Below are 56,422 nucleotides of genomic sequence, written 5' to 3' on the forward strand. Positions count from 1 at the left end.
CCAGCAAGCCCGCCCCGTTGCCGCTATGGCCCGCGGCCCCGCCGCTGGCCACCGCGGCGGCCGGCGCTTCTTCGGCGGGCACGGCCTGCGCGGCCGCCGGCGGCAGGACCGCCGCGGGCGCGGCGGCCTCGTCCGTGCGGACCTGCTGCGGACTGAGCTCGACGGTCACCATCTGCCCCTGCTGGATGCCATTGGCCTGGAAACGCAGCTCGCCGCTGAAGGCGCTCTCGCCGCCACGGCCGCTGCGCATCAGCAGCACGCGATAACGCAGGCCGCTGCCGACGCGCGAGAACTCCGCGCCGCGGATATCGATGGAGCCCGCCGGCCCGGGCGGCAGCAATTGCTCATAGAAGGCCAGCTGGTCGCGCACGCGGCCCACCTCGGCCTGCGAGGCGCGCAGCTGGGTCTCGAGCTCCTGGCGGGCCGCCCGCTCGACCGCGATCTCGCCATCGGCCGTATCGAGCTGGGCGCGCAGGAAACGCACCTCGGTCTCGCGCTGGCGCAGGCTGGCATCCTGCGCCTGGACCTGCGCCTCGGTGAGCATCACCATATGCGCGGGCCGTCCCGGCCCCAGGGCGTATTGATAGCCCAGGCCGGCGCCGGCGGCCACCCCCAGGCCCGCCATGAACGCCATCCAGGCCGCGCGCCGCCACCCGCGTTTGCGGGGCGGGACAGCGGAAGCGGGATTCTTGGACATCGATGCTCAGGCCGAGGCGCCACGGGCGCCCCTGGGGGGACCGCGGAAAATCAAGGAAGAATGGCGACCTGGTCCAGGCCGGTGGCCTCGGGCAGGCCGAACATCAGGTTCATGTTCTGCACCGCCTGGCCCGCCGCGCCCTTGACCAGGTTGTCCTGGACCACCAGGATGACGAGCTGATCGCCATTGCCCGGACGCTGCACCGAGATACGCAGATTGTTCGAAGCGCGCACGGAGCGGGTCTCGGGCAGGCTGCCGGCCGGCATGACGTCGATGAAGGCCTCGTCGGCATAGCGGGCCTCGAACAGGGCCTGGAAGTCCGTGTCGCGGGCTTCGGGCAGGATGCGGGCATAAATGGTGGAGAACATGCCGCGGATCATGGGCACCAGATGCGGCACGAAGGTCAGGCCGACCTTGCCGCCGGCCAGCTTTTCGAGCTGCTCGGTGATCTCGGGATGATGGCGGTGGCCCGCCACGCCATAGGCCTTGAAGTTGTCGCTGGCTTCGGAAAACAGCGAGCCCACCTCGGCCTTGCGGCCGGCGCCCGAGACGCCCGACTTGCAGTCGGCGATCAGGGTCTGGGTATCGACCAGCTTCTTGCCGCCTTCGATCAGCGGCGCCAGGCCCAGGATGACGGTCGTGGGATAGCAGCCCGGGTTGCCGATCACCTTGGCCCCGGCTATGGCGGCGCGATTGAGCTCGACCAGGCCATAGGCCGATTGGCCGGCCAGGATGTCCGGGCAGCTATGCGGCATCTTGTACCAGCGCTCGAACATCGCGGTGTCCTGCAGGCGGAAGTCCGCGGCCAGGTCGATCACGCGCGTGCCGGCGGCGGTCAGCTCCCGGGCCTGGGCCATGGCCACCCCGTGGGGCGTCGCGAAGAACACCACGTCGCAATCGGTCAGCGTGGCCTTTTCCGGCGCGGAGAAGGCCAGCTTCACGCGGCCGCGCAGGTTGGGATACATGTCCGCCACGGGCAGGCCGTCTTCCTTGCGCGAGGTGATGGCGGTCAGTTCGACATTGGGGTGCTGAGACAGCAAGCGCAGCAGCTCGACGCCGGTATATCCGGTGCCGCCGACGATGCCGACCTTGATGCGGGGATGACTTGCTTGGGCCATGGTAGCTTCTTCCTGGGTGTGAGGCACGCTGGAGTGTGGCACGGGGCGCGACACGCCTGAATGAATTGTATCGCTGCGACACCCGCGGCCCTCCTGAGGACTGCCGCAGAGTGGGACAGGATAGGCGGCCCGGGGTTCCCCGGGCGGGCCAAAAGCAAAAAGGCCGCTTGCGCGGCCTTTCTGCATGCAGCGATTAACGCTTGCTGAACTGCTTGCGGCGGCGCGCCTTGCGCAGACCGACCTTCTTACGTTCAACTTCGCGCGCATCGCGGGTCACGAAGCCCGCTTGCGACAGCGCCGGCTTCAGGGTCGCGTCGTAGTCGATCAGGGCGCGCGTGATGCCATGACGAACCGCGCCAGCCTGACCCGTCTCGCCGCCACCGATCACGTTGACCTTGATGTCGAACGATTCGAGGTGGCCGGTCAGCGCCAGGGGCTGGCGCACGACCATGCGGCCGGTTTCGCGAGCGAAAAACTCGTCGACGGGCTTGCCGTTGACGACGATCTTGCCCGTACCCTTCTTGATGAAAACACGAGCCACCGAGGTTTTGCGACGGCCGGTTCCGTAGTTCCAGTTACCGATCATGGCGTTTCCTTAGATATCCAGCGGCTTGGGCTGCTGAGCGGTGTGCGGATGCTCGGCACCAGCGTACACCTTGAGTTTCTTGATCATGGCGTAGCCCAGCGGACCCTTGGGCAGCATGCCCTTGACGGCCTTCTGGATGGCGCGGCCGGGAAAACGCTCTTGCATTTTCTCGAAGTTCGTTTCGCGGATACCGCCCGGGTAGGTGGTGTGGCGGAAGTACTTCTTGTCTTGCGCCTTGGTACCCGTAACGACGATATCGGAAGCGTTGATGATGACGATGTAATCGCCGGTATCAACGTGCGGCGTGAATTCGGGTTTGTGCTTGCCACGCAGACGGCGTGCGACTTCGCTGGCCACACGACCGAGGACTTTGCCCTTGGCGTCGATCACAAACCAGTCACGCTTGACTTCATGCGGCTTGGCCACAAAGGTCTTCATGATGGTTCCTAAGAATTGAATAAAGGTTGCCCGCCAGAACATCCTGGCCGGGATCTTTCCCGATGGCAAACCCGCGGCAGCGCCCGGGATGGGACTCGCCCCGGCCCCCCGTCTAAGCGTTATTACCCGCCCGTACTGGTGACCCTAGCCATGCTCCGGCCAAAGCCGGATAAAGGGAAAGCTAGCTAGTTTAGCACGCCTGCTCAATTTTTGTGCAAGCGCGCGGCAAAATCCCGCCCAGGACCGCCGACCCTAAAAAGGGACGTATTATCGGCGCCGGCGCACGGCCAGCGCCATGCTCATCAGGTATTGATCGTAGGCGTTTTCGCTGATCCGGAACCAGGGCAGGACATCGTCCTGGAAGCCCATATAGTTCTCGTGCAGGGTCTTGAAGGCCGGATCCTTGTCCGACCAGGCCTGATACACCTGGGCGCTGGCCTCGAAGGCGGCGTCCAGCACGGCGCGCGGGAAGGCGCGCAGCTCGGCGCCGGCCGCGGCCAGGCGCCGCATGGCGGCCGGGTTGCGGGCGTCATAGCTTGCGGTCACGCCCACATGGACGGCACGGCTGGCCGATTCGATCGCGGACCGGTAGTGCTTGGGCAGTTTTTCCCAGGCGGCTTCGTTGATATAGAGCGAGGCTTGCACGCCGCCCGCCCACCACCCCGGGTAGTAGTAATACTTGGCGAGCTTCTGCAGGCCCAGGGCCTCGTCGTCGACGGGGCTGGCGGCTTGCACGGCATCCAGCGCGTCCTTCTCCAGCGAAGCGGCCAGTTCAGCGGCGGCTAGCTGCTGCGGCGCCACGCCCAGGCGCGCAAGCACTTCGCCGGCCAGGCCGGCCGTCTGCATGCGCACGCCCTTGAGGTCTTCGAGGGTCTTGATCTCCTTGCGGTACCAGCCCCCCATCTGCACGCCCGTATTACCCATGGGCAGATTGACGATCTTGTGCGGCTTGAACAGTTCGCGCGTGAGTTTCAGGCCGTCGCCCTCGAACATCCAGGCATTCATCTGGCGCGCATTCAGCCCAAAGGGCACGGCGGAGTCAAAGCACAGCGCCGGCGCTTTGTCGAAGTAGGCGGACGAGAAGCCATGCCCGCAATCCACGGTGTGGTTGGATACCGCATCCAGGACCGTCGTGTCCGGGGCGATCTCGCCGCCCGGGGACTGGCGGATGCTGAACTTGCCGCCGGTGGCCTCGCCCACGTACTTGCAGAACGCCTCGCCGGCGCCATAGAGCGCCTCGAGCTTGGGGTTGAAGCCGGAAGCCAGGCGCCAGCTGAGCGAAGGCATGTCCTGGGCGAAGACGGGCGCGGCCACCGCCGCGCTGCCGGCCATCGCGCCCATGCCCGCATGCTTCAAGAACGAACGACGTTGCATCTGTTGGCTCCTCGTCTCTCGAGACTACCGAAGATAACCCGCAATGCATATTACACGCCGCGTACACGCCGCGCTGGCCAAAGGCGCTTCAGGCGGCCGGCCCGCCAACATCGTCCACGTAGAGAATCAGGTCCCAGAGCGTGGAATCGTGCTGCCGTAGGCGCAGGCGCCCGCGCCCCAGTTCGCGAAAGAAGGCGCACAGCTCCAGCACGTCCTGGGGATAGTGATAGGCGGCCACGGCCACCCGGCACTCCGGCCGGGCGACATGGCCGATGGCGCCTTGCAGCACGTCCAGCTCCCCGCCTTCGACGTCGATCTTCAGGAGCGTGACGGGCTCGGGCACCAAGGTGTCGAGCGTCACGCAGGGCACCGATTCGATATGCGCCGCGTTGGCCTGGCGCCAGGCCGGGCCGCATTCAGGCGGCACCAGGCGCGAGCCGTCCTGGTTGACCGGATCGGTGTAGAACTCGACACTGCCGCCATGGCGCCCACAGGCAAAACTGCGCGCCACCCGCGCGGGCAGGAAGAACCGGAGCTGCTTGAGGTGGGCGAAGTCGACCGCATTGGGCTCCAGGGCCCAGAAGCGGGATCGGTCCAGGTCGTCGACCAGGCTGGCCAGCCTGAGCAGCTCCGCGCCATTGGTCGCGCCCACGTCGACGTAGTTTTCCCAGGCGCGGGGCACGAAGGAGTCCGCCTCGTTGAGGGCATTGAAGTACATATGCGCGAAAGGCGTGGCCTCGCGCTGCAGCAGATGGCGATCCAGGCTGGCCAGCGCGGCCAGCCGCGCGCGCATCGCGCCTTGAGAGCGCGCATCCATGCCCTCGACCAGGGCGAGGTAGTCCGGCAGCCGGGTCAGCGTCAGCTCGCGCTCCTCGGCCAGCGGCATGTAGACCATGGGACGGTTACGCTCCGCCAGATAGGCCAGGAAGTCGAACGTCCAGGCCTGGAACCTGCGCAGCAGCAGTTGCTCCTCGGGCGTCGCGCAGAAGGTCAGCATGCCTATCCGGCCGCCGCTGCGCATCTGCTGCTGCAACACCTCGGCGAAGGGCCGGTACTCGCCCTCGCCCGGCCAGCGCGCATCGGCCAGCCAGGGAAAGCCGGAGGGCGCGCCCAGCGAGCAATAGCCCAGAAAACGGGGATCGTCGCGATAGTGGCCGGACAGCAGATAATGATGGGCGCGCGTCGCGGTGCTGGCGGCGCTGTGCGCGTAGACGTAAAACCCTTCGAGCTGGCGGATGAAGCGCAACCGCTCGTCGCCCTGCGCGCGCAGGGCGGACCAATCCAAGACCGACACTGGGAAACTCCTGACGGCACCCCGGCAATGGATCGATCCAGGGCACCCAACTCAGGGCACCCAACTCAGGGCACCCAACTCAGGGCACCCAACTCAGGGCACCCAACTCAGGGCACCCAACTCAGGGCACCCAACTCAGGGCACCCAGGATCCTGGATAGTGTGGCGGCCCCGGGCATGCCCTGTCTGCCGGCCGTGTCGCCGAGTCAGGAAAGAAATTTCCTTTAAAAACAAAAACCTGCCCGGGCTTGGCGCGCGGGCAGGCAGCGGCGGCTTCAGGCGCCGGCGATGGACATCTGCTCGATGAGAATGGAGCCCGTGGTCTTGGTGCCGCGCGACAGCGTGTCGGCCCCGACCGCCACGATCTGGCGGAACATATCGGCCAGATTGCCGGCGATGGTGATCTCCTCCACGGCATGCTGGATCTGGCCGTTTTCGACCCAGTAGCCGAAGGCGCCGCGCGAGTAGTCGCCGGTGAGGTAGTTCACGCCCTGGCCGATGAGTTCGGTCACCAGCAGGCCGGTGCCCAGCTTCTTCAACATGGCGCGGAAGTCGTCTTCCGGACGGGTCAGGCGCGAGGTCAGGGACAGGTTGTGCGAACCGCCGGCATTGCCGGTGGTGCTCATGCCCAGCTTGCGCGCGGTATAGGAGGACAGGAAATAGCCTTCCAGGGTACCGGCGGCCACCACGCGGCGCGCGCGGGTGCGCACGCCTTCGTCATCAAAGGGCGAGGAGCCCATGGCGCCGGGCACATGCGGGTCTTCGAGCACGTCGATGTGGTCGGCGAAGATGGGCTTGCCCAAGGCGTCGACCAGAAAGCTCGCCTTGCGGTAGAGCGCGCCTCCGCTGGCCGCCTGGGTAAAGGCGCCCAGCAGGCCCAGGGCCAGCGGCGCCTCGAACAGCACGGGCGCCTTGGTGGTGCGCAGGCGGCGCGCCGACAAGCGGGCCAGCGTGCGTTCGGCGGCGTAGCGGCCCACCGCCTCGGGCGAGGCCAGGCGGACGGGATCGCGCTCGGAGGTATACCAGTAGTCGCGCTGCATATTGCCGCCGCGCCCGGCGATGGGCGCCACCGACAGGCTGTGGCGGCTATAGGCATAGCCGCCCAGAAAGCCGCGGGTATTGCCCATGACGAACTGGCCTTCGTAGGTGTTGACGCCCGCGCCGTCGGTATTGGTGATGCGGCGGTCGACCGCCCGGGCGGCGCGCTCGCCGCGCAGGGCCAGCTCGGCGGCCTCCTCGGTGCCGATGGCCCAGGGATGATGCAGGTCCAGGTCGGCATGCTCGGTGGCCAGCATTTCGGCATCCGGCAGGCCGGCGGCTTCGTCGGCAGCCGTATGGCGGGCGATATGCCAGGCCGCCTCCACCGTCTGGCGCAGGGCCGCCTCGGAGAAATCGGAGGTCGAGGCCGAGCCCCGGCTCTGGCCGGCATAGACCGTCAGGTCCAGCGAGCGGTCGCGGGTCTGCTCGACCGTCTCGATATCGTTCTTGCGCACCGAGACCGAGAGACCCAGGCTTTCGGAGACTTCGGCGGCGGCGTCGCTCGCGCCAATCTGGCGCGCATAGGCCAGCACCTGTTCGACGAGTTCGGAAAAACGCGCCTGGTTGGCGGCGATCGGCAGGGAGGAGGAGGAAGTGACCATTGCTGTCCAATTTGCAGAGACGGTTATCATAGCCAAGTCCGTCTTTTTGCAGTGTCCCATGAGCTTTCCCGACTCCGAAACCCCCGTCGATGACGACGGCTACGATGAAAACGGCTACGACCGGCCCAGCAAGTCCCAGGTCAAGCGCGACATGCACGCGCTGCTGGACCTGGGCAAGCAGCTGATCGGCCTGTCCCCCGAACGCCTGCGCCAGTTGCCGCTCGAAGAGCGGCTGTACGAGGCCATCCGCGAAGCCCAGCGCACCACCAGCCGCGAAGGCCTGCGCCGCCAGACCCATTACGTGGGCAAGCTGATGCGCGCCGCGCCCGCCGACGAAATCCGGCACCAATTGGACGTCTGGGAAAACGGCTCGCGCGAAGAAACCGCCGCCATGCACCGTCTGGAGGGCCTGCGCGAGCGGCTCCTCCAGGACGACGAGGCGCTGACCGAATTGCTGGCGCGCTACCCCGGGGCCGATGTCCAGCATTTGCGCGCCGTCATCCGCGCCGCCCGCAAGGAAGCGCAGCACAATGCCGCCCTGCAGCAAGGCCAGGAGCCGCAGCGCAAGCAATACCGGGCCCTGTTCCAGGCGCTCAAGTCCCTCACACAATGACCGCCCCATGAGCCAAGACCTTCTGGACTGCATCGAAGTCGAAACCGGCGCCAACCCCGCCCATGCCGTGATCTGGCTGCATGGCCTGGGCGCCGATGGCAATGATTTCGTCCCCGTCGTGCCCGAGCTGGGCCTGCGCGCGCCGGTGCGCTTCATCTTTCCGAACGCCCCGGTGGCGCCGGTGACCATCAATGGCGGCATGGCCATGCGCTCGTGGTACGACATCCTGGTCATGGACCTGGTGCGCCGCGAAGACGCCGCCGGCATCCGCGCCTCGGAAGCGGCCATCCAGAAGCTGGTCGCGCGCGAGAACGCGCGCGGCATCCCGACCTCGCGCATCGTGCTGGCCGGCTTCTCGCAGGGCTGCGCCATGACGCTGCATACCGGCCTGCGGCTGCCCGAGAAACTGGCCGGCATGGTGGGCCTGTCGGGCTACCTGCCCCTGATCGATACGGCCCAGGCCGAACGCCTGCCGGCCAACGCCGACACGCCCATCTTCCTGGCCCACGGCCTGTACGATCCGGTCGTGGCGCTGGCCCGCGCCGAAGCGTCGCGCGAGACGCTGCAACGCCTGGGCTATGCGGTCCAGTGGCACACCTACCCCATGCCGCACTCGGTCTGCCTGGAAGAAATCCAGGACATCGGCGCCTTCTTGCGCGAAGTCCTGCGCTGAGTCAGTAAGTCTCGAAATGCATGCGGCCCTCGCGCCGCAGCGTTTCGGACAGCGCGGCCCAGTCGTGGCCGCCCTCCCGGGCGATATCCGACAGCGCTTGCAGCACCCCCTGCTCCATGCCCTTCAGGCCACAGACGTAGATATAGGTGTCGCCGGCGGTCAGCAGCCGCAAGACATCTTCCGCTCGCTGCCGCATGGCGTCCTGCACATAGCGCCGGGGCTGGCCGGCCTCGCGCGAGAGCGCCAGGTTGATATCGATGAAATCCTTGGGCAGTTTCATCAGCGGCCCGAAATAAGGCAGCTCGCGCTCGGTGCGCGCGCCGAAGAACAGCATAAGGCGGCCCAGGCCGCCCTGCGCCAGGCGCCGGCGGCTGTTTTCGGTCATGGCGCGCATGGGCGCGGCGCCCGTGCCGGTGCAGATCATCATCAGGTTGGCGCCGGGATGGTTGGGCATCAAGAAGGTATGGCCGAACGGCCCGATGACCTGGACGGTATCGCCCTTGGCCAGGTCGCAGAGATAGTTGGAGCACACCCCGCGCACCGCCTGCCCATCGTGGCCCTCGGTCACCCGCTTCACGGTGATGGACAGATTGTTGTAGCCCGGGCGCTCGCCATCGCGGGGGCTGGCCAGCGAGTACTGGCGGGCATGATGGGGCCGGCCGTGTTCGTCGGCACCGGGCGGCAGGATGCCGATGGACTGCCCCTCCAGCACCGGAAAGGGCTGCGCGCCGAAGTCCAGCACGATGTGCCGGATGTCGCTGTGGGTGTCCGAGTCCGTGACGCGGTAATTGCCCACCACCGTGGCCGTCACCGGCGTCTTGTGGGTATAGAGGTTGACGTAGGGATGGGCCGCCGACCAGGGCGGCACCGCCGCGCCGGGCCCGGCGGCGGCGACCTGCGGCGGGGGCTCGGCCGCCGGCCCGGCCTGGGCGGCCTGGGGCTGTTCGGCGGGCAGTTCGTCCCAGCCCAGCTGCTCATCCAGGCTGTAGGCCCGCGCCACCAGGCGCCAGCTGTCGATCGCGCCGGTCGGACATGGCGGCACACAGGCCATGCAGCCATTGCAGATCTCCGCGTTCACGACATAGTTGCGGCTGTCATGCGTGATGGCGTCGATCGGGCATGTCTCTTCGCACGTGTTGCAGCGGATGCAGATCTCGGGATCGATGAGGTGCTGCCTGAGCAGCTCGGCGGGCGCGTTCATGGCGGGCTCAGCTGAAACGGACGTACTCGAAATTCACCGGCTGGCGATTGATGCCCATGACGGGCGGCGCGATCCAGTTGGCGAACTTGCCGGGCTCGCTCACGCGGCCCATCAGCGAGGCCACGAAAGCGCGGTCCTCGGCCGTCGGCAGCCATTTGTCGCGGTTGGCCAGCCACTGGCTTTCGCTCAGCACCTCGCCGTCGGGCGAGACGCGGATACCGGCCAGCGTGCCGATCTGGCGGTTGAAGGCCTTGTGCGGCACCGACAGGCGAAAGGGGATGCCGTTCTTCTCGATCACCTTGTTCCAGCGGCCCACGCCGGCCATGGAGTCACGGATGAAGTCGTCGCGCAGCACTTCGTTGAGCGCGTTGAGCATGGGCACCTCCACCTCGCGCAGCCGGCCGTCGGCCACGGTCAGCACGCGGTAGCTGTCGTTCTTGAGCTGGTGGTCATCGTTGCGCTTGCCTTCTTCAAAGCGGCCCTTCAGGCCCGAGCTGTAGAAGATGGCGGCGTTGGAGGACTGGTCGGCGCCGAACAGGTCGATAGTCACGCTGTAGTGGAAATTCAGGTAGCGCTGGATGGTCTGCAGGTCGATCACGCCGGCGGCGCGCACGGCGGCCGGGTCATCGGTCTTGAGCTGGTTCATGACCTCGCAGGTGCGCTGGATCACGCGCGAGACGCCGGACTCGCCCACGAACATGTGGTGGGCCTCTTCGGTCAGCATGAACTTCGTCGTGCGCGCCAGCGGATCGAAGCTGGACTCGGCCAGTGCGCAGAGCTGGAACTTGCCGTCGCGGTCGGTGAAATAGGTGAACATATAAAAGGCCAGCCAATCCGGCGTCTTCTCATTGAAGGCGCCCAGGATGCGCGGGTTGTCTTCATCGCCCGAGCTGCGCTGCAGCAGCGCGTCGGCCTCTTCGCGGCCATCGCGCCCGAAATAGCGATGCAGCAGATAGACCATGGCCCAGAGATGGCGGCCCTCTTCGACATTGATCTGGAACAGATTGCGCAGGTCATATTGCGACGGCGCGGTCATGCCCAGGTGGCGCTGCTGTTCGATGGAGGCCGGCTCGGTGTCCCCTTGGGTGACGATAATGCGGCGCAGGTTGGCGCGATGCTCGCCCGGCACGTCCTGCCAGACGTCGCGGCCCATGTTCTCGCCGAAATGGATCTTGCGCTGCCCGTCCTGCGGCGCCAGGAAGATGCCCCAACGATAGTCCGGCATCTTGACGTGGTCGAAGTGCGCCCAGCCGTCGGGCTCGACGCTGACGGCGGTGCGCAGATAGACATCGAAGTCCTGTGAGCCGTCCGGGCCCATGTCGCGCCACCACTGCAGGTAATTGGGCTGCCAGTGCTCCAGCGCGCGCTGCAGCGCCCGGTCGCCGGACAGGTTGACGTTGTTGGGGATTTTGTCGCTGTAGTTGATGCCGCTCATATCTGTCTCCTGAAGGACGGCGCGCATGGCCGCCGGATGATTCCGCCGCCGGACCGGGCTAGACCCGGTTCCAGTCGAAGTTGGCCTGTTCGCCCTTGCCGTAGAGCTTGAGCGCGCCTTTCTCGCCCGCCGCATTGGGGCGGTTGAAGATCCAGTTCTGCCAGGCCGTCAGGCGCCCGAAGATGCGCGTGAGCATGTTTTCGCGGCCGCTGAAACGCAGATTGGCCTCCAGGCCGGTCAGCGCATCGGGCGACAGCGCGCGGCGCTCTTCCAGGGCCAGGCGGATCTCATCGTCCCAGTCCAGGCTGTCCGGCGTGAAGGTCACGAGGCCCAGGTCCAGGGCCTCTTGCGGCCCGATGGGCCGGCCCGCCGCCGCCCGCACGGCCTCCAGCGGACCGGCTTCTTCATGGAAGCGGCGCTGCAGGCGCGACTGGCCGTTGACCATGGGATAGGCGCCGAAATTGCGCTCGTCGATGACCAGGGCGACCGGTCGCTCTTCATCGTCGAGCATGTAGACGCGGTCGGCGGCCAATGCCAGCTCGAGCAGGGTGCCCGCAAAGCATGAACCCGGCTCCACGCAGGCATAAAGGGTGCGCGAGGTGACATCCAGGCGGGCGAGCGTGCGGCGCAGCATGCCGGCGGTCTCGCGCACGAACCAATGCGAGGCATGGCGCTGCAGGATCTCGTCGGCGGCCAGCACATGGGCGGCATCGCCCTCGGTCTTGATGACCCAAGTGCCGATATCCAGTTCGTTGGTGCGCATATAGAGGATGGCGTCGTCCAGCTCGCGCGCCATCGCCAGCGGCCACCAGTCGGCGCCCGCGGCGAGGATGGCGTCGATCCCGCTCTCGACCGGCGCCTGCGGGGCGCGCACCACCCAGGTGGCCAGGCGTTTTTCGCGGTCGATGCCGACCTCGACATGGCGGTAGCGCAGCCCCTGCGGACCGTCCTCGCGCTCAAGCCGCGTCAAGGCCACGCCGGGGCCTCCCGGACGGTCGCTGGCGGCGGCCAGTTCGCGCACGCGGGCCTGCACCGCCTCCTGGAACTGCGCCGGCTTGACCACGGCGTCGACCAGGCGCCAATCCTTGGCGCGCTGGCCACGCACGCCTTCGACCAGGGTGCAGAAAATGTCCGCCAGGTCGTGGCGCACACGCCGCTTGTCGGTCACCCGGGTCAGGCCGCCGGTACCCGGCAGCACGCCCAGCAGCGGCACCTCGGGCAAGGCCACGGCCGATGAGCGGTCGTCGATGAGGAAGATCTCGTCGCAGGCCAGGGCCAGCTCATAGCCGCCGCCGGCGCAGGCGCCATTGAGCGCGGCGATGAACTTCAGGCCGCTGTGCTGGCTGGCGTCTTCCATGCCATTGCGGGTTTCGTTGGTGAACTTGCAGAAGTTGACCTTCCAGGCGTGCGAGGACAGGCCGAGCATGAAGATATTGGCGCCCGAACAGAAAATGCGGTCTTTCATGCTGGTGACCACCACGGCGCGCACCTCCGGGTGCTCGAAGCGGATGCGCTGCAAGGCGTCGTGCAGCTCGATGTCCACGCCCAGGTCATAGGAATTGAGCTTGAGCTTGTAGCCCGGACGCAGGCCGGCATCCTCGGAGACGTCCATGGCCAGGGTGGCCACTTCGCCTTCGCAATTCAAACGCCAATGACGGTACTGCTGGGGTTCGGTCCGAAAATCCACCGGGGGGGTGCTCATGCTCTGTCTCCTCAAAACCTTGCGGGTCTGCACTGGGGCGCCCGATGGCGCACGCACAATAATGCATTTGATGAATTAAAATGCAGAATAGTGCAGAAAAAAATGCACGTCAACTCCGACGTGCACTAAAACGCAGTTTTTGAGGGACTCAGAGCGGCAGGCTGCAGGCCTTGCGCACCTGGGTGCGCAGGCCGGCGAAACTCTCCGCCAGGCTCAGGTCGCTGGTGACCCAGGTAAGGTCGGCCTTGGCATAGAACGCCTCGCGGCCGGCCAGGATGCGCTTGAGATCGGCCATGGCCTCGGCGTTGCCGGACATGGGCCGGAAATCGCCCTGCGCCATGACGCGGCCCATGTGCTCTTCGGGCGTGGCGCGCAGCCATACGGTATAGCAATGCGCCAGCAGCAGATTGAAGGTGGCGGGCTCCGACACCAGGCCGCCGGGCGTGGCCAGCACCATCTCCGGGTAGATCTGCACGGCCTCTTCGAGCGCCCGGCGCTCATAGCGGCGGTAGGCGTTGGGGCCATACAGATTGTGGATTTCGAGGATGCTGCAGCCGGCCACCCGCTCGATCTCGCGGTTGAGCTCGATGAAGGGATAGCCCAGGTCATCGGCCAGCATCTGCCCCAGGGTGGATTTGCCCGCGCCGCGCAGGCCGATGAGCGCGATGCGCTGGTAGCGGTTGGGCCGCTGCGCGCCCGCGCCCACGCCGAACAACTGGGACAGGGACTCGCGCGCCCGCTGCAGGTCCGATTCGCTGCGGCCACTGAGCAGCTCACGGATCAACAGCCATTCAGGCGATTCGGTGGTGACGTCGCCCACCAGCTCGGCCAGCGCGCAATTGAAGGCCCGGGCGATCTGCAGCAGCACCAGGATGGAGGCATTGCCCACCCCATGCTCCAGATTGGCCAGATGGCGTTCGGACACGCCGGTGGCTTGTGACAGGCTTTTGCGCGTCATGCCCCGTATGGCGCGCAAGCGCCGCACCCGTTCGCCCAAGGCGATCAGGAATACGTCACGGCGCGGCTCTTCCGCGTTCGGCTCCAGCGCTGGCTCCATCGTCTGCGACTCCGCACTAACCCTTAAGAGAACATGAACTATAGTGCTTGACGGTCACCATATAAAGCACTATTTTTCCATCAACCACCGCCAAACGCGCATTGACGATGCCTGTACCGGCACCCACAAGCACTCTGTTGCATGAGATTTCGGTACGGGACGATAAGTGTATAGGACGCCACCATGAGTACGCCTGAACAGTTCCACGCGCTGATGCGCGAGGTCACCGGCCAGATCGGCGCCGCCGCCCTGGATCAATCCCTCGAAGACCGCCTCAATCGCGAGCTGGGCGCCGGCAGCGATCTGTATGCGCGCATTTTCGACGCCTGTCGCCAGGGCGTCGCCGCCGGCTGGATGTGCAAATACGAAGGCGGCGGCATCCGCTATGGCCGCGTCATCAAACCCGACGCCGCGCTGGGCGGCTACTCGGTTGACGTGGTGGACATGGACGATCTTGCCGGCCCGCACCACCGCCATCCCCAGGGCGAAATCGACTTGATCATGCCGCTGTCGGACCAGGCGCGATTTGATGGCCGGGGCGCGGGATGGCTGGTCTACGGACCGGGCACCGCCCACCGCCCCACGGTCAGCGCAGGCAGGGCCCTGGTGCTCTATCTCCTGCCGGACGGCGCCATCGAATTCACCCGCCAGACGGCCTGAGGGACGGGACATGCATATTCTGGAGAACTACCTCGCCGGCCAATGGCGCGCGGGCCAGGGCCAGCCGGCCCGCCTGCTCGATCCGGTGACCGGCGAGCTGCTGGCCAGCGCGAGCAGCGCGGGCCTGGACCTGCCGGCCGCTTTCGCCTGGGCCCGCGAACAAGGTGGCGCGGCGCTGCGCGCCATGAGCTATGCGCAGCGCGCGGCCCTGCTGGCCCGCGTGGCCGAGGTGCTGGCGGCCCATCGCGACAAATACTTCGGGATCGCGCTGGCCAACAGCGGCACGGTGCAGGCCGATTCGGCCATCGACATCGACGGCGCCATCTATACCGTGGGCTATTACGCCAAACAGGGATCGCGCCTGGCCGAGAATGCCTGGCGCATGGACGGCCCGGCCGACGCCCTGGCCCGCGACAACGCCTATGCGGTGCAGCACGTCCGCACGCCGGCGCGCGGCTTGGCGCTGCTCATCAATGCCTTCAACTTCCCGTCATGGGGGCTGTGGGAAAAAGCCGCGCCCGCCCTGCTTTCGGGCGTGCCCATCGTGGCCAAGCCCGCCACCGCCACCGCCTGGCTGGCGCATGAGATGGTGCGCGACGTCATCCAGGCCGGCATCCTGCCGCCCGGCGCGCTCAGCCTGGTCTGTGGCGGCTCGGCCGGTCTCATGGACGCGCTGCGGCCGCTTGATCTGCTGTCGTTCACCGGCTCGGCCGATACGGCCGCCCAGCTGCGCGCCCATCCCGCGCTGCTGCGCGGCGAGGTGAGTCTGAACGCCGAGACCGACAGCGTCAACAGCGCCGTGCTCGGCCCCGACGCCGGCGAGGGCAGCCCCGCCTTCGATGCGCTGGTGCGCGAAGTGGTGCGCGAGATGCGCGCCAAGTCGGGCCAGAAATGCACGGCCATCCGGCGCATCATGGTGCCAGCCGACCGCTACGACGCCGTGGCCGGCGCCATCTCGGCCCAGCTGGCCCGCATCACCGTGGGCAATCCGCGCAACGACAGCGTGAAGATGGGCGCGCTGGTCAGCCGCGCCCAGTTCGACCACGTGCAATCGGGCCTGGCCGCCCTGCGCGGCGTGGCCGAGGTACTGCACGACGGTTCGCACGCGGCGCTGGTCGACGCCGATCCCGCCATCGCCGCCTGCATGGCGCCGACCTTGCTCGGTTCGCGCCAGCCCCATGCCCTGCTGCACCAGACCGAGGTGTTCGGGCCGGTCGCCACGCTCATGCCCTATCGCGATCCCGCGCAGGCCTGGGCCATGGCCCGGCTGGGCGACGGGTCGCTGGTGGCCTCTCTCTATAGCGACGACAGCGCCTTCCTGGCGCAAGGCGCCCAGGCGCTGGCCGAAAGCCACGGCCGCGTGCATCTGGTCAGCCCCGAAGCGGCCCAGGCCCATACCGGACACGGCAACGTCATGCCGCAATCGCTGCATGGCGGGCCCGGCCGCGCCGGCGGCGGCCAGGAACTCGGCGGATTGCGGGCCCTGGATTTCTATCACCGCCGCAGCGCCGTGCAAGGCGCGCCCGCCCGGCTGGAGAACCTGCCAGCCGCGCCGGCCTTTGCCGGATAGCCGCCCATCAGAGCCATCAGGCCGCGGGCCCGCCTCTCGAGGAGACAACCATGCACGACTGCCCCAACGAGCTGAATTTCGCCAGCCATCTGGCCGCGCTGAATGCGCCGCGCGCCGCCAAGACCGCCTATATCGATGACGAGCGCCGGCTCAGCTACGGCGAGCTGGCCGAGCGCGTGGCCCGCTTCGGCGGCGCCTTGCGCCAGCTGGGCTTGCGCCGCGAAGAACGCATCCTCATGGTGATGCACGACACGGTGGACTGGCCGGTGACGTTCCTGGGCGCGCTGCACGCGGGCATCGTGCCGGTGGCCGTCAACACCTTGTTGACCCCGGACGACTACGCCTATATCGCCGCCCATTGCCGGGCGCGGGCGCTGGTCGTCTCCGCCGGCCTGCTGCCGCAGCTGCGGCCCGCGCTGGACAGCGGCCAGCACGATATCGAGCACGTCATCGTTTCGCAGCCGGCGCAAGCGGCGGCGGGCCAGCATGCTTTCGAGGCCTTGATCGCCCAGGCGCCCATCCTGCCGGCGGCCCGCACGCTGGCCGACGAAATCGCCTTCTGGCTCTATTCGTCGGGCTCCACGGGCAAGCCTAAAGGCGTGGTCCACACCCATGGCAACCTCTGGCACACGGCGGAACTCTATGCCAAGCCGGTGCTGGGCATCCGCGAGGACGATGTGGCGTTTTCGGCCGCCAAGCTGTTCTTCGCCTATGGCCTGGGCAACGGCCTGACCTTTCCGCTGTCGGTCGGCGCGACCACCATTTTGATGGCCGAGCGCCCCACCCCGCAGGCCGTCTTCAAGCGCCTGACCACGCACCGCCCCTCCGTCTTCTATGGCGTGCCCACGCTCTACGCCAGCATGATGGCCTCGCCCGAGCTGCCGCCGCGCGACAACGTTTCCATGCGCATCTGTACCTCGGCGGGCGAGGCCCTGCCGCGCGACATCGGGGAACGCTTCACCCGCCATTTCGGCTGCCAAATTCTCGACGGCATCGGCTCGACCGAGATGCTGCACATCTTCCTGTCCAATCAACCGGGCCAGTTCCGCTATGGCACCACGGGCAAGCCCGTGCCCGGCTACGAGGTGCAGCTGCGCGACGAGGCCGGACTGCCCGTGCCTCCCGGCGCCATCGGCGACCTCTATATCAAGGGGCCGAGCGCCGCGCTCATGTACTGGAACAACCGCGACAAGACGCGCCAGTGCTTCCTGGGAGACTGGCTCAAGAGCGGCGACAAATACCTGTGCGACGAAGACGGCTATTACGTCTACGCCGGGCGCAGCGACGACATGATCAAGGTCAGCGGGCAGTATGTCTCGCCGGTGGAGGTCGAGAACGTTCTGGTGCAGCACGAGGCCGTGCTGGAAGCCGCCGTCATCGGCGTGCCCGACCACGACGGGCTGGTCAAGACCAAGGCCTATGTCGTGCTGCGTCCGGGCTACGCGCCCGACGCCACGACGGGCGCGGCGCTGCAAGACTATGTCAAAGCGCACTTGGCGCCCTTCAAGTATCCGCGCCAGATCAATTTCACCGAAGAGCTGCCCAAGACCGCCACCGGCAAGATCCAGCGCTTTCGCCTGCGCCAGCTGGAAGAGGCCGGCCTATGAACACGGCCCCGGTCGAGCGCGCCGGCATCGCGGCCCACGGGCTGCGCTTCGATCTGGAATACCGCTGGATCGAACCGCGGCGCCGCGACCGCCCGCTGCTGGTCTTCCTGCACGAGGGGCTGGGCTCGGTCGCCATGTGGCGCGACTTCCCGGACCGCCTGTGCGCGGGCGCCGGCTGCCGCGGCCTGGTCTATTCGCGGCGCGGCTATGGTCAATCGACCGCGCGGCCGGCCGGGGAACGCTGGCCGGTGGACTTCATGCACCGCGAAGCCAGGGAGGTCCTGCCGGCCCTGATGGACGCGCTGGGCTTGCAGCAGGAGCGGCCGCTGCTGTTCGGCCACAGCGATGGCGGCTCCATCGCCCTGTTATATGCCGCCATGTACCCGGAGAGGACGGCCGGCATCGTGGTGGCCGCGCCCCATATCTTCGTCGAGGACCTCACCCTGGCGAACATCGAGGCCGCGCGCGCGGCCTATCTGGAGAGCGACTTGCGGCAGCGGCTGGCGCGCTATCACGCCGACCCGGACTCCGCCTTCTGGGGCTGGAACCAGGTCTGGCTGGACCCGGCCTTCGCGCAATGGAATATCGAGGACCACCTGTCCGGCCTGCGCTGCCCGACGCTGGCCATGCAGGGCCTCGACGACGAGTACGGCACCCTGGCCCAGATAGAAGGCATACAGCGTCATGCGCCGCAGACGCGCCTGCTGACGCTGCCCGAGTGCCGGCATTCCCCCCACAGGGACCAACCCCAGGCCGTCATCCAGGCCGTCGCCGACTTCGTCGGCGGCCTGGCCGGCCACGCATAACAAGCACAGGAGACCCGCGATGCCATCCACCCCCCAACGCGCCGCCAGGCTGGCCGGCGCCGCCTTCCTCGCCCTGGCCGCCCACCAGGCGCAGGCCGCCGCTCCCATCAAAGTGGGTTTCATGCTGCCTTACAGCGGCACCTATGCCGCGCTGGGCACGGCCATCGAAAACGGCTTCAAGCTCTACGTGCAGGAACAGGGCGGCAAGCTGGCCGGGCGCGAGGTCGAGTACTTCAAGGTCGACGATGAGTCCAACCCGGCCAAGGGACCCGAGAACGCCAACCGCCTCATCAAGCGCGACAAGGTCGATGTGCTCATCGGCACGGTGCACTCCGGCGTGGCCATGGCGCTGGCCAAGGCCGCCAAGGACAGCGACACCACGCTGATCGTGGCCAATGCCGGCGCCGACGCCATCACTGGCCCCATGTGCGGCCCGGGCATTTTCCGCACCTCGTTCACCAATTGGCAGCCGGCTTACGCCATGGGTCCGGTAGCCGCGGCCAAGGGCCATAAGACCGCCATCACCGTGACCTGGAAATACGCGGCCGGCGACGAAGCCGTGGCGGGTTTCCGCGAGGGCTTCGAGAAGTCCGGCGGCAAGGTGATCAAGGACCTGACGGTGCCCTTTCCCAATGTGGAGTTCCAGTCGGTGCTGACCGAGATCGCGGCCAGCAAGCCCGACATGGTGTTCACCTTCTTCGCCGGCGGCGGCGCGGTGAAGTTCGTGCAGGACTATGCGGCCGCCGGTCTGGGCAAGAACATCCCGCTGTATGGCTCGGGCTTCCTGACCGACGGCACGCTGCAGGCCCAGGGCGCCTCGGCCCAGGGCCTGCTGACCACGCTGCACTATGCCGATGGCCTGAACACGCCGCGCGACAACGCCTTCCGCGCCGACTACAACAAGGCCTACAAGCTGGCGCCCGACGTCTATGCGGTGCAGGGCTATGACGCCGCGCAGTTGCTGCGGGCGGGGCTGGCGGCGGTGCAGGGCGACATCGGCAAGAAGGCCGATATGCGCCGCGCGATGCGGGCGGCGACCATCGATTCGCCGCGCGGACCCTTCACGCTGTCGGCCGCCGGCAACCCGGTGCAGGACATCTACCTGCGCAAGGTGGAGGGACTGGAAAACAAAGTGGTCGAGGTCGCCGTCAAACAGCTGGCCGACCCGGCCCGCGGCTGCAAGCTCTGACGCGCCATGGATCCGGGCATCTTCCTCATCCACGCCCTGAACGCGCTGCAGTACGGGCTGCTGCTTTTCCTGGTGGCCAGCGGTCTGACGCTGATCTTCGGGATCATGGGCATCATCAACCTGGCGCATGGCAGCTTCTACATGATCGGGGCCTACATGGCCTTCGCGCTCGGTCCTGTCGTGCAGGCGCATCTGGGCGGCGGCTTTTTCCTCACGCTGGCGGTATGCGTGGCCGCCGCCTTGCTGCTGGGGTATGTGCTGGAAGCCGTGTTCTTCAGTTTCCTGTACACACGCGACCACCTGCAGCAGGTGCTCATGACCTATGGGCTCATCCTGGTGTTCGAGGAAGTGCGCAGCCTGCTGGTCGGCAATGACGTGCATGGCGTGCCCATGCCGTCATGGCTGGCCGGCGCGGTGCCGCTGGGCGAGGTCATGACCTATCCCGTCTATCGCCTCTTCGTGGCGGCGATGGCCCTGGTCGCCGCCGCCCTGCTCTACTGGGTCATCGCCCGCACCCGGGTCGGCATGATGGTGCGCGCCGGCGCCAGCAACCGCGAGATGATCGGCAGCCTGGGCGTCAATATCAACCGCCTCTACCGCTGGGTTTTCGCCGCGGGCGTGGCCATGGCCGCGCTGGCGGGCGCGCTGGCCGCGCCGATGTCGTCGGTCTATCCGGGCATGGGTCATGGCGTACTCATCGTGTGTTTCGTGGTGGTCGTAATTGGCGGCATCGGCTCCATCCGGGGCACCTTCCTGGCCGCCATGCTGGTGGCCGCCGTCGAGACCTTCGGACAGGTGTGGTTCCCGGCCGCCGCCGGTGTGCTGGTCTATCTGCTGATGGCCACGATTTTGCTGTTCCGGCCGGAAGGCCTGTTCCGGCAGGGCTAAGGAGGGCCGCATGTCGCATCCATCAACGCAGCGCTTCGCGCGCCAGGGCCTGCCCCTGCTCTGCCTGCTGGCGCTGGCCGCCTTCGCCTTCGTCGGCGGCGATTACTACACCGGCCTGGCGCTGAAGATCATGATCTACAGCATCTTCGCGCTCGGCCTGCAATTGCTGGTCGGCAGCGCCGGACTGGTCAGCCTCGGGCAGGCCGCCTTCTTCGGCCTGGGCGCCTATGCCGCCGCGCTGCTCTCGCCGGCCGGCTCGGCAGCCTCGCTGTGGTGGCTGCTGCCGGCCGCGCTGGCCGCCGCCGGCCTTTATGCCCTGGCCACCGGCGCCCTGGCGCTGCGCACCAAGGGGGTCTACTTCATCATGGTGACGCTGGCCTTCTCGCAGATGGCCTACTACGTCATGCATGACACCAAGCTGGGCGGCGGCAGCGACGGCATCTATCTCTATTTCCGCCCCGAACCGGCCATCGGCGGCTGGCTGCCCTTCGACCTGGGCGAGGCCCGCAGCTTCTACTTCTTCGTGCTGGGCTGCCTGGCGGCGGCCTGGATTTTCCTGGCGCTGTTGCGGCGCTCGCCTTTCGGCGCGGCCTTGACCGGCATCGGCATCAATGAACAGCGCATGCGCGCCGCGGGCTACGCCAGCTACCCCTATAAGCTGGCCGCCTATGTCATCGCCGCCGTGCTGGCCGGCCTGGCGGGCTTTCTCTATGCCCTGAAGGACGGCTTTGTCACGCCGGAGCTGCTGGCCTGGGAGCAATCCGCGCTCGTGCTGTTGATGGTCATCCTGGGCGGCCAGTCCCGCCAGGGCGGCGCGGTGCTGGGCGCGGCCGCCTTGCTGCTGCTGCAGGAGGTCTTTCAATCCCGGGAGATCTTCGGCGGCTTCGCCGATCATTGGCACCTGCCCCTGGGGCTGGCCATCATCGCCCTGGTGGCCTGGCTGCCCCAGGGCCTCATCGGCCTGGCCGGCCAGTTCCGCCGCAAGCCGGCGGACGGGAAGACCGCCGGCGACACGCTGCCCGTCTCGGGAGACTCCCATGCCTGACATCCTGCTGCGCGCCCGCGACATCACGCGGCGCTTCGGCGGCCTGGTCGCCGTCAACGGCGTATCGCTGGAGCTGCCGCGCGGCGCCGTGCATGCCGTCATCGGAACCAATGGCGCCGGCAAGTCCACCCTCATCAACATCCTGTCCGGCGAGCTGGCGGCCAGCTCGGGCAGCGTAATGCTGGACGGCAAAGACGTGAGCGCCTGGTCCCAGCCCCGGCGCGCGCAGGCCGGCCTGGGCCGGACCTATCAGCGCTCCACCATCTTCCCGTCCTTGAGCGTCTTCGAAAACTGCCGCCTGGCGGCCCAATCGCGCCGCCAGCGCTTCTGGCGCTGGACGGCCCGGGCGGCCGACTGCCCGCACAGCGCGGGCCAGGCCGACGCGGCGCTGTCGCGCACCGGCCTGCGCCAGCAAGCCGATCGCCCGGCCGGGCTCCTGCCCCATGGGCACAAGCGGCAGCTTGAGATCGCCATGTGCCTGGCCGGCACGCCCTCGGTGCTGCTGCTGGACGAACCCCTGGCCGGCATGGGGCCGGAAGAAACCGAGCGCATACTCGAACTGCTGCAGACGCTGAAGGCCGACCACGCCATCTTGCTGGTCGAGCATGACATGGACGCCGTCTTCCGCGTGGCCGACCGGGTGACCGTCATGGTCAACGGCACGGTGCTCGCCAGCGGCGATCCGGCCGCGGTGCGCGCCGACCCGCAGGTGCAGACCGCCTATCTGGGAGAACAGGCATGAGCGCCGCCACGCTTCTACAAGCCCAGGACCTGCACGTCCACTATGGCGCCAGCCATGTGTTGCGCGGCGTGGACCTGGCCATCCAAACCGGGGAGTCGGTGGGCCTGCTCGGACGCAACGGCATGGGCAAGACCACACTGATCCGCACCCTGGCCGGGCTGCTGCGGCCCACGCGCGGATCGGTCGCCGTGCACGGCCGCCCCGCCACCGCGCCGCATGCGGTGGCGCGCATGGGCCTGGCCTATGTGCCGGAAGGCCGCGGTATCTTTCCCAACCTGAGCGTGCGCGAAAACCTGCTGGTGGCCGCCCGGCCCGGCAAGCACCGGGCCTGGGACTACGCGCGCGTGCTGCGGACCTTTCCCAGGCTTTCGGAGCGGCTGGAGCACGGCGGCCACCAGCTCTCCGGCGGCGAGCAGCAGATGCTGGCGATCGGGCGCGCCTTGATGACCAATCCCGACCTGCTCATCCTCGACGAAGCCACGGAGGGCCTGGCGCCGCTGATCGTGGCCGAGATCTGGAGCATCATCGCCCTGATCCGCGCCTCGGGCATGTCCACCCTGGTGGTGGATCGCAATTTCCGCGCGGTGCTGGCTCACACCGACCGCTGCGTGGTGATGGAAAAAGGCCGGCTGGTCGAAGGCGGGGACAGCGCCGGATTCGTCCGCCAGCCCCACCTGCTCACCCGTTATCTCGGCGTCTAGGCCGGCTCGCCCTCGCCGGCCTTGATGGCGGCCTCCGGATCCGGCCGCAAGGACAGCCAGACGCGCCGCATGGTCGGATCCTCCGGATCGGGATCGTTGGTAAAGCCCAGCCGCGTCATGAGCGTGAGCATGGGCCGGTTGGTCGAGAGCACCAGGCCATCGATGTACTCCAGCCCCTGCTCACGCGCCTCGGCGATGAGCGCGCTCATCAGCTGGCCGCCCAGGCGCCGGCGCTGCCAGTCATCGCCGATCACCAGGGCATATTCCGCGCCGCGCCCGTCCGGATTGCGCAAGTAGTGCGCGAAGCCGATGATGACCTCGCGCGGGTGCCCCCGGTTGGCGGGATTGGGCAGCTGGGTGGCCGCCACCAGCGCCAGCTCGCGGTGATAGTCCACCTGGGTGTAGCGGGCCACCATGCGCGGCGTGAGCTCGCGCATCATGGACACGAAGCGCATATAACGCGAGCGCTCCGACAAGCCGCGGATGAATTCCTGCAAGGGCTCGCCGTCCTCGGGACGGATAGGCCGGATCACCCAGGGCGTGCCGTCCTCGAAGCGGCGCATCTGCACCAGGCGCGCCGGATAAGGATGGATGGCCATATGCGGATAGCCCGAGGTCTGCGGCGACGCGCAGGCCGGGGTCTCGGTCAGCGTCATGCGCAGGCCGCCCGCGCGCAGCCGGTTTTCGCCGGCATACAGGGGATCGATATCCAGCGATTGGATGTCCGGCATCTCGGACACCAGTTCGGAGACCTGCACCAGGGCATGCTGCAAAGCCTCGGTGGCCGCATTGCTGACCTGCGGCGCCAGCACCCGGCGCCAGATGCGGCTGCGTTCGATCAGCTGGCGGGCCAGGAAGTTGTTCAGGGGCGGCAGGTCCATGCCGCGCTCGGCCACCGACAGCAAGGCGTCGGGGCCGCCGGCGCCAAAACGGATGACCGGGCCGAACTTGGCGTCCGAGCGCACGCGGATGGCCATGGGCCGGGATTCGGGTTCGACCGGCCGCACATCCAACGGGCCATCGCGCAGCGGGACATGAAAAGCGTCCAGCAGCGCCCGGCATTCGGCCGGGGCCAGTTCGCGCCGGCCCGCGGCGCGGGCGGCGGCGATCACGGCGCGCGCGGCCGCCATGTCGGGCAGGCGGCCCGGCGGCTCGGGCGGCTGCGTCTGCAGCAGCAGCTGCTGGTTGTAATAGTGGGTGGCCAGCACGCCGAAGGCGTCGGCGGCGGACTCCGGCGTGCGAAAGGCCGGGGTGCCGGCGTCATCGAGCATGCGCCGCAACGGCCGCATGCCGGCATCGCCCATGAAACAGCTCACCACCGGCTTGCGGGCCTTGGGCGCGAACTGCGCCAGCTGCCGCGCCACCGCCGGCATATCGGCCAGCGCGTCGGGCGCCAGCAGCACCAGCACGCCGTCCACGCCGGTGTCGTCGATCAGGCAGTCCAGCAATTGCTGCAGGCGCTCGGGAGTGAGCGGCGGATAGGTGATGACCGGGTTGCCGGCCGGGGCATCGGGCTCCAGCAGGCTGGCCAGCGTGCGCTGCGTGGCCGGCGACAGCTCGGCCTTGAGCACGGCGGCCTCCGGCCCGATCAGGTCCAGGGCCAGCTGGGGCGGCCCGCTGCCGTTGGACAACAGCGCCACGCGGCGGCCCCGCGGGCGCCTGGCATAGCCCAGCACCTTGACCGCGGAGAAGAGCTGCACGAAGTAGCGCACCCGCACCGCGCCCGCCCGGCGCAAGGCGGCATCGAAGACCGCGTCGGCACCGCCGGGCTCGCCGCGGCCGGCCTTGAGCACGATGACCGGCTTGACGCTGGCCGCCGCGCGCAGGGCGCTCATGAACTCGCGCGCCGGCCCGATGTTTTCCAGGTAGAGCACGATGCTGTCGGTGCGCGGATCGCTGGCGAGGAAATCCAGCACTTCCGACAGCCCCACCACGGCCTCGTCGCCCAGCGACACCGCCAGGGAGAAACCGATGTGCACGTCCTCGGCCCAGTCCATCACGGCCGCCATGATGGAGCGCGACTGCGCCACCAGGGCCACGCGGCCGGCGCGGGCCAGCGTCGGATGCTGGCTGAGGTTGAGCCCGGCATGCGGGCGCTGCGCGCCGAAGGAACGCGGCCCCAGCAGCTGGCAATGGTGCTCGCGCGCCCAGGCCTCGCACAAGGCCAGCGTGCCACGCGGGTAGGGATCGGGCAATTCGTGGGGCAGCAGGATGAGCCCGCGCGGGGCTAGGCGCGCCAGCCGCCGCAGCGTCTCGGGCAATACGGCCGGGGACACGCACACCAGGGCCAGGTCCACCCGCTCGCCGTCCTCCAGGCCGCTGCACCGCTCGGGCAGCTCCGGCGCCTGGCCCGGCGGGCTGTCTATCATGGTGGTCCGGGCACGCAAAGCCCCCGGCAGCACCGAGGCGGCGGGGAGCGTGCGATCGGCCACGATCAGCAAGGACCGGGGCTCGAAAAGCGGTGCAAGCACGTGTCGGAGCATCGGGGTTTGGCACTATTCTAAAATGCTGTCATCGTAACAATACAACCTGCCCGCCATCCATGGTGGGCAGCGCACGCGCCATTTTTCATGGAGGGCCGCCGCGGCCAACGCGGCGCCAATACCGGCCTATGACTTCCGCCAAACCCGTCCGTACCCGCTTCGCTCCCTCGCCCACCGGCTTCCTGCATCTGGGCGGCGCGCGCACCGCGCTGTTCTCCTGGGCTTTTGCCCGCCACAACAAGGGCGTGTTCGTGCTGCGCATCGAAGACACCGACGTGGAGCGTTCGACCGACGCGGCCGTGCAGGCCATCCTCGACAGCATGGAGTGGCTGGGCATGCAGCCCGACGAAGGCCCCTTCTACCAAATGAAGCGCCTGGACCGCTACGCCGAGGTCCTGAAGGACATGCTGGCCGCCGGCACCGCCTACCACTGCTACAGCACGCCCGAAGAAGTGGAAGCCATGCGCGAGGCCGCGCGCGCCAAGGGCGAAAAGCCCCGCTACGATGGCACCTGGCGCCCCGAGCCCGGCAAGGTGCTGCCGCCTATTCCCGCAGGCCGCAAGCCGGTGATCCGCTTCAAGAACCCGCAAGGCGGCGTGACGGCCTGGGACGATCTGGTCAAGGGCCCGGTCAGCTTCGACAACAGCGAACTCGACGACCTGATCATCGCCCGTCCCGACGGCACGCCCACCTACAACTTCTGCGTGGTGGTCGATGACTGGGACATGGGCATGACCCACGTGATCCGGGGTGACGACCACGTCAACAACACGCCGCGCCAGATCAATATCCTCAAGGCGCTGGGCGCCGACGTGCCCCAGTACGGCCATGTGCCCATGATTCTCGGTCCGGACGGCCTGAAGCTGTCCAAGCGCCATGGCGCGGTCAATGTCATGGATTACGACGACCAGGGCTATCTGCCCGAGGCCATGGTCAACTACCTGGCGCGCCTGGGCTGGAGCCATGGCGACGCCGAGCTGTTCAGCCGCGACGAGTTCGTCGAATGGTTCGACACCCGCCACCTGTCCAAATCGCCCTCGCAATGGGACCCCAAAAAGCTGAACTGGGTCAACGCCCACTACATCAAGGGCATGGACAACGCCGAACTGGCGCGCCGCGTGGCGCCCCGCATCGCCAAGCGCGGCGGCGATGCCGCGCGCGCCGACCTGCCCGAGATCATCGGCCTGTTCAAGGACCGCGCCGAAACGCTGGAGCAGCTGGCCGATGACGCCATGCTCTTTTGCGGCCCCTTCCAGCCGGCGCCGGCCGAACTCGTCGCCCAGCACCTGACCCCGGCCGCCCGCGAGGCGCTGGCCGGCTTTGCCGCCGCCGCCGCCGGCACCGAATGGACGCGCGAAGCCCTTTCAGCCCTGATCAAGGCGCAGCTGGCCGAGCGCGGCCTGAAGATGCCGCAGCTGGCCATCCCGCTGCGCGTGGCCGTCACCGGCCGGGCCCAGACGCCGGCCGTGGACGCGGTGCTGGCGCTGCTGGGCAAGGACGCCGTGCTCGAGCGCCTGGCCAAGCTGCCGGCCTGATGCCGGCCGGCCGCGACCTCAGGCGGCCGCCGGCCGCCGGGCCAGCGCCCGGGAAAAAAACAAGCCCAGCAGGGGCAGGCCCAACGCCGCCGAGGCGAACAGGGCCTGCGCGCCCACCGCGTCGACCATGACGCCGGCCAATGCCACGCCGGCCGCCTGCCCCATGAAGAGGCAGGACGCGAACCAAGCCACCGCCGTGCCGCGCGCATCGGGCACCATCTGGGTGGCATTGGTCTGCAAAGTGGCGTGCAGCAGGTAATAGCCAAACCCCGCCAGCGCGCTGGCCAGGACGGCCCAGCCCCAGGCCGGGCCCAGCAGATAGACCAGGAACGCCAGGCACAGCACCACGCCGCCGGCCAGCGCCAGTCCGCGCTCGCCCAGGCGGCGCAGCACGGCGCCGGCCACGAAGGTGTACATCATCCCGCCGACCGCATAGAGCGCGACCAGGGCGCCGGCCATCGTCAGCGAGACACCGAAGCGGGCATGCAGATAGGCCGGCGCGAAGGCCAGCGTGCCGAAGACCAGCAGGCCCTCGATGAACACCGTCGCCAGGACCACGCGCGCCCAGCGCACGCCCCAGATGCGCCGCGCCTGCGCCAGGAAACCCTGGCCGCCCGCGCGGCCGTGGCCGGCCAGGCCCTGCGCCTGCTGCCGCCGCAGCTCGGCCCACAACAACAGGCCGACCACCAGATAACAGGCCACCAGCACCAGGAAGGCCGAACGCCAGCCTATGGTGTCGGCGAACAGGCCGCCGGCCAGGCTGCCGGCCGCCATGCCCAGGATGGTGCCGGTCAGGAAACGCGCCAGCGTGGCCTGGCGGCGCTCGTAAGGCACGTTGTCGCCTATCCAGGCCATGGACAAGGGCACGATGCCCGCGCCCGCCGCGCCCGAGAGCATGCGGCAGATGACCAGCGTGTCCAGGCTGCCGGCCATGGCCGCGCCGGCGCTGCCGATGGCGCAGGCAAACGTCGCCAGGCAGATCACCCGGTATTTGCCATAGCGGTCGCCCACCGGGCCGAAGAACATCTGCAATAGCCCATAAGCCACGGCAAACGCGGTGACCGCGTGCCCGGCCTGCCCGGTGGTGGTGGAAAACTCCTGCGCCAGCTGCGGCAGCATGGGATCGCAAATGCGAAAGGCGCTGGCGCTGGCAAACGCGGCCAACGCCAGGAGGGCGATGGCTCGGCCCTCGGAATAGGCGGCGGACATGGCGACAAGAATGGAAGAAAGTCCGAAACCTTACCCCAAGCGCGCGCCCTTGGCGACCCCGCGCCGGACCGCCCCACCCTAGTTGGGCAGGCGATAGCCCGGCTGCATGCGGCGCGCGCTGATCTGCTGGCCGTCGGCCTTCAGTTCGCGCAGCACCAGGCGCGAGCGATCCACGCTCTGCACCTGGTAGCGCGTTTGATAGATGGGGTCGTCGGCATCGACCGGCTCGCCATTGGACTTGGTGGTGCGCAGGGTATAGACGCCGTTGGCCACGCTCCAGCAGCCGCTTTCGCGCAGCGCCGGGCGGATGCGCTTGCCGACCTTGAGCTGGGTTTCATACGTCATGCTGCCGTCGGCCGACAACACGGTCAGCGTCTGGAGATCACCGGCAAAGCCGCGCGGACGCGATACCGAATACCAGGTCCCCACCATGGGGCTGTCGGCCCCGGCTGGGGTGCATGCCACCGGCCGGGGCGCGGGAGCCTGGGCGGGCGCCTCGGCGCCGCCCCCTTTTTTGGCGGCACAACCGGCCAACGCCGCCCCCACGATCAGACCACCGCAAACGGCGCGCGCCAACGACACATACGAATACATCATGACTTCCTCAGGAACTCCCCTGCACGACCCATCGCGCGCGCATTCCCCTGCGCCGGCAGCGATTGCAGGCACTCTAAAGAGCGGCCGGACACAATGCAATGCGCGCGTGCGGGCTAGTGCATTTGCGCAACACTCATGGTCGCAAAAGCGCGGGCAGCCGGGGCGTTACAGCTGTTTCTGGAAGCACCCCCTTCTATATAGATAGAGAGCGCCGCTACAGCGGCAGCCGCAGGTCATGCTTGATCTCGCGCAGCGCCACGATGCTGCGCGTCTGGCGGATGCCGGGCAGGTTGAACAGGAAACGATGCAGGAAGCGGTCGTACTCCTCGGGGCTCTCCACCAGGATCTTGAGCAGGAAATCCGAATCCCCCGTCACCGAATAGCACTCCAGGATTTCGGGCGCGTCGCGCACCGAGCGCTCGAAATTGGCCACGGTCTCGGCCGAATGCCGCTCCAGGCTGATCTGCGCGAACATGCAGCCGCCCAGCCCCACCTTGCTGCGGTCGACCTGGGCGCTATATCCCTGGATGACGCCGGCGGACTCCAGTGCCTTGACGCGCCGCCACACCGGCGCGGGCGACAGCCCCACCTGTTCGGACAATTGCTGGGCCGAGGCGCGGCCGTCCTCCTGCAGCGCGCGCAGGATGGCGATATCGGTTTTATCCATCGTATGTCTCCTCTTTTTCCCAAAACGAAATGTTTATTTCAAATTATAGGGAATTCACGATCCGATAACGCAATAAACCGGCATCGCGGCGCTCCTATCATGATCGAAATACAGGAGCGCTCATGGACGGCACCCCCGCGGTCGATCATCCCATCGATCTGGACTATCAACTCGGAGACAACCTCAGCCGCAGCCAGGGACGCATTTTCCTGACCGGCACGCAGGCCCTGGTGCGCATCATGCTCGCGCAGCGGCGGGCCGATCGCGAGCGCGGACTGAATACCGCCGGCTTTGTCTCCGGCTATCGTGGCTCGCCCCTGGGCGGCGTGGACATGGCCATGTGGAAGGCGCAGCAAGCGCTGGACGCCAACCAGATCACCTTCCTGCCGGCGATCAACGAAGACCTGGCCGCCACCGCCGTCATGGGCACGCAGCAGGTCGGCGCGCGCGCCGACCGCAAGGTCGATGGCGTATACGCCATGTGGTACGGCAAGGGCCCGGGCCTGGACCGCGCCGGCGACGCTCTTCATCACGGCCACGCGGCCGGCGCCTCGCGCCACGGCGGCGTGCTGATGGTGGTGGGCGATGATCACACGGCCGTCTCCTCGTCCATTCCGCATTCCAGCGAGACCTCGCTCATCGGCTGGCATGTGCCCATCGTGCACCCGGCGTCCATCGACGAGTACGAGACCTTCGCGCTCTGGGGCTGGGCGCTGTCGCGCCACAGCGGCGCCTGGGTGGCGTTCAAGGTGACGTCCGAGTCGGTGGAGACCGGCCAGTCTTTCGAGGCCCGGCCCGCGGCGCACTACGACATGCCCGAGGACGAGGACGCGGCCGGGCGTGAATACAACGCCAGCGACTTCCTGTCGCCCGCCATCGAGGCCCGCATGGCACGCCGCCTGCGCGCCGTGGCCGCCTTTGCCGCGCGCCACAGCATAGACCAGCTGATTTCTCCCGCCCCCGGCGCGAGCATAGGCATCGTCACCGTGGGCAAGGCCCACCTGGACGCCATGGAGGCGCTGGCCCGCCTGGGCGTGGATACCCGCCAGGTGCGCCTCTACAAGCCCGGCCTGGTATGGCCGCTGGAACGCGAACGCCTGCTGGCCTTCGCCCAGGGCCTGCGCCATATCCTGGTCATCGAAGAAAAAGACGGCATCGTCGAAGCCCAGATCAAGGACCTGCTCTACAACCGCGGCGACCGGCCCTCGGTCTGTGGCAAGCGGGGGTTCGACGGCGAGACCCTCATCCCGGCCGCCGGGCAGCTACGGCCCTCCATCCTGGCCGCGCCGCTGGCCGGCTGGCTGCAGCGCACCGCCGGCCTGGCCCTGGGCGCGGACAGCGCCGCCTTCGCCTGTGCCCAGGCCTTGTCCAACGAGGCCGACGGCATGCGGCGCCGGCCATATTTCTGCTCAGGCTGTCCGCACAACAGTTCGACCAAGGTGCCGGAAGGCAGCCAGGCGCGCTCGGGCGTGGGCTGCCATTACATGGCCGCCTGGATGGACCGCGAGACCGGCGGCCTGACGCAGATGGGCGGCGAAGGCGTGGACTGGATCGGCGTGGCGCCCTATATCGAGTCGCCCCACGTCTTCCAGAACATGGGGGAAGGCACCTACTACCATTCCGGCTACCTGGCGATCCGCCAGGCCGTGGCCGCGCGCACCAACATCACCTACAAGATCCTGTTCAACGACGCCGTCGCCATGACCGGCGGACAGCCGGTGGACGGTCCGATCTCGGTGCCGCAGATCTGCCAACAGCTGCGCGGCGAACATGTCGCCCGCATCGTCGTCACCACCGACGAGCCGGACAAATACCGCGGCATCGACCTCGGCCCCGGCATCGCCGTGCACCATCGCCGCGAGCTCGACGCCCTGCAGCGCGAACTGCGCGCCACCCCGGGCGTCACTGTCCTCATCCATGACCAGACCTGCGCGGCCGAAAAGCGCCGCCGCCGCAAGAAAAAGACCTTTCCCGATCCGGCGCGGCGCCTCTTCATCAACAGCGCGGTCTGCGAAGGCTGCGGCGACTGCGGCACGCAATCTAACTGCCTGTCCATCGTGCCGCTGGAGACTCCCTATGGCCGCAAGCGCGCCGTGGACCAGTCCAGCTGCAACAAGGACTATTCCTGCGCCGAAGGCTTCTGTCCCAGCTTTGTGTCGGTCGAAGGCGGCCAGCCGCGCAAGCGGCGCGCGGCGGGCCGGGACTGGCAGGCCCGGCTGGGTGAATTGCCCATGCCGTCCATCGTCCCCCCGCAAGCGCCCTACCGCTTGCTGGTCGCCGGCATGGGCGGCACGGGCGTCATCACCATCGGCGCGCTGGTCTCCATGGCCGCGCACCTGCAAGGCCTGTCCGCCTCGGTGCTGGACCTGACCGGCCTGGCGCAAAAAGGCGGCACCGTCATCAGCCACATCCGGCTGGCGCCGGCGGGCACGCCGGCCGGTCCGGCGCGGCTGGATTGGCAGCAGGCCGACGCCGCCATCCTCTGCGATCCGGTGGCCGCCGTCGCCCCCGAGGCGCTGGGCACGCTGCGCCGCGGCCATAGCCGCGTGACCGCCAATACCTATGTGGCCCCGGTGTCGGACTTCACGCGCCAGCCCGATGTCCCCATGCGAGGGGAAGCGCTGCTGGAGAAAATCCGCCATGCCGCCGGCGACGGACAGACCGCCGCGCTGGACGCGCACGGCGCCGCGCTGACGCTGTTCGGCGATAGCATCCTGTCCAATGTCTTCCTGCTGGGCTATGCCTGGCAGCGGGGCGACGTGCCGCTGACGCTGGCCGCCCTCACCCGGGCCATCGAACTCAACGGCGTGGCCGTGGCCAGCAACCAAGCGGCCTTCGACGCCGGCCGCCTGGCCGCGCATGCGCCCCAGGCCCTGGACTTCGCGCTGCAGCCGCCCGCCCAGGTCATCGCCCTGCATCGGCCCGAGCGCCTGGAAGAGGCCGTGGCGCGGCGGGTGGCCGACCTGACGGCCTATCAGGACGCCGCGTATGCGGCGCGCTACCGCCAACTGGTCGAAGAAGTGGCCGCGCGCGAGCGCGCGCTGGGCGCCGGCCCCGCCCGGCTGGCGCTGGCGGTGGCGCGCGGCCTGTTCAAGCTCATGGCCTACAAGGACGAATACGAAGTCGCCCGTCTCTACACCGACGGCAGCTTCGCCGCGCAGCTGGCCGAACAATTCGAAGGCGAATACCGGTTGCGCTTCCATATGGCGCCGCCGCTGCTGGCGCGCAAGGATCCGCGCACCGGCGTGCCGCGCAAGATGGCCCTGGGTCCGCGCACCCTGACGGCGCTGCGTTGGCTGGCGCGCTGCAAGCGCGTGCGCGGCACTTGGGCCGATCCTTTCGGGTATACGGCCGAACGGCGCATGGAGCGCGCCCTTATCCGCGAGTACGAAGCCCTGGTCCGACGCCTGCTCGCCGGCCTGTCGGTGGACAAGATCGGCGCTGCGGCTACAATCGCGGGCCTTGCCGAAAACGTGCGCGGCTATGGCCATATCAAGGCCGCCGCGGTGGCGCGCTTCCGCCAGGAACGCGACCGCCTGCTGGAAAGCTACGAGCGGCCTGATTTTGCGCCGACCGAGGTCCGGAGAAGCGCATAAAACCTGGCGCTGAGCAAGCACTTCGGCGGGCGCGCCTTGATCGGCGCGCCCCTCGCATTTCGTAACAACTAAATTTGAACTTCCTGTAAGACCAGTCTTGTTCGCCGTACCGACCCTCACTAGAATTAGTGCCATGCGAGGGGGTGGTACACTATATCTTGTGGTCGAATTCATCAGCTGTTGACCCGCTGGCCACGTTCACAGGACCGCGCGTCCTGGTTTTTTCGCCCCCCTCACACCGAATTCTTTTTGTTCCGACATGGCTCGGCCATGTCCCGTTTCCGCTATTCGCACAGGAGCTTCCATGCAGACTACGATCGCCTCTGTGACTCGGCCCACGGCCGTGCCGCCCGAATCCAACGAGACCCCGGCCAATACCGGCCAGGCCGGCCAATGGGCCAGTTACAACCTGATCCGCCGCAATGGCTCGGTGGTTGGCTTCGAGCCGGGCAAGATCGCCATCGCCATGACCAAGGCCTTCCTGGCGGTCAATGGCGGCCAAGGCGCCGCCTCGGCGCGTGTGCGCGAGCTGGTCGAGCAATTGACCGCCCAGGTCGTCAACGCCCTGGTGCGCAATCGCCCCAGCGGCGGCACCTTCCATATCGAAGACGTGCAGGACCAGGTCGAGCTGGCGCTGATGCGCTCGGGCCAGCATGACGTCGCCCGCTCCTACGTGCTGTACCGCGAACGCCGCGCGCAGGAGCGCGCCGCCGCCGCCGAGGTGCTGGACAAGGCCGCCCCCGCCGTCCAGGAAGTCTCGCTCAACGTCACCGACAACGGCGTGCGCCGCCCGCTGGACATGGCACAGCTGCGCGCCACCATCGAAGCCGCCGGCGTGGGCCTGACCGAGTTCATCGACACCGAAGCCATCCTGAAGGAAACGGTCAAGAACCTGTACGACGGCGTGCCGGTCGACGAGGTCTTCAAGTCCGCCATCCTGGCCGCCCGCGCCCTGGTCGAGAAGGACCCGGCCTACAGCCAGGTCACCGCCCGCCTGCTGCTGCACACGATCCGCAAGGAAGTCCTGGGCGAGGAGGTCTCGCAGGCCGACATGGCCCAGCGCTATGCCGAGTATTTCCCGGCCTTCATCCAGCGCGGTATCGAAGCCGGCCTGCTGGACGCCAAGCTGGCCGAGTTCGACCTGCAGCGCGTGGCCCGCGCCCTGGACGCCAACCGCGACCTGCAATTCGGCTACCTCGGCCTGCAGACGCTGTACGACCGCTACTTCCTGCACGTGCGCGGCACGCGGATCGAACTGCCGCAGGTCTTCTTCATGCGCGTGGCCATGGGCCTGGCGCTGCGCGAGACCGACCGCGAAGCCCGCGCCATCGAGTTCTACGAGATCCTGTCCTCGTTCGACTTCATGAGCTCGACGCCGACGCTGTTCAACTCCGGCACGCTGCACTCGCAGCTGTCGTCGTGCTACCTGACCACGGTCTCCGACGACCTGGAAGGCATCTACGACGCCATCAAGGAGAACGCCCTGCTGGCCAAGTACGCCGGCGGCCTGGGCAATGACTGGACCCCGGTGCGCGCGCTGCGCAGCCACATCAAGGGCACCAATGGCGAAAGCCAGGGCGTCGTGCCCTTCCTGAAGGTGGTCAACGACACCGCCGTGGCGGTCAACCAGGGCGGCAAGCGCAAGGGCGCGGTCTGCACCTATCTCGAAACCTGGCACCTGGACATCGAAGAGTTCCTGGAGCTGCGCAAGAACACCGGCGACGAGCGCCGCCGCACCCACGACATGAACACGGCGAACTGGATTCCCGACCTGTTCATGAAGCGCGTGATGGAAAACGGCGAATGGACGCTGTTCTCGCCCTCCGATTGCCCGGACCTGCACGACAAGTACGGCCGCGAGTTCGAGCGTGCCTACCTGGGCTATGAAGCCAAGGTCGCCAGCGGCGAACTGAAGCTGTTCAAGAAGATGCCGGCCATCTCGCTGTGGCGCAAGATGCTGTCCATGCTGTTCGAGACCGGCCATCCCTGGATCACGTTCAAGGATCCCTGCAACATCCGCTCGCCGCAGCAGCACGTCGGCGTGGTGCACAGCTCCAATCTCTGCACCGAGATCACGCTGAACACCAACGAGTCCGAAATCGCCGTCTGCAACCTCGGCTCGGTGAACCTGGTCGCGCACATGAAGCCCTCCGCCAACGGCGGCTACGAACTCGACCACGACAAGCTCAAGCGCACCGTGGGCATCGCCATGCGCATGCTCGACAACGTGATCGACATCAACTATTACGCCGTGGAGAAGGCGCGCAACTCCAACCTGCGCCACCGCCCCGTCGGCATGGGCATCATGGGCTTCCAGGACTGCCTGCACATGATGCGCGTGCCCTACGCCTCGCAAGCAGCCATCGAGTTCGCCGACCGCTCGATGGAAGCCGTGTGCTATCAAGCGTATTGGGCCTCGAGCGAACTCGCCCAGGAGCGCGGCCGCTATGAATCGTATGAAGGCTCGCTGTGGTCGCGCGGCATCCTGCCGCAAGACTCCATCGCGATGCTGCGCGATGAGCGCGGCGGCAATGTCGACGTCGATGAATCGAGCTCGCTCGATTGGAATACGTTGCGCGCGCGCATCAAAGAACATGGCATGCGCAACTCGAACTGCATCGCTATTGCCCCAACCGCGACGATTTCCAATATCATTGGCGTATCTGCGTGCATCGAACCCACTTTCCAGAACTTGTACGTCAAATCGAATCTCTCCGGCGAGTTCACGGTCGTAAACGATTATCTCGTTCGTGATCTGAAGAAACTCGGTCTGTGGGACGAAGTCATGGTCGCTGACCTCAAGTACTTCGATGGCAGCCTGTCCCGCATCGATCGTGTTCCGACCGAACTGCGCGAACTCTACGCCACCGCGTTCGAAGTCGAACCGAGCTGGCTGGTCGAGTGCGCCGCGCGCCGCCAGAAGTGGATCGATCAGGCCCAGTCGCTGAACATCTACATGGCTGGCGCCTCGGGCAAGAAACTGGACGACACTTACAAGCTCGCATGGCAGCGTGGCCTGAAGACCACCTACTACCTGCGCACCATGGGCGCCACCAGCGCCGAGAAATCCACGGGCCGCGGCGGCGAACTGAACGCCGTCAGCGCTGGCAACCATAACGCCACGGCCCCCGTAGCCGCAGCACCTGTTTTGCCCGAACCCGAGATCGTCGGGGCGGTTTGCACGATGCGGCCGGGAGACCCCGGCTTCGAAGAGTGCGAAGCCTGCCAGTAACGACTTTCGGAGAATTCGATCATGCTTAATTGGGAAGACGACAACCTCGCCACGCAAGCCGCCAAGACGCCCGCCCCCGCGGCGGGCGCGGGTGGCGCCGCGCCCGAACCGGTGCGCGCCGCCACCGGCGTGTTTGGCGACTCGGCCTTGCCCACCCCGGCCGCGCCGCAATCCGCGGCCGACCTGGGCAATACCGCGCGCCGCGTGAAGGTCGCCGACAAGCGCATCATCAACGGCGAAACGGACGTCAACCAGCTGGTGCCGTTCAAGTACAAGTGGGCCTGGGAAAAATACCTGGCCACTTGCGCCAACCACTGGATGCCGCAAGAAATCAACATGTCGCGCGACATCGCCCTCTGGAAAAACCCCAACGGGTTGACCGAGGACGAGCGCCGCATCGTCAAGCGCAACCTGGGCTTCTTCGTGACGGCCGACTCGCTGGCCGCCAACAACATCGTGCTGGGCACCTACCGCCACATCACGGCCCCCGAGTGCCGCCAGTTCCTGCTGCGCCAAGCCTTCGAAGAAGCCATCCACACCCACGCCTATCAGTACATCGTCGAAAGCCTGGATCTGGACGAATCGGAAATCTTCAACGCCTATAACGAGGTTCCCTCGATACGCGACAAGGATGAGTTCCTGATCCCCTTCATCGAAGCCATCGCCGATCCGAATTTCAAGACGGGTACCCCGGAAGCCGACCAGACGCTTCTGAAGTCCCTGATCGTGTTCGCCTGCCTGATGGAAGGGCTGTTCTTCTATGTCGGCTTTACCCAGATCCTGGCGCTGGGCCGACAGAACAAGATGACCGGCGCGGCCGAGCAGTACATGTACATCCTGCGCGATGAATCCATGCACTGCAATTTCGGCATCGACCTGATCAACACCATCAAGCTCGAAAATCCCCATCTGTGGACGCCCGAGTTCCGCGAAGAAATCCGCGAACTCTTCCGCAAAGCAGTGGAACTCGAATACGCTTACGCCGAAGACACCATGCCGCGCGGCGTGCTGGGCCTGAATGCGCCGATGTTCAAATCGTATCTGCGCTTCATCGCCAACCGCCGTTGCCAGCAGATCGGCATCGAGCCGCTCTACCCGCAGGAAGAAAACCCCTTCCCGTGGATGGCGGAAATGATCGACCTGAAGAAGGAACGCAACTTTTTTGAAACTCGCGTGATCGAATACCAGACCGGCGGCACGCTGAGCTGGGAGTAGTCGGCAGGGCCTGGTGGCCCGCCATGGTTGTGCTCCCGGTTGGTGTATTCGGACACGTAGGACGTAGCGGTAGGCTGCCGGTTCGCCGGCGCCTACCGGCGCCATTTGAAATGGCTCGCGCCCGCGCGGGGGCCATATCAAATGGCTGTGCTGAATTCATTAGCGCAAGCCGTAAAGAACTGCCGCCCGCAAGGGGCAGTGGCATGCGCCGATGAATAGCCCGGGTGCGGTTCGCCGTTGGCGCTCCGTGACACGGGTTTAAGTTCTGGGACCCCTGAACCTAAGGAGCATGACCATGGCAACTGCCAAGAAAGCCGCCAAGAAAGCGGTGAAGAAACCCGCCGCCAAGAAGGCCGCGGCCAAGAAGGCCCCCGCCAAGAAGGCTGCGGTCAAGAAGGTCGCTGTGAAGAAGGTCGCCGCCAAGAAACCGGCGGTCAAGAAAGTCGCCGCCAAGAAGGTCGCCGCCAAGAAACCGGCCGCCAAGAAGGCTGTCGCCAAGAAGGCCGTGGCCAAGAAAGCCGTAGCCAAGAAGGCTGTCGCCAAGAAGGCCGTCGCCAAGAAGGCCGTGGCCAAGAAGGCTGTCGCCAAGAAAGCCGTAGCCAAGAAGGCCGTCGCCAAGAAGGCGCCTGCCAAGAAGGCTGCTGCCAAGAAGGCGCCGGCCAAGAAGGCTGCTGCGAAGAAGCCGGCGGCCAAGAAGCCTGCCGCCAAGAAGCCCGCGGCCAAGAAGGCTGCCCCCAAGAAGCCCGCCACGCCGCCCTCCACGGCGGCCGCCCCGGGCGCCAAGACCGCGCTGAATCCGGCCGCGTCGTGGCCCTTCCCCACGGGTGGCCGTCCCTAAGGGACTGGCCAGCCTGAGGTAGGCATCAAGCCGCCTGGCGCAAGCCGGGCGGCTTTTTCATTGCCATGCCGGCATCTTGCCGGCAACACCACGAAAGCCGCAGTGTTTTCACATTCATCATGCGACAATAGAAGGCGTTACTTCTGGTAGATAGTCCATGATCGGCGATATCCTGCGTTTCCTCATCGACATCCTGTTCACGCTGTTCGGCGCGGCCCTGTTGCTGCGCGCCTGGATGCACGCGGTGCGCCTGCATCCCTTCAACCCGCTGGCCCGCGCCATCTACCAGGCCACCAACTGGCTGATACTGCCCTTGCGGCGGATCATCCCGGCCACCGGCAGCGTCGACTGGACCAGCTTGTTCGCCGCCTGGCTGGCCGCCCTGGTGTTCTTCCTGCTGGTCATCCTGGTCAGCGTGGGCATGCTGCCCCCGGCCGGCGCCCTGCCCCGCGTTCTGCTGACCGCCCTGTTCACCGAAATGCGCTGGGCCTTGAACCTCGTGGTCTGGCTGACCCTGATCCAAGCGGTGCTGTCCTGGGTCAACCCCATGTCGCCCCTGATGGCGCTGCTGCAGACCCTGACCGCGCCGCTGCTCGATCCGATCCGGCGCATCCTGCCGCGCACCGCCATCGACTTCTCGCCACTGGTGCTGCTCATCCTGGCGCAGATCGCCGCCATGATGCTCACCCGGCTGTCCTACGGCGGCATCTGACCGCCGGACAGGGCAAGGGCGCCGCGAGGCGCCCTTGTCACGTCAAAGACCCGCGTAGATCTCCAGCAGTTTCTTGCGGTCGGTCTTGTGGTTGTTGGACACCGGCAAAGCCGGGCAGAGCACCAGCTCCGCGGGCACCATATAAGGCGGCAGGCGCTCGGCCAACAGGCGCTTCCATTCGGCCTGGGCCGCCTCGCCGGCAAAAGCCGGCGCCGGCACATCCGCATCCAGGAAACCGATCAGCCGCACGGCAGTGCCGTCCGGGCGGCGCAAGACCGCGCAGGCGCCTGCCCGCACGCCGGCCAGGCCATGCAGGGCCGCGTCGATCTCGGACAGCTCAATGCGATAGCCATTGAGCTTGATCTGGTCGTCCATACGCCCGCGGCAAAAGAGCAGACCGTCCTCGCCCTGCTCGCCCAGGTCGCCCGTGCGGAACCCCCGCCGGCCGTCGCTGGCGCGGAAACACTTGCTCGCGTTCAGGTCGGGGCGGTTCAGGTAGCCGCGCATGACATGGTCGCCTACGATGCAGAGTTCGCCCTCGTCGACATAGACGCGCGCCTGCGGCTTGGCGTAGCCGATGGGCAGCGGGTCATGCGCGGCGATCACGGCATCGTCGATGACGATGGCCGTCGTGGCCACCGTGGCCTCGGTCGGCCCATAGGTGTTCAGGATGCGCGCCTGCGGAAAACGCTGGCGCAGCTTGCGCGCCAGGGCCACGGTCAGCGGCTCGCCGCAGAAGAGAAAGGTATCGAGCGCTGGCAGGACCGCCGGCGCGAAATCGCGGTTGACCAGCTGCTGGTGGGCGAACGACGGCGTCGACACCCAGCAGCTGATGCCATGGGCCGCCAGGCGCGCATACCATTCGGCCGGCGCGGCGATCTGCTCGCGGGCATTCAGCACGCAGCTGCCGCCCAGGGCCAGCGTGCCAAATACCTCGTACATGGAGAGGTCGAAGCTGAAGGGGGCCTGGTTCATGAAGACCGGCGCCTCGCCCAGTCCAAAACCGCTCATCCATTCACCCAGCAGGGCCACGCTTTCGCGGCCGATCTGCACGCCCTTCGGATCGCCTGTGCTGCCGGAAGTGAAGATCACATAGGCCAGGCCCTTCTCGTCCAGCACGCTCGGCGCGCCAGCCTCGAAGCGGTCGGTCCGGGCGTCATAGACGGCGCCGGCGCGCACGATCTCGACGATGCGGCGCAGCCGCTCGACCGGATAGATGGTGTCCACCGGCACGAAAGGCGCGCCCAGCATCAGCGCACCGACCATGGCCACGAAGAATCCGGTCTCCTTGTGGCCGTAGACGACCACCGGCACATCGGCCGTGATGCCCTGCTCGCGGGCCCGCGCGGCCCAGGCCGCGGCGGCCTCGGCCAGCGCCTGCCAGCTCAGCGCGCCATCGGCGCCCGCCACGGCCAGCGCCTGCGGCGCGCGCGCCGACGGGACGAACTCGAAGGTATTCAGATCAAAACGCATGGCTGAGGGAATCAGATCGGACTGCGGCCGCTGAAGACATACAGCGCCAGCGCGGCCAGGATGAGCGTAAGCACGCGGCCGGCGAACTTCACCCAGCCGCGCGCCAGCCAGGCAGCCAGCGCGGGCCGCGTGCGGGCCGCGTTGACCAGCAGGTTATGGCCCACGGAATAGGCGCCGAACATCATGCCGCTGACCACGTAGTGCAAGGACAGCCCGTTCCAGATGCCCATGGCCAGCAGCGTGGCGAAAATGCCGATGTTCTGCGCGGCCAGGCGATGGCGGCCAAAGAAAGCCGTCTTGGACAAGGCCTTGTAGATGGGCATGAAGATCACATCGCGCAGCCACTCCGACAGGCTGATATGCCAGCGGCGCCAGAAGTCCTGCGGATTGACCGTGGCCAGCGGATTGCGGAAATTGACCGGCAACACGAAGCCGAAGAACATGCCGATGCCGACCGCCATGCTGCTGTAGCCGGCGAAATCAAAGAACAGATAGAAACTGTAGAGCGTCGCGTTGGCCGCCACGCCGGTAAAAGAGTAGTCGTGCGCGTCCAGCGTGGACAGGCCATAGCGCCAGATGGCCTCGGCCAGGCCGAACTTCTGGATGACGCCCAGCAGCGTCAGTTCCAGGCCGGTCAGCCAGGTATCGAGCGTCACGCCATCGTAGCCGCGCTTGAGATCGGCCTGGAAATTGCGCCAGCGGTACATGGGGCCGGCCAGCAGCGTGAGCGGAAAAAACAGATAGATGAAATAGTCCAGCGGCGAGACGCGCTCGTTGCGTTGCGCGAACAAGAGCACGTCGATGGCGCGGAAGGTCGCGAACGACAGGCCCAGCATGGCGGGCAGATGGGTGAGGCCGGTCTTGACCAGCAACAGCGGGGCCATGGTGACGATGACCGAAAGCCAGGTCGGGATCCACCCGCGCCGGTTGGCCCACAGGGCCGCGCCCGACACGGCGAACAGGCCCACGGGCTGCCAGGGGCGCACGCCGAAGACCGCCAGCCAGATGAGCACCGACAGCGCGGCGATCACATGGCGGTAGCCCAGCCGCCACGGCATGGCCAGCGATCGATAAAGCAACAGGCCCAGGCCGCCGACAATGGCGCCGCCGAAGAAGTTCAAGCTGCCGAACAGTTCCATGGCCGGGTCAGAACTGTTGATATTGGAATTCGACCTTGATCGGCCCGCCGCTGCCCGTGGGGGGCTGCGCTTGCAGGATGAAGACCAGGATCAGGCCGAGATAAAGGCAGAGATGCCAGAAGAAACGTTTCATCGCGAGAAGAACTCCGCAATGCCCCTGTCGGCCATGGCCCAGCCCACTTCGGCCAGGTGCATATCGTCGCGCACCATTCCAGGCTGGAAGGGGATGCTGTAGAGATCGAGGCAGCCCATGCCATAGCGTTCGCACATGCCCTTGATGGCCGTGACGACCGGATCGAAGCGCTCGACGTCCAGGATCAGCTTGGGATTGAAGGGCTGGATGATGAAATAGGCGCGCACCTTGCGCTGTTGCAGCAGCGCCATCACGCGCGCCAAGTCGCCCAGCTCGGGCCGGGTCATGGGCGGGACGTCGGGAAACTCGTTGCGCGCCGGCGACGGCAGCATCGCCAGGTATTTCTGGTAGTAATCGTCGCGCACGTCGTAGGGGTTCTTGCTGCCCAGTTGGCGTTCGACATCGACCGCCTGATCGATCAGTTCGCTCCAGTGCTGGCCCGACAGGCGGGCCGAGGACGGCCAGGTCACGAACTTGTGCGCCGGCACCGCCAGCGCGCTGCGCGGGCGATCCAGCGCCGGCTGGCTGCGCGCATGCCACCATGCGGCGACCTTGTCCTTGAACTCGGCGACCTGCCCATTGGCCAGCAGCCACAGCAGCCCCCAGTTGGCGTTGGCGCTGATCCAAGTCTGCATCTGCTCGCGGGTTGCCTCCCGGTCCCAGAGGCGGTCCCAGACCGGGCCGGTCACATGTTCGGCAAAGGCCGAGCGCGGCAGCTGGCCGCCGGAGGCGAACCAGGCCGGCGACACCATGACCACCAGGCGGGTATTGGGCGTGAGCGAGTCCGCCACCGACTCCAGCACGCTGACAATGCCAAAGGACTGGAACATGGCGTGGCCATAGGCCAGCGTCGGCACTTTGAGTTCGCGCGGGAAGAAATGATAGGGAACGAAGCGTAGATCGTGGCTGGAGAGCTCGGAGGACCCCAGCACCACCAGCGTGCCGTCGCTCAGGGCGCGCGACAGGCGGTTCAGATTGACATGCTGCGTGCCCCAATCCGGCCCCAGATTGGGCAGATAGTTATCCGTGACGGCGGGCGCACTGGAAATGGGCTGGACGTTGCGGTCCAGGAAACGGTCCGCGGCCCAATAGGCCATCATGGCCAGGACACAGGCCGTGATTGCCGCAGCGATATGCGACAACAGCCGGGAATTATGTATGGGCAGCGACATAGCCGGCGAGCGTGCGGACCGACTGCATGTGCTCGGCGATTTCCGGAGCGGGAATGCTGCAGCCGTACTCGGACTCGACAGCGAGGGTGATGTCCACCGCGGCCAGGGAATCGACCAGGCCGGAGGCAATCAGGGGAGTATCGGCGGTGACTTTCTTCAGGACGATCGACTCGACGATCTCGGCGATACGGGTATGGAGTTCTTGCTCAGTATGCATAGGTATATGGTGCTGCGCCGCCTCGCGAGGCCGATTACCCCCGCCCCCCGGAGTTAGCAGCGCGACTATACCAACAGATACTGACTGGCTTCTGAAAGCCCGGGATTTTTTTCGGGGCCGGTCGCGCCGTTGTCGGGATGGCGCAACACCGCCCGCCTCCGGCGCCCAAAAGACAACACCCTCCGGGTGCCCGGAGGGTGTTCATCGCAGGGCCTGGCCGTGGGATCAGTAGGGAACCACCCGGGTCGGGCCGCTGCCGCTGATGACCTGCACGCGCTGGCCCACGCTGACCGGCACGTCGGCTTCCTGGGCGACCACACGGGTTTCGCCGTTATCCAGGCGCACCGTGATTTCGTAACCCGAGGCCTTGCCGACCTGGTTTTCGACCGCATTGCCCGCCAGCGCGCCCAGGATGGCGCCGCCGACCGTGGCGATGGTGCGGCCCGTGCCGCCGCCGATGGCGTTGCCAGCCACGCCGCCCAGGGCGCCGCCGGCCACCATGCCGACGCCGCTGGACTTGTCGTTCTGGATGGTGATCGGACGCACGCCAGTCACCGTGCCCGTGCGGACGATCTGCTCGCGCTGGGCCTGGTCATAGCTGTAAACACCGCTGGACGCGCTGCGGTTGGCGCAACCCGCCAGCACCGCCATGCTGGCAGCCAGCGTGACCACGACGATTCCGCGACCGATACGGCCAGCCGAAATGGACGGAGAAATTGTTGTGCTCATTGAGACTCCTCGATCGGGATGTACCGACACATTCGATAATACTCTCCCGCAACACTTTTCGTTGCCGGGGTCGAAACAGGGTGCAACCAAATTGGGCGGCGCCGCCGCCTGACCATGACATATTGGAGAGGCGCCGCGGCGGCTTGGTTCCGGCTCCTTGCGTTTCTTGACGCTCAGGCCGGCAGCGACAGCCCATAGGCCTGCTGCAGGCGGCGATCGATCTCGGCCCGGCCGGGGGCGTGGTTCTGCGGACCGCGCGAGGCGATCTTGATGGCGCCCATCAGGTTGGCCAGGCGCGCGCTGTCGGGCCAGCTCCAGCCCGAGGTCAGGCCGTAGAGCAGGCCGGCGCGATGGGCGTCGCCGCAGCCGGTCGGGTCCACGACGTCGTCGGCCTGGACCGGCTCGATCCGGATCTCCTGGCCCTCGGTGTACAGCGTGGCGCCCTGCGCCCCGCGCGTGACGACCACGGCGCGCAGGCCGCGGGCGATCTCGGCCATGTTGCGGCCGGTGCGCTGCTCGACCACGCTGGCCTCGTAGTCGTTGACCGTCAGGGCCTGGCACAGCCCGAGCATGCGCTCCAGGTCCGCGCCGTCGAACAGCGGCATGGCCTGGCCCAGGTCGAAGATGAAGGGGATGCCGCGCGCGGCCAGGGCCTGGGCGTGGGCGAACATGCCTTCCTTGGCATCGGGCGCGACGATGGCCCAGGCCGCCTCGGCCTGGCTCAGGTCATTCTGGGCGGAGAAAGCCATCGCGCCCGGGTGGAAAGCGGTGATCTGGTTGTCGTCCAGGTCGGTGGTGATGAAACACTGCGCCGTGAACGTCCCCGGCACGACCTTGACGCGGCGGGTATCGATGCCCAGGCCGTTCAAGCGCTCGAGATAATCACCGGAATCCTCGCCCACCGTGGCCACCGGCACCGGCTGGCCGCCCAGCAGTTTCATGTTGTAGGCGATGTTGCCCGCGCAGCCGCCATACTCCTTGCGCATGCCGGGCACCAGAAAGGACACGCTCAGCGATTGGATGCGGTCGGGCAGGATGTGATCCTTGAAATGGCCTTCAAAGACCGCGATGGTGTCGAACGCCATCGAACCGCAAACCAGCACAGGAGAAGCCATGGTGATCCTTCAGGGAAAGAATTTATCGAGTTGGTAGCCGTTGACATTGATGCCCTGGACCTCGACAGGCACCGCCAGGCTGACCTCGGCGCCCGCGCCGAACGGTCCGCTGGCCCGGGCGGGATCGAGGTAATCCTGGGGCATCAGCACCTTGCGCGCCACCACGGTATCCGAAATATCGGTCAACTCCAGCACCAGGGCGGGCCAGGGCTGGGGTTTATCGAAACGATTGCGCATGACCACATTGAGCACCATGGGCGAGCGGCCCTCGGCGGCGCTGGCCGCCGCGCCTTGTGGCGTGCGCAATGAGGACGACGTGATCGCGATGCGCTCCAGGCGCCGCACATAACCCACGCTGCAGTCCAGGGGTTTGCACGCCAACGCCAGCACGGGCCGCAACATGGGCACGTTGGTGGCGATGCTGCTGCGATAGACATAGACCAGCTGCAGGCCCAGGGCCAAGAGGGCCGCCAGGCAGGCAAGCGCCCACAGGCGCCGGCCCAGGCCGCGCGCGCGCGCCCGGTCGTCATCGAGGAATTCGGGCGGGGTGCGGCCGCTGTCGGTGGCGCTGGAATAGCGTGTGCGCCGCTCGCCGGGAAAAGCCAGGTCCTCGCCTTCATCCGGCATGGGCGCATCAGCCAGGCCAGGCTCGGCGGCCAGGCCCGACTCGCGCGGCCCCCCACGCCAGGAATCGCCGTCGCCGATGGTCCAGGCCCGCGCATCGTCCCAGGGCGCTTCGTCCCGGCCTGCGTGGAAATCGCCGCCTTCGTGGCGCGCGGACGCCGGATCGGGCGCGTCGTCATCTTGGTCGCCGTCCTGGCCCTCATCGTCGGCCGGCCCCGCCTGGCGCATGGCCTGGCGTCCGCGCAGCACGGCCGGCGCCGGCACGGGTTCGGCCGCAGGTCCGGGGACGGCGGCGGGCGTGGGCGGCATGGGCACGGCCTGTTCCACCACCGGCAGCGGCGCGCGCGTGGCGGGGTCGGGTTCGCCCGGCGTGACCAGGCAGGCCCTGCCGTCGAAGACGGTATTGCAGACGCCGCAACGCACCAGGCCATTGCGCACGCGCAGCTGATCGGCGACCACCTTGAAGGCGGTCGCGCAATGCGGGCAGCGGGTCACCAGCGACATGATCTCGCCCCGGCCCGGGGGTCAGGCCTTGCGGCCGTGCAGGCAGACCCAGCCATCACGGGCGCGCCACACCGACATGGCGATCCAGGGGGCATAGGCGGCGGCGACCTCCTCGGCCTGGCGCTCCAGCACCCCGGAGAGCACCAGATCGCCGCCAGGAGCCACGCGGCCGGCCAGCATGGGCGCCAGGACCTTCAGGGGGTTGGACAGGATGTTGGCCACCACGACCCGGAACTGGCCATCGGCCAGCCCCTCGGGCAGCTCGGCCGCCAGGCTTACCTGGTTCGCCGCGGCATTGTCGCGCGTGGACTGCACGGCCTGCGGATCGATATCCACCGCCGTGGTCGGGCCCGCGCCGAGCTTGCGCGCAGCGATGGCCAGGATGCCCGAACCGCAGCCATAGTCCAGCACGTCGGCGCCAGCGGGCAATTCGGCCTCCAGCCAGGCCAGGCAGAGGTGGGTGGTGGGATGGCTGCCGGTGCCGAAGGCCAGGCCGGGATCGAGTTCGATGCGGATGGCGCCTTCCGGCGTCGGCACGCTGTCGTCATCGCGATGCCAGCTGGGCACGATCCACAATTGGTCGGAAATGCGGATAGGGCCGAACTGCGACTGGGTCAAACGCACCCAGTCCGCATCGGGCACATCGCGCAAGGTCCAGCCGGCAAAGTCCGCCGCGTTCAGGCTGGCGGACTGGGCGGCCTCTTCGAGCAACTGGGCGGGATCCGCGCCGTCGGGCAGGAGCGCCACCACGCGATTGCGGTCCCAGGCCTGAACCGAAGGTTCGGTGCCGGGCTCGCCGAACAAAGGCCGCTCATCCTCGGTGCCCAGGTCGGCATCCTCGACGGACACCGACAGCACGCCGGCCTCCAGCAGCGCGTCGGACAGTGCCTCGGCCTGGGCCTCGCGGCAATAAAGGACCAATTCACGCATGTGCTTCTTCCTTGCGGCAAGGCCCGCGCATCGCGGGCCCTGTCGCCATCAATACAAAAAACGGGGCCGCGCGGGCCCCGGTCGCTGCTCAGGGACGCTGAGCCAGCTTGTTTTCCAGATAGTGGATGCTGGTGCCGCCTTCGATGAAGCGGGCATCCTGCAACAGCTCGCGATGCAGCGGGATGTTGGTCTGGATGCCTTCGACCACCATTTCGGACAGGGCAATGCGCATGCGGGCCAGGGCCTGTTCGCGCGTGTCGCCGTAGGTGATGACCTTGGCGATCATCGAATCGTAGTTGGGCGGCACGAAATAGCTGTTGTAGGCATGCGAATCGATGCGCACCCCCGGGCCGCCCGGCGTATGCCAGTTGGTGATGCGGCCGGGGCTGGGCACGAAGCGGAAGGGATCTTCCGCGTTGATGCGGCACTCGATGGCATGGCCCTTGAAGGTCACATCGCGCTGGCGCAGCGCGAATTTCTCGCCGGCGGCGATGAGGATCTGCTGCTGGACCAGGTCCACGCCGGTGATCAGCTCGGTCACCGGGTGTTCGACCTGGATACGGGTGTTCATTTCAATGAAATAGAACTCGCCGTTTTCGAACAGGAACTCGAACGTGCCGGCGCCGCGATAGCCCATCTTGCGGCAGGCGTCGGCGCAACGGTCGCCGATGCGCTCGATCAGGCGGCGCGGAATGCCCGGCGCCGGGGCTTCCTCGATGACTTTCTGGTGGCGGCGCTGCATGGAGCAATCGCGCTCGCCCAGCCAGACGGCGTTGCGTCCACCGTCGGCCAGCACCTGGATCTCCACGTGGCGCGGATTCTCCAGGAACTTCTCCATATAGACTTCGGGGTTGTTGAAGGCCGCGCCCGCCTCGGAACGAGTCATGTTGACCGCGTTGAGCAGGGCCGCCTCGGTGTACACCACGCGCATGCCCCGGCCACCGCCGCCGCCGGCGGCCTTGATGATGACCGGATAGCCCACTTCGCGCGCAACGCGCATGATCTCCTGGGGATCGTCGGGCAAGGCGCCCTCCGAGCCGGGTACCACGGGCACGCCGGCCTCGATCATGGCGCGCTTGGCGCTGACCTTGTCGCCCATCAGGCGTATGGTTTCCGGGCGCGGACCAATGAAGACGAAGCCGCTTTTTTCGACCCGCTCGGCAAAATCGGCATTCTCGGAGAGAAAGCCGTAACCCGGGTGGATGGCTTCCGCATCGGTGACCTCGGCGGCCGAGATGATGGCCGGCATATTGAGGTAGCTTTCGCGGGACGGCGCCGGCCCGATGCACACGGACTCGTCGGCCAGGCGCACGTACTTGGCCTCGCGGTCGGCTTCCGAGTGCACCACCACGGTCTTGATGCCCAGCTCGCGGCAGGCGCGCTGGATGCGCAGAGCAATCTCGCCGCGGTTGGCGATCAGGATTTTTTCAAACATTTTGCGCTATCAGCCAATGACAAACAGCGGTTGACCGTACTCGACGGGCTCGCCGTTCTCGACCAGGATTTCTTTGATCACGCCGGATTTGTCGGCTTCGATCTCGTTGAGCAGCTTCATGGCTTCGATGATGCACAGCGCATCGCCTTCCTTGACGCTCTGGCCGACATCCACGAAGGGAGCGGCGCCCGGATTGGGCGAGCGGTAGAAGGTGCCGACCATGGGCGCCTTGACCACATGGCCCTGGATGGCCGGGGCGGCCGGCGCCGCGGCGGGAGCGGCCGCGGCGGCGGGCGCGGCCGCCACGACGGCGGGCGCGGCTTCGGGCGCATGATAGGCGACAGGTTGCAGGGCCTGGGAGAACTTGACGATGCGAACCTTGCCCTCGCCTTCGGTGATTTCAAGTTCGGCAATGCCCGATTCAGCCACGAGGTCGATCAGGGTCTTGAGTTTTCGGAGGTCCATGGAAGCTGCTTCCCGATAATGTTGGCGGCACCCGCGCACAGCGGGAGCTCGTGATGTTTTGCTAAGGAAAAACGTGGGTCCGGGTGAGTTTCAATGCCGCGCCGCATAGCGCAAGGCCGCCTCGTAGCCGTTCGCTCCCAGGCCGCTGATAAGGCCGATGGCGATATCGGAGAGGTAGGAGTGATGCCGGAAGGTCTCGCGCTTATACAGGTTGGACAAATGTACTTCAATAAATGGGATCGCCACTCCGGCCAGCGCATCGCGCACCGCCACACTGGTGTGCGTGTAGGCTGCCGCGTTGATGATGATGAAGTCCGTACCGTCATGGGCGGCTGCCTGGATACGATCCACCAAGGCCCCTTCATGATTGCTCTGCCAAGCCGACAGGGTGACGCCGAGCTCCGCCGCCAAGGATTCGAGGCCCTCGTTGATCTGGGCAAGCGTGAGACTGCCGTAGATCTCGGGCTCCCGGGTTCCAAGGAGATTCAGATTCGGGCCATGCAATACCAGGATGCGTCGCGCCATTTGGCCTGCCAGTTGCTGGCAAAACAATCTATAAACCGCCTTTTTACGCCAATTCGAACTATTTGCGCAACTGGCTCAAGCCGCGAGCGCCAGAACGGTCTTTTCGAGCGTGACCGGATCGATCTGACCCAGGATCTTCTGGTTAATGCTGCCATCTGCATTCAAAACCAGCGTAAACGGCAGGCCTCCGGCCGGGTTGCCCAGGCCGCGCAGCACGTCGATCGCCCCGGCTCCCATCACCAGCAAGGGATAGGAAACGGGCACTTTCTCGACAAATTTTCGCATATTCTCGGCAGTATCGACGCCGATCCCGACAAAGCGCACTTTGCCGGCCTTTTTGTGCATATCGTCGAGCTCGGGCATTTCCTTGACGCAGGGCGCGCACCAGGTGGCCCAGAAATTGATCACCATGGGCTGGCCGCGCCATTGCGACAACGCCTGCGGCTTACCCTGCAGGTCCGGAAGCGACATGGCCAATAACGCCGCAAGGGGATCCTCGGCGGCCGGCGCCGCCGGCCGGTCCGAGCGCTGGTAGAAATAGCCTCCAGCCGCCGCCACGATGGCGGCCGCGCCCGCGGAAACAAAGAGACGTCGGTTCATGGCGCCCATCATATACCGCCCGCGCCGGCCGCGCCTAAGCCGGCCGCGCCCTTCCCCTCTACAATGCCGGAAGGAGAACCCCATGCATCTACATATTCTTGGCATTTGCGGCACCTTCATGGGCGGACTGGCGCTGATCGCGCGCGAGGCCGGCCATAAAGTGACGGGCTGCGATGCGGGCGTCTATCCGCCCATGAGCACCCAGTTGACCGAGCAGGGCATCTCCCTGATAGAGGGCTTCGGGGCGGACCAGCTGGCCCTCAAGCCCGACCTGTTCGTGATCGGCAACGTCGTCAGCCGGGGCAATCCCCTGATGGAAGCCATCCTCAACAGCGGCGCGCGCTATATCTCGGGCCCGCAATGGCTGGGGGACAACATCCTGCCGCAGGCCCATGTGCTGGCCGTGGCCGGCACCCATGGCAAGACCACCACCAGCTCGATGCTGGCCTGGATACTGGAACAGGCCGGCCTGAGGCCCAATTTCCTGATCGGCGGCGTCGCCCCGGGCCTGAAGGTCTCGGCCCGCTACCAGTCCGGTGCGCGTCCCTTCGTGATCGAGGCCGACGAATACGACACGGCTTTTTTCGACAAGCGCTCGAAATTCGTGCATTACCGTCCGCGCACGGCCATCCTGAACAATCTGGAATACGATCACGCCGACATTTTTCCGGATCTGGCCGCCATCGAGACCCAATTCCATCACCTGGTGCGCACCATCCCCTCCGAGGGCTGCATCGTCCTGCCCACCCGCAGCGAGGCGCTGGAGCGCGTGCTGGCCCGGGGCAATTGGTCGCGCACGGTGCGCTTTGGCGCCGGCGGCGCCTGGCAGGCCGGCCCGGCCGACGATGAGGGCGCCTTCACGGTGTTGCGTGACGGCCACGACGTGGGCACGGTGCGCTGGACGCTGGGCGGCGAGCACAACCGCATGAACGCCCTGGCGGCCCTGGCCGCGGCCGAGGATATCGGCGTGCCGGCGACCGACGGCGTGGCGGCCCTGAGCCGCTTTGCCGGCGTGAAGCGGCGCATGGAGGTGCGCGGCACGGTCAATGGCGTGACTGTCTACGATGACTTCGCCCATCACCCCACCGCCATCGCGACCACCGTGGCCGGCCTGCGCCGCCAGGTCGGCGCGGCCCGCATCCTGGCCGTGCTGGAGCCGCGCTCGAACACCATGAAACTGGGCACGATGGCGGCCCGCCTGCCGCAAGCCCTGGCCGGCGCCGATCTGGTGTTCTGCTTCGGCGCGCGCGAGGGCAAGCACGCGCTGGGATGGAACCCCGACGAGGTGCTGGCACCGCTGGAAGGGCGCGCCAGCAGCTACGATGACCTGGACGCCCTGGTGCAGGCGGTGAGCAAGGCCGCCCGCCCGGGCGACCACATCCTGGTCATGAGCAATGGCGGCTTTGGCGGCGTGCACGGCAAACTGCTCGACGCCCTGGCCCGTCCCCATTGAGGTCCCCGGCCATGCCTGACGCCAAGATCCTGTACCTGCACGGATTCCGCTCCTCGCCCGACTCGTTCAAGGCGCGGCTGATGGCCCAGGCCATGGCCGGCCTGGGCCGGCAGGGCGACTGGGCCTGCCCGGCCCTGCCGGCCAGTCCGCGCGCGGCGGCCATCCTGGCGCGCGAGACGGCGCAGGCCTTGCTGGCCGGCGCACCGCCGCGCCGGCTGACCGTCGTGGGTTCCTCGCTGGGGGGCTACTATGCCACCTGGCTGGCCGAGGCACTGGACTGCAAGGCCGTGATGATCAACCCGGCCGTGAATGCGCCGCGCGACCTCGCCACCCAGGTCGGCGAACACACGATGTATCATTCCGCGGCTCCGTTTGTCTTTCTGCCCGAATATGTGCAGGAATTGCGCGAGCTGCATGTCCCCATCCTGACCCATCCGGAACGTTATTTCCTGCTCGCCGCGACCGGCGACGAAGTCCTGGACTGGCGCGAGATGCGCGAACGTTTCGAGGGTTGCCGGCAACGCATCATTCCGGGCAGCGACCACGGCGTGTCCGACTTCGCGCAATGGATGCCGGAGGTGCTTGATTTTGCCCTGGGCTACCCCCACTGATTAAATTCCCGATACGCCAGGCCGCGCCGCGCCCCGGCCCGATGGACTGATATATGTACGTGTTTTACGAAGATGACGGCAGCTTCAAGGCCGGCAATATCCTGTCGGAGACAGACGCCAGCCTGCAGGTGGAGTCGGAATCGGGCAAACGCAGCAAGATCAAGCGTGCCAACACGCTGTTCACCTTTGCCTCGCCCGAACCCGCCGTCCTGATGCGCGAGGCGGCCGCGCTGGCCGAGGGCATCGACCTGGCCTTTCTGTGGGAATGCGCGCCACAGGAAGAATTCGACGCGCCCGCGCTGGCGGCGGAGTATTTCGGGCATGCGCCCAGCGCGGTCGAACAGGCCGCCCTGCTGATGCGCCTGCACGGCGCGCCGGTCTACTTCCACCGGCGCGGCAAGGGCCGCTACCGTCCCGCGCCCCCCGACATCCTGCAGGCCGCCCTGGCCGCGCTCGAAAAGAAACAGCGCCAGGCCGAGCAACAGGCGGCCTGGGTCGAGGACATGGCCCAGGGCAGGCTGCCCGAGGAAATCGGCCAGATGGCCGAAACCCTGCTGGTGCGGCCCGACAAGAACACCATGCAATGGAAGGCCCTGGACGCGGCCTGCACCCGGCTGCAGAAAAGCCCCGAGCGGCTGCTGCTGGAGCTGGGCGCCTGGCCGCACGCCCTGGCCCTGCACAAGCGGCGCTTCCTGGCGGTCAATTTCCCGCGCGGCGTGGGCTTTCCCGACATCATCCTGCCCACGGTGCAGCGCGAGCTGCCGCTGGCCGACGCCGAGATCTATTCGGTCGACGATGTCACCACCACCGAGATCGACGACGCCCTGTCGGTGACCCGCCTGTCGGACGGCCGCGTGCGCGTGGGCATCCACGTCGCCGCCCCCGGGCTGTCGGTCACGCGCGGCAGCGACCTGGACAAGCTGGCGCGCCAGCGCCTGTCCACGGTCTATATGCCGGGCGACAAGATCCCCATGCAGCCGGACTCGGTCATCCAGACCTTTTCGCTGGACGCCGGCCGCGAAGTGCCCGCCCTCTCGCTCTACGTGACGGCCGACCCGTCCAGCGGCGAGATCATCGCCTCCGAGACCCGCATCGAGCGCATCGTGGTGCGCGAGAACCTGCGCCACAACCAGCTCGACGCCGAGGTGACCGAGGCCGCCCTGGCCGATCCGGACGCCCCCCTGCCCTACGGCCACTGGCTGCGGCCCCTGTGGCAGCTGGCCCAGGCGCTGTCGGCGCAGCGCGACATCATCCGAGGCAAGCCGGAGAACAACAGCCGGGTGGAATACAGCTTCTACCTGGACGGCAACCCCGACGACCCCGATACCCCGGTGCGCCTGGTGCCGCGCCAGCGCAACGCGCCGCTGGACCGCATGGTGGCCGAGTACATGATCCTGGCCAACAATCTGTGGGGCGGGCTGTTGCACCAGCATGGGGTGCCCGGCATCTACCGCTCGCAGCAGGCCGGCCGGGTGCGCATGAGCACCCAGGCCCTGCCGCACGAGGCCATCGGCGTGCCGCAATATGCCTGGAGCACCTCGCCGCTGCGCCGCTATGTCGACCTGGTCAATCAATGGCAGCTGATCGCCGCCGTTGAGCATGGCGTCTCGGCCCGGCTGGTCGCGCCCTTCAAGCCCAAGGATGCCGATCTTTTCGCCATCATCGGCGCCTTTGACGCCCAGTACGCCGCCTGGGCCGATTTCCAGAACGCCATGGAGCGCTATTGGTGCCTGCGCTGGCTGCGCCAGCAGAACATCAGCCGCAGCGTGGCCCACGTGCTGCGCGACGATCTGGTGCGGCTGGGCAATGCGCCCTTCGTGACCCGGGTGGGCGGCCTGCCCGAGCTCGAACGCGGCGCGCCGGTCGAAATCGACATCATGGGCATGGACGAGCTGTCCCTCGAACTGGACTGCCGCTACCTCGGCCCGGCCTAGCGCCCGCCTGGGCGAGGAGCGGACGGTTCCCCTAAAATGCTGTCGTGCACCGCTCCCTCCTCACCCCTCTCCGGGCGCCCGGCCAGCACTATCTGCCGATCGCCATCGCCATCTCGCTGCTGGTCCATGCCGGCCTGCTGGCCTGGCGCTTCACAGCGCCGCCGCTGCCGCGCCCGCCGCTCACCAGCCTGGAGATCACGCTGGTCAACGCGCATACCGACAGCCCGCCGCCGCGCGCCCAGGTCCATGCCCAGGCCTCGGTGGACGGCGGCGGCAATGCCCGCTCGGGCGTGGCCAGCACGCCGCTGCCGCGCACGGGCGAATCTCCCGACACCATCGTGCTGCAGGCCATGCGCAAGCGCCAGGCCCAGCTCGAAGCCGAACAGGCGCGCCTGCTGACCCAGCTCACCGCCGAAGAGCGGACCGGCGCGGCGCGCGAGCCCGTGCATCCCTGGGATGAATCCCAGGCGCCGGGCGACAGTGTCGAGGACCAGGCCGGCATCGTGCAGAATGCCCAGGTCGCCACCCTGGCCAATCGCGTGCAAGCCTATAGCGCGCTGCCGCGCAAGACCTTCGTGGCCCCGGCCGCCCAGGCCTCGCCCTATGCCGCCTACCTGGACGCCTGGCGCACCCGCATCGAGACCGTCGGCACGCAGCACTTCCCCGAAGAAGCACGCGGACGCATCTACGGCACGCTGCGCATCACGGTCAGCGTCCGCCGCGACGGCAGCCTGGCCGGCTTCGACATCGACCAGCCCTCGCCGCACGCCGTGCTCAACCAGGCCGCGCGGCGTATTGTGCAGATGGCCGCGCCCTTCGCCCCCTTCCCGCCCGAACTGGCCCGGGATACCGACGTGCTGGTCATCACGCGCACCTGGCATTTCGTCAACGATTCCCTGGAAACCTCCGCCCCATGATCCCCACCCAGGCTCCCGCGCTGCTGCGCTACGCCGTCATCGGCAACCCGGTGGCGCACAGCCGTTCGCCGCAGATCCACGCGATGTTCGCCGAACAGACCCATATCGCCCTGGAGTACGAACGCCTGCCGGCGCCGCTGGACGGTTTCCGCGACACGGTCTGGAAGTTCTTCCTGGCCGGCGGCCGCGGGCTGAACGTCACGGTGCCCTTCAAGCAGGAGGCGTTTGCGCTGGCGCATGACCATCTATCGGCGCGCGCGCGCGTGGCCGGCGCGGTCAACACCCTGACCTGGCGCGACGGCGTGCTGCATGGCTGCAATACAGACGGCGTGGGCCTGGTCGAGGACCTCAAGCGCCTGGGCGCGCCGCTGCGGGGCGCCCACCTGTTGCTGGTGGGCGCCGGCGGCGCGGCGCGCGGCGTGCTGCAGCCGCTGGCCGAGACCGGCTGCGCCGAAATCCGCATCGTCAACCGCAACCCCGCGCGCGCGGCCGAACTGGTCGCCGCCTGGCAGGCCAGCGGCATACACAGCGGCACCCGCATAACCGCCGGCGGCCTGCCCGACGCGGCCCGCGCCGGCGGCTGGGACGTGGTGATCAACGCCACCGCCAGCGGCCTGCTGGACGAGGCGCCGGCGCTACCCGGGGACCTGTATGCCCCCGATGCGCTGGCCTACGACATGGTCTACGGCGCCCGCCCCACGGCCTTCATGCGGCAGGCCACGGCCGACGGCGCGGCGCGCACCGCCGACGGGCTGGGCATGCTGGTGGGCCAGGCGGCCGAGAGCTTTTTCATCTGGCACGGCCAGCGGCCCGACCCTTCCCCGGTGCTGACCGCGCTGCGCGCCGAGCTGTTGGCCGAGGGCTAGGCGGACGAGGCCCGAATGGCGCGCTCCCGTTCCTGGTTCCGCATCGTCACCGGCGCCATCATGGCGCTGCTGTGCCTGCTGCTCATCTATGAGCTGGCCATGTTTTCCATGGTGGTGTGGTATGCCTATCGCGATCCAGGCAGCAGCGCCATCATGCGCCAGGAGCTCTCGCGCCTGCGCGAAACCGATCCAAAGGCCGAGCTGCGCTACACCTGGGTGCCCTACGACCGCATCAACGCCTCGCTCAAGCGGGCCGTCGTGGCCTCCGAAGACGCCAACTTCACGGAACACGACGGCGTCGAATGGGACGCCATACGCAAGGCCTGGGAGTACAACCACGAGCAGCAGGCCCAGGGGCGCGGCAAGATGCGCGGCGGCTCGACCATCACCCAGCAATTGGCCAAGAATCTTTTCCTGTCCAGCTCGCGCAGCTATCTGCGCAAGGGGCAGGAACTGGTGCT

51 protein-coding genes (1 of these 51 cut by a window edge) are annotated in these 56,422 nt (G+C 67.4%); 23 read left to right on the forward strand and 28 right to left on the reverse strand.

Going from position 1 to position 56,422, the window contains the following annotated elements; translation table 11 throughout:
- From AXA74_RS08745 to pmbA, 7 genes are all read right to left on the reverse strand, one after another.
- On the reverse strand, positions 1 to 697 hold a 697-nt coding region (locus AXA74_RS08745; protein ID WP_155680861.1), incomplete at its 3' end, for a DUF6776 family protein.
- A 50-nt stretch (positions 698 to 747) separates the two neighbouring features.
- A complete protein-coding gene (argC, locus tag AXA74_RS08750; RefSeq protein ID WP_029580198.1) occupies positions 748 to 1,815 on the reverse strand; it encodes an N-acetyl-gamma-glutamyl-phosphate reductase in 1,068 nt (355 codons plus the stop codon).
- 193 nt (positions 1,816 to 2,008) lie between these two features.
- On the reverse strand, positions 2,009 to 2,401 hold the full coding sequence (gene rpsI, locus AXA74_RS08755) for a 30S ribosomal protein S9 (RefSeq protein ID WP_012418608.1): 393 nt from the start codon (positions 2,399 to 2,401) through the stop codon (positions 2,009 to 2,011).
- 9 nt (positions 2,402 to 2,410) lie between these two features.
- Complete coding sequence (gene rplM / locus AXA74_RS08760; protein WP_029580197.1) at positions 2,411 to 2,839, reverse strand: 50S ribosomal protein L13; 429 nt, start codon at positions 2,837 to 2,839, stop codon at positions 2,411 to 2,413.
- A gap of 267 nt (positions 2,840 to 3,106) precedes the next feature.
- Positions 3,107 to 4,213, reverse strand: a complete 1,107-nt coding sequence (locus tag AXA74_RS08765; protein WP_032979309.1) for a TRAP transporter substrate-binding protein — start codon at positions 4,211 to 4,213, stop codon at positions 3,107 to 3,109.
- Positions 4,214 to 4,301: 88 nt separating this feature from the next.
- A complete protein-coding gene (locus tag AXA74_RS08770; RefSeq protein ID WP_032979308.1) occupies positions 4,302 to 5,507 on the reverse strand; it encodes an FkbM family methyltransferase in 1,206 nt (401 codons plus the stop codon).
- Positions 5,508 to 5,781: 274 nt separating this feature from the next.
- On the reverse strand, positions 5,782 to 7,146 hold the full coding sequence (gene pmbA, locus AXA74_RS08775) for a metalloprotease PmbA (protein WP_029580194.1): 1,365 nt from the start codon (positions 7,144 to 7,146) through the stop codon (positions 5,782 to 5,784).
- A 58-nt stretch (positions 7,147 to 7,204) separates the two neighbouring features.
- On the opposite strand from pmbA, the gene yjgA reads away from it, so the two are divergent.
- Together yjgA and AXA74_RS08785 are read left to right on the forward strand one after the other, a co-directional pair.
- Positions 7,205 to 7,759: a ribosome biogenesis factor YjgA gene (gene yjgA / locus AXA74_RS08780; protein ID WP_029580193.1), complete on the forward strand. Its 555-nt coding sequence runs from the start codon at positions 7,205 to 7,207 to the stop codon at positions 7,757 to 7,759.
- 7 nt (positions 7,760 to 7,766) lie between these two features.
- Positions 7,767 to 8,432: an alpha/beta hydrolase gene (locus AXA74_RS08785; RefSeq protein ID WP_029580192.1), complete on the forward strand. Its 666-nt coding sequence runs from the start codon at positions 7,767 to 7,769 to the stop codon at positions 8,430 to 8,432.
- A 1-nt stretch (position 8,433) separates the two neighbouring features.
- Here AXA74_RS08785 and boxA read toward each other — a convergent pair whose 3' ends face one another.
- The 4 genes from boxA to AXA74_RS08805 form a co-directional block, all read right to left on the reverse strand.
- Complete coding sequence (boxA, locus tag AXA74_RS08790) at positions 8,434 to 9,633, reverse strand: benzoyl-CoA 2,3-epoxidase subunit BoxA (RefSeq protein ID WP_032979307.1); 1,200 nt, start codon at positions 9,631 to 9,633, stop codon at positions 8,434 to 8,436.
- A 7-nt stretch (positions 9,634 to 9,640) separates the two neighbouring features.
- A complete protein-coding gene (gene boxB / locus AXA74_RS08795; protein WP_029580189.1) occupies positions 9,641 to 11,068 on the reverse strand; it encodes a benzoyl-CoA 2,3-epoxidase subunit BoxB in 1,428 nt (475 codons plus the stop codon).
- A gap of 58 nt (positions 11,069 to 11,126) precedes the next feature.
- Complete coding sequence (gene boxC, locus AXA74_RS08800) at positions 11,127 to 12,770, reverse strand: 2,3-epoxybenzoyl-CoA dihydrolase (RefSeq protein ID WP_029580188.1); 1,644 nt, start codon at positions 12,768 to 12,770, stop codon at positions 11,127 to 11,129.
- Between the two features lie 148 nt (positions 12,771 to 12,918).
- Entirely contained in the window at positions 12,919 to 13,827 is a 909-nt protein-coding gene (locus AXA74_RS08805) for a helix-turn-helix transcriptional regulator (RefSeq protein ID WP_029580187.1), read from the reverse strand.
- 183 nt (positions 13,828 to 14,010) lie between these two features.
- Here AXA74_RS08805 and AXA74_RS08810 point away from each other — a divergent pair, with 183 nt between their 5' ends.
- The 9 genes from AXA74_RS08810 to AXA74_RS08850 are packed head-to-tail and all read left to right on the forward strand — an operon-like array spanning position 14,011 to position 23,035.
- A complete protein-coding gene (locus tag AXA74_RS08810) occupies positions 14,011 to 14,487 on the forward strand; it encodes a 4-hydroxylaminobenzoate lyase (RefSeq protein ID WP_029580186.1) in 477 nt (158 codons plus the stop codon).
- Positions 14,488 to 14,497: 10 nt separating this feature from the next.
- Positions 14,498 to 16,057 (forward strand): 3,4-dehydroadipyl-CoA semialdehyde dehydrogenase, encoded by a 1,560-nt coding sequence (locus AXA74_RS08815; protein WP_029580185.1) that lies wholly within the window; start codon positions 14,498 to 14,500, stop codon positions 16,055 to 16,057.
- 50 nt (positions 16,058 to 16,107) lie between these two features.
- The gene (locus AXA74_RS08820; RefSeq protein ID WP_032956575.1) at positions 16,108 to 17,664 is read left to right on the forward strand and encodes a benzoate-CoA ligase family protein; all 1,557 of its coding nucleotides are present in this window, start codon (positions 16,108 to 16,110) and stop codon (positions 17,662 to 17,664) included.
- Positions 17,661 to 18,470, forward strand: a complete 810-nt coding sequence (locus tag AXA74_RS08825) for an alpha/beta fold hydrolase (protein ID WP_032979305.1) — start codon at positions 17,661 to 17,663, stop codon at positions 18,468 to 18,470. Before AXA74_RS08820 ends, AXA74_RS08825 begins: the two co-directional genes overlap by 4 nt.
- Before the next feature lie 19 nt (positions 18,471 to 18,489).
- A complete protein-coding gene (locus AXA74_RS08830; RefSeq protein ID WP_029580181.1) occupies positions 18,490 to 19,659 on the forward strand; it encodes an ABC transporter substrate-binding protein in 1,170 nt (389 codons plus the stop codon).
- 6 nt (positions 19,660 to 19,665) lie between these two features.
- Positions 19,666 to 20,547: a branched-chain amino acid ABC transporter permease gene (locus AXA74_RS08835; RefSeq protein WP_029580180.1), complete on the forward strand. Its 882-nt coding sequence runs from the start codon at positions 19,666 to 19,668 to the stop codon at positions 20,545 to 20,547.
- A 10-nt stretch (positions 20,548 to 20,557) separates the two neighbouring features.
- Positions 20,558 to 21,592, forward strand: a complete 1,035-nt coding sequence (locus AXA74_RS08840) for a branched-chain amino acid ABC transporter permease (protein WP_080700964.1) — start codon at positions 20,558 to 20,560, stop codon at positions 21,590 to 21,592.
- Complete coding sequence (locus AXA74_RS08845; protein WP_029580178.1) at positions 21,585 to 22,334, forward strand: ABC transporter ATP-binding protein; 750 nt, start codon at positions 21,585 to 21,587, stop codon at positions 22,332 to 22,334. Before AXA74_RS08840 ends, AXA74_RS08845 begins: the two co-directional genes overlap by 8 nt.
- A complete protein-coding gene (locus tag AXA74_RS08850; RefSeq protein WP_032963339.1) occupies positions 22,331 to 23,035 on the forward strand; it encodes an ABC transporter ATP-binding protein in 705 nt (234 codons plus the stop codon). The genes AXA74_RS08845 and AXA74_RS08850 overlap by 4 nt, the downstream gene beginning before the upstream one ends.
- Here the strand turns inward: AXA74_RS08850 and AXA74_RS08855 are convergent.
- The gene (locus tag AXA74_RS08855) at positions 23,032 to 25,518 is read right to left on the reverse strand and encodes a bifunctional acetate--CoA ligase family protein/GNAT family N-acetyltransferase (RefSeq protein ID WP_032973377.1); all 2,487 of its coding nucleotides are present in this window, start codon (positions 25,516 to 25,518) and stop codon (positions 23,032 to 23,034) included. The genes AXA74_RS08850 and AXA74_RS08855 overlap by 4 nt on opposite strands.
- Before the next feature lie 128 nt (positions 25,519 to 25,646).
- On the opposite strand from AXA74_RS08855, the gene gltX reads away from it, so the two are divergent.
- The gene (gltX, locus tag AXA74_RS08860; protein WP_032956580.1) at positions 25,647 to 27,053 is read left to right on the forward strand and encodes a glutamate--tRNA ligase; all 1,407 of its coding nucleotides are present in this window, start codon (positions 25,647 to 25,649) and stop codon (positions 27,051 to 27,053) included.
- 18 nt (positions 27,054 to 27,071) lie between these two features.
- Here gltX and AXA74_RS08865 read toward each other — a convergent pair whose 3' ends face one another.
- The 3 genes from AXA74_RS08865 to AXA74_RS08875 all read right to left on the reverse strand — a co-directional run bounded on the left by AXA74_RS08865 (position 27,072) and on the right by AXA74_RS08875 (position 29,526).
- Entirely contained in the window at positions 27,072 to 28,262 is a 1,191-nt protein-coding gene (locus AXA74_RS08865; RefSeq protein WP_032956582.1) for an MFS transporter, read from the reverse strand.
- Positions 28,263 to 28,340: 78 nt separating this feature from the next.
- On the reverse strand, positions 28,341 to 28,856 hold the full coding sequence (locus AXA74_RS08870) for a hypothetical protein (protein WP_029580173.1): 516 nt from the start codon (positions 28,854 to 28,856) through the stop codon (positions 28,341 to 28,343).
- 217 nt (positions 28,857 to 29,073) lie between these two features.
- Positions 29,074 to 29,526 (reverse strand): Lrp/AsnC family transcriptional regulator, encoded by a 453-nt coding sequence (locus AXA74_RS08875; RefSeq protein ID WP_029580172.1) that lies wholly within the window; start codon positions 29,524 to 29,526, stop codon positions 29,074 to 29,076.
- 122 nt (positions 29,527 to 29,648) lie between these two features.
- Here AXA74_RS08875 and AXA74_RS08880 point away from each other — a divergent pair, with 122 nt between their 5' ends.
- The 5 genes from AXA74_RS08880 (at position 29,649) to AXA74_RS08900 (ending at position 39,119) form a co-directional block, all read left to right on the forward strand.
- Positions 29,649 to 33,122, forward strand: a complete 3,474-nt coding sequence (locus tag AXA74_RS08880) for an indolepyruvate ferredoxin oxidoreductase family protein (RefSeq protein WP_060833153.1) — start codon at positions 29,649 to 29,651, stop codon at positions 33,120 to 33,122.
- A gap of 304 nt (positions 33,123 to 33,426) precedes the next feature.
- Positions 33,427 to 36,354, forward strand: a complete 2,928-nt coding sequence (locus AXA74_RS08885) for a ribonucleoside-diphosphate reductase subunit alpha (protein WP_029580170.1) — start codon at positions 33,427 to 33,429, stop codon at positions 36,352 to 36,354.
- Between the two features lie 21 nt (positions 36,355 to 36,375).
- Positions 36,376 to 37,569, forward strand: coding sequence for a ribonucleotide-diphosphate reductase subunit beta (locus tag AXA74_RS08890; protein WP_029580169.1), 1,194 nt, complete (start codon positions 36,376 to 36,378; stop codon positions 37,567 to 37,569).
- 295 nt (positions 37,570 to 37,864) lie between these two features.
- Positions 37,865 to 38,407 (forward strand): histone H1-like DNA-binding protein, encoded by a 543-nt coding sequence (locus AXA74_RS08895; protein ID WP_060833154.1) that lies wholly within the window; start codon positions 37,865 to 37,867, stop codon positions 38,405 to 38,407.
- A gap of 157 nt (positions 38,408 to 38,564) precedes the next feature.
- Positions 38,565 to 39,119, forward strand: a complete 555-nt coding sequence (locus AXA74_RS08900; protein WP_029580167.1) for a YggT family protein — start codon at positions 38,565 to 38,567, stop codon at positions 39,117 to 39,119.
- Between the two features lie 42 nt (positions 39,120 to 39,161).
- Here AXA74_RS08900 and AXA74_RS08905 read toward each other — a convergent pair whose 3' ends face one another.
- From AXA74_RS08905 to AXA74_RS08960, 13 genes are all read right to left on the reverse strand, one after another.
- Positions 39,162 to 40,592, reverse strand: a complete 1,431-nt coding sequence (locus AXA74_RS08905; RefSeq protein ID WP_032979302.1) for a D-alanine--poly(phosphoribitol) ligase — start codon at positions 40,590 to 40,592, stop codon at positions 39,162 to 39,164.
- Positions 40,593 to 40,603: 11 nt separating this feature from the next.
- Entirely contained in the window at positions 40,604 to 41,731 is a 1,128-nt protein-coding gene (locus AXA74_RS08910) for an MBOAT family O-acyltransferase (protein ID WP_029580165.1), read from the reverse strand.
- Positions 41,732 to 41,738: 7 nt separating this feature from the next.
- Complete coding sequence (locus tag AXA74_RS24785; RefSeq protein WP_095075167.1) at positions 41,739 to 41,864, reverse strand: hypothetical protein; 126 nt, start codon at positions 41,862 to 41,864, stop codon at positions 41,739 to 41,741.
- The gene (locus AXA74_RS08915) at positions 41,861 to 43,036 is read right to left on the reverse strand and encodes a D-alanyl-lipoteichoic acid biosynthesis protein DltD (RefSeq protein ID WP_032963325.1); all 1,176 of its coding nucleotides are present in this window, start codon (positions 43,034 to 43,036) and stop codon (positions 41,861 to 41,863) included. Before AXA74_RS08915 ends, AXA74_RS24785 begins: the two co-directional genes overlap by 4 nt.
- A complete protein-coding gene (locus AXA74_RS08920) occupies positions 43,017 to 43,253 on the reverse strand; it encodes an acyl carrier protein (protein ID WP_032963323.1) in 237 nt (78 codons plus the stop codon). Before AXA74_RS08920 ends, AXA74_RS08915 begins: the two co-directional genes overlap by 20 nt.
- Positions 43,254 to 43,478: 225 nt before the next feature.
- Positions 43,479 to 43,982, reverse strand: coding sequence for an outer membrane lipoprotein (locus AXA74_RS08925; RefSeq protein ID WP_029580162.1), 504 nt, complete (start codon positions 43,980 to 43,982; stop codon positions 43,479 to 43,481).
- 173 nt (positions 43,983 to 44,155) lie between these two features.
- Positions 44,156 to 45,097: a carbohydrate kinase family protein gene (locus AXA74_RS08930; protein WP_029580161.1), complete on the reverse strand. Its 942-nt coding sequence runs from the start codon at positions 45,095 to 45,097 to the stop codon at positions 44,156 to 44,158.
- A gap of 9 nt (positions 45,098 to 45,106) precedes the next feature.
- Entirely contained in the window at positions 45,107 to 46,225 is a 1,119-nt protein-coding gene (locus AXA74_RS08935) for a DUF3426 domain-containing protein (protein WP_032979301.1), read from the reverse strand.
- A gap of 21 nt (positions 46,226 to 46,246) precedes the next feature.
- Positions 46,247 to 47,155, reverse strand: a complete 909-nt coding sequence (gene prmA / locus AXA74_RS08940; protein ID WP_029580159.1) for a 50S ribosomal protein L11 methyltransferase — start codon at positions 47,153 to 47,155, stop codon at positions 46,247 to 46,249.
- Between the two features lie 88 nt (positions 47,156 to 47,243).
- A complete protein-coding gene (gene accC, locus AXA74_RS08945) occupies positions 47,244 to 48,590 on the reverse strand; it encodes an acetyl-CoA carboxylase biotin carboxylase subunit (RefSeq protein WP_029580158.1) in 1,347 nt (448 codons plus the stop codon).
- Between the two features lie 9 nt (positions 48,591 to 48,599).
- Positions 48,600 to 49,055 (reverse strand): acetyl-CoA carboxylase biotin carboxyl carrier protein, encoded by a 456-nt coding sequence (gene accB, locus AXA74_RS08950; protein WP_029580157.1) that lies wholly within the window; start codon positions 49,053 to 49,055, stop codon positions 48,600 to 48,602.
- 90 nt (positions 49,056 to 49,145) lie between these two features.
- Positions 49,146 to 49,580: a type II 3-dehydroquinate dehydratase gene (gene aroQ / locus AXA74_RS08955; protein WP_029580156.1), complete on the reverse strand. Its 435-nt coding sequence runs from the start codon at positions 49,578 to 49,580 to the stop codon at positions 49,146 to 49,148.
- Between the two features lie 75 nt (positions 49,581 to 49,655).
- Positions 49,656 to 50,180 carry a TlpA family protein disulfide reductase gene (locus tag AXA74_RS08960; RefSeq protein ID WP_032979337.1) on the reverse strand — a complete coding sequence of 175 codons (525 nt, stop codon included), beginning with the start codon at positions 50,178 to 50,180 and terminating at the stop codon, positions 49,656 to 49,658.
- A gap of 82 nt (positions 50,181 to 50,262) precedes the next feature.
- On the opposite strand from AXA74_RS08960, the gene mpl reads away from it, so the two are divergent.
- The 6 genes in view from mpl to mtgA are tightly spaced (at most 53 nt apart) and all read left to right on the forward strand, a layout consistent with a single transcriptional unit that may run on beyond the window.
- Positions 50,263 to 51,633 (forward strand): UDP-N-acetylmuramate:L-alanyl-gamma-D-glutamyl-meso-diaminopimelate ligase, encoded by a 1,371-nt coding sequence (gene mpl / locus AXA74_RS08965; RefSeq protein WP_029580154.1) that lies wholly within the window; start codon positions 50,263 to 50,265, stop codon positions 51,631 to 51,633.
- An 11-nt stretch (positions 51,634 to 51,644) separates the two neighbouring features.
- A complete protein-coding gene (locus AXA74_RS08970; RefSeq protein WP_032979300.1) occupies positions 51,645 to 52,244 on the forward strand; it encodes a YqiA/YcfP family alpha/beta fold hydrolase in 600 nt (199 codons plus the stop codon).
- Positions 52,245 to 52,297: 53 nt separating this feature from the next.
- A complete protein-coding gene (locus AXA74_RS08975) occupies positions 52,298 to 54,178 on the forward strand; it encodes an RNB domain-containing ribonuclease (RefSeq protein ID WP_029580152.1) in 1,881 nt (626 codons plus the stop codon).
- A gap of 44 nt (positions 54,179 to 54,222) precedes the next feature.
- Complete coding sequence (locus AXA74_RS08980; protein ID WP_029580151.1) at positions 54,223 to 55,095, forward strand: energy transducer TonB family protein; 873 nt, start codon at positions 54,223 to 54,225, stop codon at positions 55,093 to 55,095.
- Positions 55,092 to 55,961 carry a shikimate dehydrogenase gene (aroE, locus tag AXA74_RS08985; protein WP_032957385.1) on the forward strand — a complete coding sequence of 290 codons (870 nt, stop codon included), beginning with the start codon at positions 55,092 to 55,094 and terminating at the stop codon, positions 55,959 to 55,961. The genes AXA74_RS08980 and aroE overlap by 4 nt, the downstream gene beginning before the upstream one ends.
- A gap of 15 nt (positions 55,962 to 55,976) precedes the next feature.
- Positions 55,977 to 56,422: the 5' portion of a monofunctional biosynthetic peptidoglycan transglycosylase gene (mtgA, locus tag AXA74_RS08990; protein WP_032963313.1), read on the forward strand. It continues 271 nt past the right edge of the window; 446 of the gene's 717 nt are visible here — the first part of the coding sequence; it begins with the start codon at positions 55,977 to 55,979; its stop codon lies off the right edge, out of view.

Origin of the sequence: Bordetella hinzii LMG 13501 (genome assembly GCF_001548475.1) — a bacterium.
Lineage (GTDB): Bacteria > Pseudomonadota > Gammaproteobacteria > Burkholderiales > Burkholderiaceae_B > Bordetella > Bordetella hinzii.

Bases quoted from the DNA above. Each gene is read 5' to 3' on its own strand.
- AXA74_RS08875 (WP_029580172.1), bottom strand. From the start codon at position 29,526: ATGGATAAAACCGATATCGCCATCCTGCGCGCGCTGCAGGAGGACGGC.
- boxA (WP_032979307.1), bottom strand. From the start codon at position 9,633: ATGAACGCGCCCGCCGAGCTGCTCAGGCAGCACCTCATCGATCCCGAG.
- AXA74_RS08910 (WP_029580165.1), bottom strand. From the start codon at position 41,731: ATGGAACTGTTCGGCAGCTTGAACTTCTTCGGCGGCGCCATTGTCGGC.
- AXA74_RS08900 (WP_029580167.1), top strand. From the start codon at position 38,565: ATGATCGGCGATATCCTGCGTTTCCTCATCGACATCCTGTTCACGCTG.
- AXA74_RS08925 (WP_029580162.1), bottom strand. From the start codon at position 43,982: ATGAGCACAACAATTTCTCCGTCCATTTCGGCTGGCCGTATCGGTCGC.
- AXA74_RS08975 (WP_029580152.1), top strand. From the start codon at position 52,298: ATGTACGTGTTTTACGAAGATGACGGCAGCTTCAAGGCCGGCAATATC.
- rplM (WP_029580197.1), bottom strand. From the start codon at position 2,839: ATGAAGACCTTTGTGGCCAAGCCGCATGAAGTCAAGCGTGACTGGTTT.
- AXA74_RS08805 (WP_029580187.1), bottom strand. From the start codon at position 13,827: ATGGAGCCAGCGCTGGAGCCGAACGCGGAAGAGCCGCGCCGTGACGTA.
- aroQ (WP_029580156.1), bottom strand. From the start codon at position 49,580: ATGGCGCGACGCATCCTGGTATTGCATGGCCCGAATCTGAATCTCCTT.
- AXA74_RS08810 (WP_029580186.1), top strand. From the start codon at position 14,011: ATGAGTACGCCTGAACAGTTCCACGCGCTGATGCGCGAGGTCACCGGC.
- AXA74_RS08895 (WP_060833154.1), top strand. From the start codon at position 37,865: ATGGCAACTGCCAAGAAAGCCGCCAAGAAAGCGGTGAAGAAACCCGCC.
- mpl (WP_029580154.1), top strand. From the start codon at position 50,263: ATGCATCTACATATTCTTGGCATTTGCGGCACCTTCATGGGCGGACTG.
- yjgA (WP_029580193.1), top strand. From the start codon at position 7,205: ATGAGCTTTCCCGACTCCGAAACCCCCGTCGATGACGACGGCTACGAT.
- AXA74_RS08845 (WP_029580178.1), top strand. From the start codon at position 21,585: ATGCCTGACATCCTGCTGCGCGCCCGCGACATCACGCGGCGCTTCGGC.
- accB (WP_029580157.1), bottom strand. From the start codon at position 49,055: ATGGACCTCCGAAAACTCAAGACCCTGATCGACCTCGTGGCTGAATCG.
- gltX (WP_032956580.1), top strand. From the start codon at position 25,647: ATGACTTCCGCCAAACCCGTCCGTACCCGCTTCGCTCCCTCGCCCACC.
- AXA74_RS08785 (WP_029580192.1), top strand. From the start codon at position 7,767: ATGAGCCAAGACCTTCTGGACTGCATCGAAGTCGAAACCGGCGCCAAC.
- AXA74_RS08820 (WP_032956575.1), top strand. From the start codon at position 16,108: ATGCACGACTGCCCCAACGAGCTGAATTTCGCCAGCCATCTGGCCGCG.
- AXA74_RS08970 (WP_032979300.1), top strand. From the start codon at position 51,645: ATGCCTGACGCCAAGATCCTGTACCTGCACGGATTCCGCTCCTCGCCC.
- AXA74_RS08850 (WP_032963339.1), top strand. From the start codon at position 22,331: ATGAGCGCCGCCACGCTTCTACAAGCCCAGGACCTGCACGTCCACTAT.
- rpsI (WP_012418608.1), bottom strand. From the start codon at position 2,401: ATGATCGGTAACTGGAACTACGGAACCGGCCGTCGCAAAACCTCGGTG.
- AXA74_RS08880 (WP_060833153.1), top strand. From the start codon at position 29,649: ATGGACGGCACCCCCGCGGTCGATCATCCCATCGATCTGGACTATCAA.
- AXA74_RS08920 (WP_032963323.1), bottom strand. From the start codon at position 43,253: ATGCATACTGAGCAAGAACTCCATACCCGTATCGCCGAGATCGTCGAG.
- AXA74_RS08870 (WP_029580173.1), bottom strand. From the start codon at position 28,856: ATGTATTCGTATGTGTCGTTGGCGCGCGCCGTTTGCGGTGGTCTGATC.
- AXA74_RS08905 (WP_032979302.1), bottom strand. From the start codon at position 40,592: ATGCGTTTTGATCTGAATACCTTCGAGTTCGTCCCGTCGGCGCGCGCG.
- aroE (WP_032957385.1), top strand. From the start codon at position 55,092: ATGATCCCCACCCAGGCTCCCGCGCTGCTGCGCTACGCCGTCATCGGC.
- AXA74_RS08815 (WP_029580185.1), top strand. From the start codon at position 14,498: ATGCATATTCTGGAGAACTACCTCGCCGGCCAATGGCGCGCGGGCCAG.
- AXA74_RS08935 (WP_032979301.1), bottom strand. From the start codon at position 46,225: ATGTCGCTGGTGACCCGCTGCCCGCATTGCGCGACCGCCTTCAAGGTG.
- AXA74_RS08840 (WP_080700964.1), top strand. From the start codon at position 20,558: ATGTCGCATCCATCAACGCAGCGCTTCGCGCGCCAGGGCCTGCCCCTG.
- AXA74_RS08890 (WP_029580169.1), top strand. From the start codon at position 36,376: ATGCTTAATTGGGAAGACGACAACCTCGCCACGCAAGCCGCCAAGACG.
- AXA74_RS08855 (WP_032973377.1), bottom strand. From the start codon at position 25,518: ATGCTCCGACACGTGCTTGCACCGCTTTTCGAGCCCCGGTCCTTGCTG.
- pmbA (WP_029580194.1), bottom strand. From the start codon at position 7,146: ATGGTCACTTCCTCCTCCTCCCTGCCGATCGCCGCCAACCAGGCGCGT.
- AXA74_RS08885 (WP_029580170.1), top strand. From the start codon at position 33,427: ATGCAGACTACGATCGCCTCTGTGACTCGGCCCACGGCCGTGCCGCCC.
- AXA74_RS08830 (WP_029580181.1), top strand. From the start codon at position 18,490: ATGCCATCCACCCCCCAACGCGCCGCCAGGCTGGCCGGCGCCGCCTTC.
- boxC (WP_029580188.1), bottom strand. From the start codon at position 12,770: ATGAGCACCCCCCCGGTGGATTTTCGGACCGAACCCCAGCAGTACCGT.
- accC (WP_029580158.1), bottom strand. From the start codon at position 48,590: ATGTTTGAAAAAATCCTGATCGCCAACCGCGGCGAGATTGCTCTGCGC.
- prmA (WP_029580159.1), bottom strand. From the start codon at position 47,155: ATGCGTGAATTGGTCCTTTATTGCCGCGAGGCCCAGGCCGAGGCACTG.
- AXA74_RS08865 (WP_032956582.1), bottom strand. From the start codon at position 28,262: ATGTCCGCCGCCTATTCCGAGGGCCGAGCCATCGCCCTCCTGGCGTTG.
- AXA74_RS08765 (WP_032979309.1), bottom strand. From the start codon at position 4,213: ATGCAACGTCGTTCGTTCTTGAAGCATGCGGGCATGGGCGCGATGGCC.
- AXA74_RS08835 (WP_029580180.1), top strand. From the start codon at position 19,666: ATGGATCCGGGCATCTTCCTCATCCACGCCCTGAACGCGCTGCAGTAC.
- AXA74_RS08930 (WP_029580161.1), bottom strand. From the start codon at position 45,097: ATGGCTTCTCCTGTGCTGGTTTGCGGTTCGATGGCGTTCGACACCATC.
- AXA74_RS08960 (WP_032979337.1), bottom strand. From the start codon at position 50,180: ATGAACCGACGTCTCTTTGTTTCCGCGGGCGCGGCCGCCATCGTGGCG.
- AXA74_RS24785 (WP_095075167.1), bottom strand. From the start codon at position 41,864: ATGAAACGTTTCTTCTGGCATCTCTGCCTTTATCTCGGCCTGATCCTG.
- argC (WP_029580198.1), bottom strand. From the start codon at position 1,815: ATGGCCCAAGCAAGTCATCCCCGCATCAAGGTCGGCATCGTCGGCGGC.
- AXA74_RS08915 (WP_032963325.1), bottom strand. From the start codon at position 43,036: ATGTCGCTGCCCATACATAATTCCCGGCTGTTGTCGCATATCGCTGCG.
- boxB (WP_029580189.1), bottom strand. From the start codon at position 11,068: ATGAGCGGCATCAACTACAGCGACAAAATCCCCAACAACGTCAACCTG.
- AXA74_RS08825 (WP_032979305.1), top strand. From the start codon at position 17,661: ATGAACACGGCCCCGGTCGAGCGCGCCGGCATCGCGGCCCACGGGCTG.